This is a genomic window from Cycloclasticus sp. P1, assembly GCF_000299965.1.
Classification (GTDB): Bacteria; Pseudomonadota; Gammaproteobacteria; order Methylococcales; family Cycloclasticaceae; genus Cycloclasticus; species Cycloclasticus pugetii.
Map to the genome: position 1 here is coordinate 2,248,392 of NC_018697.1, position 57,671 is coordinate 2,306,062.

A 57,671-nucleotide genomic window follows, 5' to 3' on the forward strand; every position below is an offset into this window, starting at 1 on the left:
GATAGCGATTTATACCATCAAGATAAGAAGCAACAATTAGCCGACATTATTAAAGAAAAAAGCAGCATTGATGAACAACTAGCCAAAACCGAAGAGGCTTGGCTGACGGCACAAGAGGCGCTCGAAGAGCTTATATAATCAGTTAAAGAGCCTAGCCCAGTTTGTGGCCGAAAAAACAGTTAACTAACCATAACAAGCCTCAATTTTATATTGGGCACGCTTGATTAACGCTTACAAATGCGTAACATCAGCACCTATTGAGTGAATGGACAACATTGGAATGAACGAGAAAACTAACAAAGACCCTCTACACGGCCTTACACTTGAGGCGATTGTTACTAGCCTTGTTGAACATTATGGCTGGGAGAGTTTAGGCCAGCAAATAAACATTCGTTGTTTCACTAGTGATCCATCTGTTAAATCTAGCCTTAAGTTTCTTCGCAAAACACCTTGGGCTAGGAAAAAAGTGGAGACGCTTTACCTTGCAACACAAAATAGCGTTTGGAAAAAATAATTCCTATTAGATACTGCAAATAGCCCCCATTCCAGCCTAATTGAAAGGTAGGCACCGCTGACACTATTCAAGTTTAAAAAAGGCTAAATTGACCCCTAAGAAAAAAGTTGAATTCCTGATTATTGGCCAAGGGCTAGCCGGTAGCTTGTTGGGCTGGCGACTTATTCAACAAGGTCACTCTGTTTTACTCCTTGACCCTTGCCTTACCCACACCGCATCGCGCACCGCCGCTGGCTTAATTAACCCGGTAACGGGCAAAAGGTTAGTTAAAACTGACCATGTCGAACAATACCTTACAGCAGCAAAGGAACTTTATGCAGAACTGGCTAATTTCTTTGCTCTCACCTTTCTGCATGAAAGGGAACAGGTTCGCCTATTCCAATCAGACGCTGAGCTAAACCAGTGGAACAAGCGAAAAAATCAGGCTGAGTATGCACCTTTCTTGGCTGAACGTTTCAATGCAAAAGATAAAAAATACCTAAAAGAAACATCCTTGGGTGGCTTCAAGCAACAGCAATGTGCTTACCTTGATACTGTTGTTTTACTCGATCATTTGCGTGATTTTTTCCTGCATCAAGGCTGCTTCATCAAGGCACAAATGGACTTGAGTGAACTTAACATCAGTTCATCATTTGTTGAATGGCATGGCCACACTGCCGATAAAATAATTTTTTGTGATGGCTACCACTTACAACATAACCCATGGTTTTCATGGCTTCCTTTGCAGCCTGTACAAGGTGATATTTTAACCCTGAAAACAGATCATCCTTTGCCAAATGAAATTGTGCAGTTTGGCAAATGGTTACTGCCCCTTGCTAACGGGCAACTCAAATTGGGGGCCAGTTGGCAATGGCAACCACTGGATGAGAAACCTAACGAAAAAGCTGCTCTTGAGTTACTCGATGCGTGTTACCCGTATTTTCCGCACTTAAGGCAAGCTCAACGACTAGAACACAACGTTGGTATTCGCCCTGGTACCCGCGACAAACAACCCTTTTTAGGCCAGCATCCTGAGCAGTCTAACTTACTCGTTTTTAACGGTTTCGGCTCCAAGGGCTCACTCCTCATTCCGTGGCATGCAGAACGCTTTTTACGTTACTTAACTCACGCTGAGCCGTTACCAACATCCGCTGATATTAATAGGTATACACATGACTATTTCACTCGTTAACCAAGCACATAACAATATTGCGAATTATCTTTCAGAGGGCGATATTGCCGTTGATGCCACAATGGGTAATGGCTTTGATACGCTCTTTTTAGCCAAGCAAATTGGTGAGGCAGGAAAAGTCTACTCGTTCGACTTACAAGCCGCCGCTTTGCACACAACAGAGCAACGGCTAAGCAAAGAAAAACTATTACACCGGGTTTGCCTGATACAAGATGATCACTCACAATTATCAGCTTACTTAACGAAGGACGATGTTCATTCGATTCGTTGTGCGATGTTTAATTTAGGCTATTTACCGGGTAGTGATAAATTACTGCAAACGACGCCAAACTCTACGCTTCAGGCATTAGAGTCAGCGATTGCCCTGTTGGCACAGCCAGGTATTATTTCTATACTGGCTTACACAGGACATACTGGTGGTCGAGAGGAAACTGAGTCTGTAAAAAGTTGGGCGAAGACACTGCCAAAAAAACAATACGAGGTGACTATTCAAATACCTAGTGCAACAAAAAATAGCCCACCAGAACTTATTTTGATAGAGCACCTGTAATTAATCATGCCATAACGTTTAAGACACGCGTCGCCTTTATACACGGTTCTTTTTATTATCTTTCAGTGGGTTTTAGTATTTTCCAAGCCTTATCTACTTTAGCCAAGCTATTACCCTTAGGGATTTCGCCCGCTTGGTTTCACCTTAAAAAAGCACCACCGAGTAACGATTAGCAAGGACAAACCGGCCCCTAAGATATCAGCAAACCAATCATACAAATCCGACTCACGCCCTGATATAAATGACTGATGCCATTCATCACTGGCCGCATAGAGCGCTGAAAAAATAAAGGCCACAATGAGCGCTCGTTGTTCGTTTTTGATTACTTGGGTGAAATAAGCTAACGCAAAGAAACCTAAAACAGCATAGGCAATTGCATGAATAACCTTATCTTGATGTGCAAATAGCACTGGCGTTGGTAACGCTGACTGATGGGATAAGTAAAAAATAAGCCCACAATAGCCCACCAACAAGGCCAAGCAAACGCCTTTCACGTTAGGCGAATACCGTACTGGCTTCAAACACGGGGCCATCGACACAGACTCGTTTCATCGCCTCACCCTCTTTTGTCTTCACCTTAACAACACAACCGGCACAACCACCAACGGCGCATGCCATATATTCTTCAAGCGACACTTGGCATGAAATATTAAATTCTTTGGCCAATGCAGCCACTGCTTTTAACATCGGCGTGGGGCCACAGGAATATATCTCTACCTGTTGCCGCTGTGCTTCACTAAGGGCATTCAGCCAATCGCGTGCTAGGTCGGTAATATAACCTTGATAAACACCATCATAATTTTGCAAACTGGCTAAACGGCTGGGAATCCCCCACTCTTCTAATAATGGTAAACCATCACTAACGCTTGCTTCAATACCATCAAGCGCCAATGCCGATGCCTTTCTTTGAAACGGAAAAGGAACTTCTGAGCCCATAAAAACAACCGGTGTTATCTCAGTTTGATTGTCTTTTATATACTCTGATAAACAAATCATGGGAGGAATACCGACGCCACCACCCAACAGCAAGGCCCTAGGTTTGTTGGTGTTTAACTCAAATGGTCGACCAATTGGCCCCATCACGTTAATTGTCTCACCCACTGCGCGTTTTGCGAGCAATTCTGTCCCAGCACCCACCGCCTTATATAAAAACTCAACCCAACCTTCTGAAGCGCAAGCACGCATAATCGATAATGGGCGACGCATTAAACGTTGGGGGTCACATTGAATGTGTGCAAACTGTCCTGGCTGTGCTGAGGCTGCACACTTAGGCGCCTTCACGCGTAAAACGTATTGCTCTTGTTCAAACGCCTGCTGCGCCAAAATTTCAGCATCTTCTAAAAAGATGGTGTTTCGTGTATTTTCTTGCATTATTCCTCGAAAACTAAGTGGCCATTAACCAGTGTATGCGTTACTTTGCCTTTCATTTGATGCCCAAGGTAAGGCGTGTTTATTCCTTGGCTAAACCAATGTTCCTCATCAACTAGCCAAGTTTTATCAGGGTCAACAATACACAGGTCTGCTGGAGCGCCTTCCGACAGACGCCCTGTTGCCAGCCCCAGTGTCACTGATGGCCCATCCGTTAAACGACTCACCATTTGAGATAAATCCAATATTCCCTCATCTACCAGTGTCAGCATTAATGGTAACACCGTTTCTAAACTTGAAATGCCCGGCTCAGTTGATGGGAAGGGGGCTTGTTTAGCTTCTGCCTCATGCGGTCGATGACCTGAGCTAACACTCAATATTCCTTTTGCAACACCCGCCACTAACGCATCTCTGTCTTCTACTGAACGCAGTGGTGGTGAAGTATGATAGTTTGCGTCAAACGTACCCACATCAAATTCAGTTAAGCTTAATTGGTATGCATGTACATCTGCCGAAATGGCATCATTAGTAGCCTGCGCTCTTGCAATCATCGTCACAGCCCTTGCTGAAGACACGCCCGTTAAATGAATTCTCGCACCCGTTTCTTCGGCTAATTCAATCATCTGTGCGATAGCTACTGTTTCTGCTGAAACAGGGATGCCCGATAAACCCAATTTAGAACTCACCGAGCCATCATGAATACAACCATCATCTTTAATCGATATATCTTCTGGTTTGAGTATCACCAGCAGGTCATGGGTACTGGCATACTGTAAAGCACGCCTTAATATTTGGTTATCAACCGTATTATTGGGTGCTTGGCTTACGGCAACACAACCTGCTTTTTTCAAGGCATACATTTCACTCAGCGCCTTACCTTGTAGCCCAACTGTTAAAGCGCCTAATGGCAGTACTTTTGCCGAACCAGCCAAGGCCGCTTTGTCCAAAATCAGTTGCACAACAGAAGGGGTGTCTAATACTGGCTGGGTATCTGGCAAACAACAAATTGAGGTATAGCCGGCCGATACAGCAGCTTTTGTTTCGCTCTGTATTGTTGCCTTATGTTCATAACCCGGCTCTCTTAGACTGGCATTTAAATCTACAAAGCCCGGTAACACCCATTTATTGCTGGCATCTATACTCTGTTGTGCAACAAAGCCCGCTGGCTTCTCACCCACCGATTGAATTTGACCGTTGGCAATATAGACATCCTTAACTGCATCACAGGCATTAGCAGGGTCAACGACTCGGCCATTTTTGATGTGTATATTCATCCCTTAACTACCTTATTTTGACCCAGCGTAAGTGTCATCACCGCCATGCGGATAGCAATGCCATTCGTCACTTGCTGCAAAATAACCGAATTGGCACCATCAGCAACGGCAGCTTCCATTTCCACGCCACGATTAATCGGCCCTGGGTGCATCACGGTGACATCCGGCTTGGCATACGCCAACTTTTCTTCCGTCAGGCCAAAACACTCAAAATACTCGTGCTCACTGGGTAAGAGTGCAGCGCCCATTCGTTCACGTTGCAAACGCAGCATGATCACCACATCTACATCATCAAGCCCTGTACGTAAATCGCCATACACGTGCACACCTAATGAATTAACATCACTCGGTAACAACGTCTTCGGAGCAATAACTCGCACCTCTTTAACCTCTAGCGTATTAAGCGCATGAATTTGCGAGCGAGCAACTCGTGAATGCAAGATATCGCCAATAATGGCAACTTTCAAATGCTTAAACTCCTTCTTTACTCGACGAATAGTAAACATGTCGAGCATCGCCTGAGTGGGATGTGCGTGGCTTCCATCTCCAGCATTAATAACGCTGACATGTGGCTCTACATGTCGCGCGATAAAGTGTGCCGCGCCACTATCGGAGTGCCTCACCACAAACATATCGGCCTGCATCGCTTCTAAATTACGAATCGTGTCGAGAATACTTTCGCCTTTAGAGGTTGCAGACGTTGCTATATTTAAATTAATCACATCCGCAGATAAGCGTTTTGCAGCTAAATCAAACGTCGTACGTGTTCGCGTGCTGTTTTCAAAAAACAAATTAACAATCGTTTTTCCACGCAGTACGGGGACTTTTTTTACCGCCTGATGACCTACGCTCGAGAATGACTCGGCGACATCCATAATCTCTATCAGGGTTTCTTTAGAAAGACCCTCGGTGGTTAGAAAGTGGCGGAGTTGTCCCTGTTCATCAAGTTGTAAACGGGAACTATCGGGTGCTTTGAAGGACGTACTAGCAGGTTGCTTGCTAGAGCTCATATCAGTCAATTCCGGTTAGTTTCTAGCGCTAAAGGCGCCGGGCCGATCAATTTTACCTGTTTTTCAGGTAACAAATCCAGTTTCACACCGACTATATCTGCATGAAGCGGCAATTCTCTCGCCCCACGGTCTACTAAAACCGCCAACGTAACACTATCAGGGCGACCGTAATCAAAAATTTCATTTAATGCTGCACGGATTGTTCGGCCTGTATAGAGAACATCATCCACCAAGATAATGTGCTCGTTTTCAACCTTAGCAGGGATATTACTTGGCTTAACCTGTGGATTTAAGCCTATGCGTGAAAAGTCATCCCGGTAGAATGAAATATCAATTTCACCAAGCGGTTTATTCAACCCTAGTTTCTGATGTAACTTTTCTGCCACCCATAACCCGCCGGTATGCACCCCTATCATCAGTGGCTCAACTATTTGCTTGCGCTCCATCATTTGTGCCAACTCATCTGCCATTGTGTTTATGATGGCATCAATATCAATAGCTTTTAACTCTGTATCCATACTTATTGCTTGTGTTGTTGTGTGTTTAACCAGCTTTGTAAAATCAACTGCGCAGCGACTTGGTCTTGAACTTCCCATAACTTATCGGCACTCACCTGAACCTCATCAAACAATATTTGTTTTGCTTCAAATGTTGTCAGCGCCTCATCAAATAATTCAACGGGGCATTGATACCGCCCTTCTAACTGTCTAGAAAACCGCTCCATTTTTGGCGTAACTGTATTATCACTACCATCTTCTTGGCGAGAAATACCAACTATCATTTTTGTTGGCTGCCAGGTCTCAATAATTTTTGTTAACTCGTCCCAGCCGGTCTTTTGTCTCACTGCTTTAACCGTTGTTAAGGCATTGGCAATGTGTGTCTGTGTATCACCCACAGCAACACCTATTTTTTTTACACCATAATCAAAACCTAGGCATACCGCCATTAGCAATGACCCACATCAGAACTCATCAAACTAATATCAACACCTATTCTATGCGCCGCCAATTCCCAGCGTTGCGGGAGAGGCTCATCAAAAATAATATGTGGTTCAGCTTGGCCATGTAACCAAGAATTCCGCTGAATTTCCTGCTCCAATTGCCCTGCAGCCCAGCCCGCATAACCCAGCGCAACCATCCATTTCTCGGGCCCTTTACCTTCGGCAATTGCTTCTAAAATATCTTTTGAGCTGGTCAGCGCAAACTCATCATTCACCGTTAACGTAGAATCCCAGTTGCCTACCGGCGTATGCAACACAAACCCTCGCTCAGGTTGAACAGGACCACCCATAAATAAAGGCGTTGCCGCTACTGCCGGGTTAACTGCAGTAATTGATAATTGATCAAAAATGGCTTTCATGGTCATCGTGTGTGGTTTATTAATCACGATACCCAGCGCCCCTTCTTCATCATGCTGACATAGGTAGGTGACCGATTTAGAAAAGTCATCACCTTCCATTCCTGGCATTGCAATTAGAAAATTATTAGTGAGATAGTTTTTTTTATTCATAAATAAAGTTTCATCGTTGTGGTCTTTAGCGTGTTAGCAAAGAGCCTTCATTTAAAAATTGCCAGGTCCTCGTGATGACCAAAATATCAATATCTTTTTGCAGATCAATAGGGAGCGGGGCAAATGGTGCCGATAGTTTAACAATATTGACTGCTGCATCATCAATAATTTTATGACCAGAGCGGCGATTAATTATGATTTTCTTTAAATTACCATCGGCATATAATTCAACGCTCATTACTAATGTGCCCGACAAACGCTTACGCCTCACTTCCCCTGGATAATTCAAATTGCCCACTCGCTCAATTTTGCGTTGCCAAGCCGCTTCGTAACTGGCCGCTTTGTATTTATGCGCATTAATTGAGTTGATGTGTAATTTTCGAGGCCGTCGTGAATAACTGGTAACCGCTTCATTAATTTCTGCCTGAAGTTTTGCAATTTCCTCACTTTGACGCAATAAATCAGCCGTCGTTAATGCCTTGCTTTGCTTTGGCACTTTTTTATTGCTAGCCTCAATTGCCACATCCGCTTCAGTTTGCAAGAGCGCCTTTTGAGCCTGGGCCAGCGCTTGCTGCTCTTTCGTATGCTCAGATTGTGCTGACTGCTTTTTCGGCTGCAACGCTGCTTGCTGTTGATTAACTGCCTTTTCTTCCGCTTCGCCACTACCAACTTGATCTTCTTGGGCTAAAAAATCAGCTTTTTCAGGCCGCTCTTTATCCGGCGATACCACCAACACAACCTCTAGTGCCTGACTAACGGAACGCGAGATATCGACATCAAAACTAATACCCAAAATAACCAAGGCATGAATAATGCCCGCCATAAATAACGTTAAACCCAGCTTATCCGCTGATGATATGGCAGCTGGAGCAGCCACCTCTATGCTAGTTGCTCCTCAATGCAATCCATCAGTAAAGCACTTATGTTTAAACCAAATTGATTGTCCAACTCTTGTACACACGTTGGGCTTGTCACATTTATTTCCGTCACATAATCACCAATCACATCTAAGCCAACAAAAAATAGCCCCTTTTTAACCAACGTAGGGCCAATTTGCTCACATAACCAACGGTCTCTATCGGTTAATGTTCGGCCCTCACCTGTCCCACCAGCGGCCAAGTTCCCTCGCGTTTCACCTTCGGCAGGAATACGAGCCAAGGCGTACGGTACGGGTTGACCATTAACAATTAAAATACGTTTATCGCCCTGCTTAATTTCAGGTAGATAGCGCTGAACCATGGTCAATTCTTTTCCATGATTAGTCATCGTTTCCAGCACAACGCCAAGGTTATGGTCCGCTTTTTTAAGTCGATAAATGGACGCGCCGCCCATCCCATCTAAAGGTTTAACAATAATATCTTCATGCTCAAGCAAAAAGTCTTTAATCCGTTGAGTTTGCGAAGTCACCAAGGTAGGCGAGCAACAGTCTGGAAACCATGCCGTAAATAACTTTTCATTGGCATCACGCAAAGACTGCGGTTTATTCACCACCAATACACCATCGGATTCGGCTTGTTCTAAAACATACGTCGTATAGACAAAGTTCATGTTAAAAGGCGGGTCAACACGCATTAAAACAGCATCCATTTGACTCATAACATCATCAACAGGCTCACCTAATGTAAACCAACTTTTTTCATCGCGCTGAACAGTTAATGGTTTATAGGTCGCCTTCGCCGTACCATTTATCAGGTACAGGTCTTGTTGTTCCATATAAAACAACTCCCAGCCCCTGCTTTGCGCTTCAAGCAACATAGCAAATGTGGTGTCTTTTTTGATATTGATTGACCCAATAGGGTCCATTACAACGCCTAAACGCATGGTTTCTCCAGTATTAAATTTTGCATGATAATCAAATATTTCTCTCACATACGCATAAATAATGCAACAAGCCTATTTAGTATCGGTTTCTTAATTCTATAGACAATGCTTCATACACTCTTTCTTTTGTATCACAGATGAAATCATATGATTTTTTAAGAGTCTGTTTTAATTCTTTTTTATTGTTATATGTTTCGCTTCCTATCTCCGCTATAGGCTTGTCTGGTAAGTAAGTAATACATTTAGCCCTTATAGTGTATGGTCTAAATGGTGACGGGTGGGGGAATTCATAACTTGCATTCAACGCCAGCAGAGTAAGTCGACGATGGGTCAGGAGATTGCGTAAATCCTTTAAGTACAAAAAATCTTCTTGCTTAAGAATATCAAGGCACACTCTTTTTAAAATAGGGAACTCTAAGGGGATTTTTAGCAGCATATTATCATCAACTTTCCATTCTTTTAACCCTAAATCACAAGCCAAATTAATCTCATGGAGCAAAGATTCAAGAGCAGAAAATAGAGCAAGCACTAATACATATATAATACTGTGATGCTTGTTATCAGTTTCAATATGTTCATTATTACTATCATATAAGTCTTTATTATTTGATATCACAAATGAAATCCTTGTATCAAGATTCATTAAAATATCAAGCTGATATTCTGCTAGTTTGATACGTTCAAAAGTAGTCTCATGATATATGGACAAGGCATCTTGAGACTGCTCATTTAAACAACGTTTTGCATCAGCTATAAACCCCTTTTCTCTCTTATCTGTTGTAAATGCTTTCAGGTTTGTTTTTTCAATGACTCTAGTGCTGAAAGAGAAGTCTTTTTCTACTTTTGGCACAAGAGGCTCTAAACATTCAGAGCATGTAAATGGTTTTTCATCAGTAATTGAACACCACTGCTTATCATCCATAAGGTATCGTGAATTGCAATTGCTACAAAACACCCCACCAATATAGCTTTTGCAATTAGAACATTCATGTCCAACACCACCATTCTGGTAACTAACTTGAACTCTGTGTTTCCAACATACCGGTTTAGTACATACAGGGCACTCAATATACAGTTCATCAAAAGAACTTTTTTCAACTATAAGTCGATTAAGCGTATGTTTTACTTTCATATTAATTCTTAACTAAATAACCTGATTCCAAAACCAATTTAAATCATTGGACAATGAAAAGCACATACATAATTTGATTCCTTATGTTTCGCCCTAAAGGTCGAGTGACTCTTTTTCAATAGCAACAAAAGAGTCACCAGAAAAATGCCACCCACTGCTCTCACCCTGAAGGGTGCCTTCAAAACTAATCATTAAAATAGCTACTGTGGAACTCGCCTAAAGAACGGGCTCAAACAGCCACAGTAGAAAGCTCTATTTTAATAATCTGCTTTTCAGTGAGGGCAATAGGGTAAAAGTCAGAACCACTTGCTTTTGATTTACCTTCCCTTTTATCGCGTTAAAAGTATTAACTATTTCGGATAAGTGAGCGCGTTGTTTGAGCCACGCTTTATGGCGAGTTTAGCGCTCACCCGGTATAGTTAATACTTTGCGATTAGGGTGGCCTTTTCTTTGGTTCGTTTCTTTTGGCCACACAAAAGAAATGAACGCCCTGCGGGTGCCGAAATTACCCCATATCTCCCCAGAGAACTTGCATCCCTGCAATGGAAGCAATCGCTGCTGTTTCGTTACGGACAACCCTTGGCCCAAAACCCAAGGCCGAAAAATTTACCTCTTGCGCATCCAACACTTCTTGTTCTGAAAAACCGCCTTCTGGCCCAATCAGCACGGCTACCGCATCATTTGGTTTTGGATAATCTCTTAACGTATCTGCCTTACCCGGCTCAAATATAATACGGCTTGCCGCCAACTCTGTATTTAGCCACTGCGCTAAGTCCATCGTTACATTTAAGATCGGTGGCTTATTTCGACCACACTGCTCACAAGCCCGATAGACAATGTTTTGCCAATGTTGATGGCGCTGCAAACGACGTTCTTCGGTGAGTTTAACAACACAGTGTTGCGTAATAACAGGGGTAATAACCGCCACGCCCAGTTCTGTCGCTTTTTGAATTGCTACATCCATCCGTTCGCCCCGGGAAACACTCAGGCCCAATTCAATCTGAAGCGGCGACTCTAATTCTACATTTCGCCAAGCACCCAGTTCTAGCACCACCGCCTTACGATGGACCTCGACCGCTATCGCAGAATATTCACCGCCTTGGCCATTGAAAACGGTTAGTTGGTAACCTTTTTTTAAACGCAATACATTGCGTAAATAATGCGCCGCATCTGCTTCGAGTGTTACAGCGGCTCCTTCGACTAAATCTTGCTCAACAAAAAGGCGTGAAATACGCATCGCTAACCGTGCAAACTATCCGGTAATGTTATGGTATCGATCGGGTCTTCATTTTTAGGCGGCATTTGCAAGTGAAAACCCTGCGTTTCAAGGTTCTTCATCACGACCAATACATCTTCTCGTGCTAATGAACGCTCCGCAGATAATTCTAAATCAAACACATGCTCAGGCACTGGAAATTGCTGCATCACTTCAACAGGAACATCTGAAAAATCATCCTGCTCTTTGACATATAAATATAAACCATCACGCTTAGCCGTTTTGTAAATGGCACAGGATATTTCTTTTACACGACTCATTTCGCGCTGATCCCTAAATTACGGCAAATAGCCAAACTCGCTTCTGCCTGATTCATGCTGTAAAAATGCAGTCCCGGGCAACCATAGTCAAGCAATGTTTGACTTAACTCACTGACCACATCTGTCCCAAATGCTTTAATCGATTCGCGGTCATCGGCAAAGCCTTCTAGGCGTTTACGTATCCAACGGGGGATTTCAGCACCGCACATATCAGAAAATCTCGCCAACTGTGAATAGTTTATTATTGGCATAATTCCCGGCACAATCGGTACATTTATAGCCATTTTGTCGCAATCTTCAACAAACCGGACATACGCCTCAAAATTAAAAAAGTATTGTGTAATGGCACTATCTGCGCCTGCTTCTACTTTTTGTTTAAAGTTAGCTAAATCCGCTTGAGCATTAGCAGCTTGCGGATGAACTTCGGGGTAAGCGGCCACTTCAATATGGAAGTGGTCACCTGTTTCTTCACGAATAAAAGCCACTAGCTCATTGGCATAGCGAAATTCACCAATATCCAAGGTGCCTGATGGGATGTCCCCACGTAAGGCAACAATGCGGTCTACGCCGTTATCCTTATAATTTGATAAAATTTTACGGATGCTTGCTTTTGTAGACCCCACACAAGACAAATGTGGCGCCGCTGAGAAACCTTGCTTTTTAATATCCAGCACGGTATCAATGGTACCTTGTTGAGTACTACCTCCTGCGCCAAAGGTGACAGAAAAATATGCTGGGTCAAGTTGGCCCAGCTCTTTACTGACATTTAACAGCTTAACTCGCCCTTCTTCGGTTTTTGGTGGGAAGAATTCAAAGCTAATTTTTTGATATGACTCTAAACTCATAGTTAGTAACGGTAGTGATGTGGTTTATACGGTCCTTCAACAGGGACATTAATATAGTCAGCTTGCTCTTGCGTAAGCTCGGTTAAATTTACGCCAATTTTCTCTAAGTGCAAACGCGCTACTTTTTCATCTAAGGTTTTAGGTAACACATAGACTTCATTTTTGTAGTTATCTCCATTTGAGAAAAACTCAATTTGCGCCATGACTTGGTTGGTAAATGATGCCGACATCACAAAACTTGGATGTCCTGTTGCACAGCCAAGATTAACCAAACGGCCTTTTGCTAACAGCGTAATTCTCTTGCCATCGGGGAAAATGACGTGATCCACTTGTGGCTTTACTTCTTCCCACTCGTATTTTTCAAGCGACGCAATATCTATTTCAGAATCAAAGTGACCAATATTACAAACAATCGCTTCATTTTTCATCGCCAGCATATGGTCGTGATTAATTACACCCAAGTTACCCGTTGTTGTCACAAAGATATCACCTTGGTCGGCCACATCGTCCATTCGTACAACGCGATAACCTTCCATCGCTGCTTGTAATGCACAAATAGGGTCAACCTCGGTCACCCACACACTTGCACCCATGCCTTTGAAGGCTTGAGCACAGCCCTTACCGACATCACCATAACCAATAACAACCGCAATTTTGCCAGCTATCATGACGTCTGTTGCACGTTTAATCCCATCTAATAATGATTCACGACAACCATACAGGTTATCAAATTTACTTTTCGTCACAGAATCATTCACGTTCATTGCTGGAAAAAGCAACTCACCTGATTCTTGCATTTGGTATAAACGATGTACGCCCGTTGTCGTTTCTTCTGTCACACCTTTGATACTGCTGGCCATGTTTTGCCATCTAGTCGGTGCTACCGGCAAATTGCGACGTAAGACATCAAGAATGGCAATCCACTCTTCATTATCGCCCTCTTTTGCATCCGGTACAGCGCCTGCTTTTTCAAACTCAACGCCTTTATGCAGTAGCAAGGTCGCATCACCACCGTCATCAAGAATCATATTTGCTTCTTGCCCCTCTGGCCAAGTCATCATCTGTTCTGTGCACCACCAATACTCTTCAATCGTTTCGCCTTTCCAAGCAAACACTGGAATATTAAGATCGGCAATCGCCGCTGCTGCGTGATCTTGTGTAGAAAAAATATTACAAGAGCACCAACGAACCTCAGCCCCTAAAGCCACTAAGGTTTTGATCAGTACCGCCGTTTGTATGGTCATGTGTAAACTGCCTGCAACGCGCGCACCTGCTAATGGCTTACTCTCACCAAACTCTTCTTGTAAGGCCATTAAACCCGGCATTTCGCTTTCAGCAATGGCTATTTCTTTATGACCCCATTCAGCCAATGACATATCAGCTACTTTATAATCTGTAAAACTCATTTTTTTATCTCTCTAAATTGTTGTGTGTCGGTGCGCCTAACTATTTAGCCGCATCTCTTAATAGCTCGGCTTTATCTGTGCGCTCCCAAGTAAATTCGGGTAATTCACGGCCAAAGTGTCCATAGGCTGCGGTTGGACGATAAATCGGACGCAATAAGTCCAATTCTGCAATTAAGCCTTTCGGGCGCAAATCAAAATGTTCGCCGATCAGTACAGCTATTTTGTCGTTGTCGATAAGCCCAGTACCAAATGTTTCAACCGCAATGGATGTTGGCTTGGCGACCCCAATTGCATACGAAACTTGTATTTCACAACGTTTCGCCAAACCCGCTGCAACAATGTTTTTAGCAACATATCGACACATATAAGCAGCAGATCGGTCTACTTTACTAGGATCTTTTCCAGAAAATGCGCCGCCGCCATGGCGTGCCATACCACCATAGGTGTCCACAATAATTTTACGGCCTGTTAAGCCGCAGTCCCCCACAGGGCCACCAATAATAAATTGGCCTGTCGGGTTAATATGAATATTTTCAGACAAACAACTGGCAAACCACGCATCTGGCAATACCGGTTTAATAATTTCTTCAATCACCGCTTCGCGTAAATTGGCCAAACTGATCTCGGGTGCATGCTGTGTCGATAACACGATCGCTTCTACACCCACTGGTTTATTGTTTTCATAACGCAGGGTCAGCTGGCTTTTCGCATCAGGGCGCAGCCACGGTAATACGCCATTCTTACGCACCTCTGCTTGGCGCTGTACCAATCGGTGAGAATAGGTGACCGGTGCCGGCATTAAAACATCAGTTTCATCACAGGCATAACCAAACATCAGCCCTTGGTCACCAGCGCCTTGCTCATGCTCTTCGCTTTCATCCACACCAATAGCAATATCGTGAGACTGCTTACCGATTGCATTTAGCACCGCACAACTTTGCCAATCAAAGCCTATTTCTGGTTTGTCGTAACCAATATCTTTAACGACTTGACGTACTAGCTCTTCGGTATCGACCCATGCATTTGTCGTTACTTCACCGGCTAAAATCACCATTCCGGTCTTAACCATTGTTTCAACGGCGACTCTCGATGAGGCATCTTGTTCTAATAAGGCATCTAACATCGCATCTGACACTTGGTCAGCTACTTTGTCTGGGTGTCCTTCAGATACCGACTCAGATGTAAAAATAAAATTCTTGCTCATAGTAAACTCGCCTCTTCGGTTTAAAAATAGGCACTAAAAGTTGGGCTATATGGATGTTGCCAGTTAGGCAGATGATAAAAACTCACCGTTTTATCTAGACACCATGCTCATTATTTCAGTTTCCTGTTAATAATGAACGCAGTTAAAATTTGACTGCTTGAATAAGCCTAGCAGGAAGATCCTGTCGCAGCGTTCCTTATTCAAGGTGAAGCTATTTTAGATCATATATTAAAAATTTCAAGGGCTTAGCTTAGCAATGCCCTTAAACCACCTTTGCTAATAAATTGTTGGCAGAATTCTCGCTGTTCTTTGCTGGTAATCTGTGTAAGACCGACCCAAGGTTCTAGCCAGATCTTTTTCTTCATAGTAAATCCCAATAAAAATGTAGGCTGACATGCCAATTGAGAACACGATATTCCCAATAGTCATCGTTGGTAAGGACCAAAATACTACTAACAAACCTAACATCATTGGGTGACGAACCCATTGATAAAATAAACGCTCTTTAAATTTAACCTGAGTGTATGTTTTATTAACAAAAAACAACCACGTTTGACGCAAGCCAAATAGATCAAAATGGTTGGTTAAAAATGTTGAAAGAAGAGCCACCACCCAACCCAAAGCAAACACCGACCACACTAGTGTTATGGCAGCTTTGTTTGTTATTTGCCAGACAATGCCATTCATTGGCTGCCAACAAATCATAAGCATCGCCAACACAAGGCTTGAAGCCAATACATAGGTGCTTCTCTCTACTTGATGCGGCACCATTGACGATATCATGTCTTTAAACCAGCCACGCGCCATAACACTGTGTTGCACTCCCCATATGAGTAGTAAGCCAATATTCACCACTAAGGCATAAGGGGAGTATTCTGTCGACTGTGTTGCGAGACTCTTCGAGACACCTAAGCCGCCAACAAACCCTATAAAATAGACAAAGACCGCACAAAATAGAGCATAACTAACCACCCCATATAGCATCACCCAAGATCTCATCAGCTTCTCCCATTTAAATTGAATTTTCTTGCTATATTACCTTTATGAGAAGTAAGAATACACGCCTACGATCGGCACCTACGCTAACTCCACCAAACAGCAACTCAACACACTATGACAACTAAATTACAACAAACACTGCAACGTATTGACCTCGCTAATGCTAACGACCCAACAAACGGCACAGAAGCGCTATATTCACAACGCATGCTAAAAACCCTTCAGGCTTTTGAACCAAACGCATCTGACGCTCTCACCTTAGCTTGCTATGCCCAGCATGTGTGTCGTTGGAAACTAGCTCGAAAAGATTACCCTGCCGGTTTAACGGGCTATTTAACGTGGCGCACAGAGCTGGCGAAATTACATGCAAAAATTTTAGTCGACGCGATGCAAGAAAGTGGCTATGACGACGCCGACATTGAACGAGCAAACAGTATTATTCAAAAAAAGAGGCTTAAATCTGACCCTGAGGCACAAACATTGGAAGACGTGTCTTGCTTGGTTTTTTTAAACCATTATTTCGATGCCTTTGCCAACAAACATAGTGAAGAAAAAATAATTGACATTGTGCAAAAAACTTGGGGGAAAATGTCGGATAAGGGCCGCCAAGCGGCGTTAGCCTTAACCTTACCGCCTCATTTAGAAAAATTAGTCGCTAAGGCATTGGCTTAATGCACAAACCTGCGCTTACCTCTTTTATTATCGGGCTTGGCTTTTTAACCCTACTGGCCGGTTGCGCCTTGCCAAAAAAAGAACTGGTGACAGTACCCGCTGACGCCTTTGAGGTGTGTTATGGCTATGGTTGCAAAACAGTTCAGACTGTAACACTCGACGACGCTCAATGGTTCACCATTGAGCAACTTTTTTCACCTAAAGCAGCATCAGCTAAAATAGAACGCCAGCAACTATCACTGGCCATTGCTCAAATGGAAACGTTTATTGGTGAGATAACACACACTCAAGACGACTTGCCGGGTACGTTCGCCGCTTTTTTTCAAGACCGTAGCCATCAAATGGACTGCGTTGATGAGGCCACAAACACAACTTTATACCTAAGACTCTTTCGTGAGCGCGGGCTAATGCGCTTTCATAAAGAAGGCTATCGTATTAACCGCGGTTTCTTCCTAAACGGTTGGCCGCATACATCTGCGGTCATCGAGCAGCTAGACTCTGGCAAACGGTTTGCTGTTGATTCGTGGTTCCATAAAAATGGTATCAAGCCTGAAATAATCCCTATTGACTTATGGTATTCTGGGTGGCATCCAACACCGGATGATGACTCATAAAACAAAAAATCTCGGAGACAATAAATGAACGTAGGCAACAAGATTTTTTTATTCTTCCTTTCTGCATTTCTTTTTAGCCAATCTTATGCAGGATCTACAGAAGACGTCTTTTCAAACATCACACTTAAAACAACGCATGTACGCGGTAATATTTATATGCTTGAAGGAGCTGGAGGCTTTGCCGGCGGTAATATTGGCGTATCGGCTGGCCCAGATGGCCTTTTATTGGTCGATGACCAACTGGGGCCAATGTCCAAAAAAATTGATGCCGCACTAAACGATATCAGCAAAGGTCAGCTGCGCTTTATTCTTAATACTCACTGGCACGGTGACCATTCTGGTAATAACGCTTATTTTTCAAAAGATGCGACCATTATTTCGCATACGAATACCAGGAAACGTTTAATGACTGACCAAGAAAACTTCTTTGGGAAGTCACCGGCCTCACCAAAAGAAGCGTGGCCCATCATCACCTTTGAACAAGCCATTAACATTCATTTTAATAATGAGGAAATTCAATTTATCCACCATGCACATGGTCACACTGATAGTGATGCTGTCGTCTATTTTCCAAAAAGCAATGTTGCTCACTTAGGTGATCATTTTTTTAATGGTTTTTTCCCTTTTGTAGACTTAGACACCGGAGGCAATGCCTTTACCTTGACACACAATATCGGCGAAATAATTGAGTCATTACCTGAAGATACGCTTGTTATCCCAGGCCATGGCGAACTATCGGATGTGAACGGGCTAAAAAACTATTACGCAATGCTAACCGATACAACACAGTTCGTTAAGCAGCAAGCCGCTTCAGGTAAAACACTTGATCAAATCCAACTGGCCGGATTACCTAGCAAATGGGCCGCTTGGGGTGGTGGTTTTATCAACGAAGAGAACTGGATTAAAATAATCTTTAAGAGCCTACCCAAACAGCAATAAACTACCCTCACAATACAAAAAAAGCGGCTGACCTTTTTTTCAGCTGCTTTTTTATTACCCAAATCATGACTATGAAAAAACTTCTTACCGTACTGACTTTATTCTGTACCCCGCTATTTGCTGCCGAAGACAATCCGATGACAACTTGCTTGTCCAATTTACTCAATACGGCAGAAAACACTATGACCGTGGGCGAACTGAAACAGCAATGCCAAGACACAATGGCTTCAGAGGAGGAGCATTTTTCTGCATTAAAGCGTCGCCAACTGCAAGAAAAAACTGCCAGTTGGAATGCTTTTTCTTTGCTGCCACATAAACCTAATTACATTATTGCCAGCTATAACACCAGCGATCCTAGCACAACACCATTTGAAGCCGCTTACCCAGACGTTAACCCAGATCTTCAGCACCTAGAAACAAAGTTTCAAATCAGCATGAAACTGCCCATCGCTCGAAACCTTATCTTTGGGCAAGGGGATTTATATGCCGCATACACCAACCGGTCTTTCTGGCAGCAGTTCAATAAAACTCACTCTTCCCCCTTTCGTGACACCAATCATGAAGCTGAAACATGGCTTTCGTTCGACACCGACTATACAATTTTAGGGTTCCGCAACTCTGCCATTTTGACGGGGTTCACCCATCAATCGAATGGCCAATCAGGCTTATTATCAAGAAGCTGGAACCGCCTCTATACAGACTTTATCCTAGAAAAGGGCGACATCTACCTGTCATTTAAACCCTGGTACCGTATTCCTGAAAGTGAATCACAAGATGACAACCATGATATTGACGACTTTTTAGGTCACTTTGAATTAAGGGGCGTGTATAAAAAACAACAACATAGCTTTTCACTTCTATTCAGAAATAACCTCAAAACAAGCAGCAATAAAGGTGCTATCGAACTGGGCTGGAGCTTCCCGATACATAATAATGTTCGCGGCTATGTGCAATGGTTCAATGGTTACGGCGAGAGCCTTCTCGACTATAACAACCACACCAATAGCCTAGGCTTTGGAATCCAACTGAATGATTGGTTATAAACCAGCACTTTTTTGTCAGGTATAATTTATTCATCAACATCAAAGGGTCAACGCATGCAAACAGACTGTGACAACGACTGGAAAGCTAAATTAACCGCAGAAGAATATAATATTTGCCGCCAAAAGGGCACCGAAGCTGCTTTTTCTGGCATTTATGTAGACACTAAAACCGAGGGCCTCTATCTCTGCAAGTGCTGTGACACGCCTCTGTTTGAGTCCGACAGCAAATACAACTCGGGTAGTGGCTGGCCAAGCTTTTGGAAGCCCATCCACTCAAATGCTATTAAAGAAAACCGAGATGAAAGTCACGGTATGGTCCGTATTGAAGTGGTCTGCGCTCAATGTGATAGCCACCTTGGACACGTCTTCCCAGACGGCCCGCAACCAACAGGCTTACGCTATTGTATTAATTCCGCATCACTCAATTTAGACCCCAAGAAATAACATGTTAACTGCCCAACAACACGCCCAAGCCTTACTGCAATATATCGATGCTAGCCCAAGCCCTTGGCACGCTGTTCACACGAGCAAAGAAATCCTAGATAACAAAGGTTTCAGTGAACTATTAGAGGGTGATACATGGGCATTACAACCGAATGGGCGTTATTATGTCAAACGAGACGACTCTAGCATCATCGCCTTTACCGTCGGTTCAAATAACCTTGCTCAAGAGGGGTTTAGGCTGATCGGCGCCCACACTGACTCACCAGGGTTACGGGTAAAACCTAAACCAGACCAACAACAAAGCGGTATCAACCGTTTAGCTGTAGAGATTTATGGTAGCCCATTGCTAGCCACCTTTACCGACCGCGATTTAAGCCTAGCAGGGCGCGTACATATCAACCAAAACGGCACCTTACTCTCCAAATTAGTATATTTTAAAAAGCCTTTTCTACGCCTCCCAAACCTTGCTATACACATGAATCCGCAGGTTAATACCGATGGCTTAAAGCTTAATAAACAAACCGAGCTGCCCTTATTGCTGTCACTCGATAATGAACAACCGGCTCTTGTTGAGCTGTTAGCAACGGAGCTGGGCATCAATAGTGATACTATTTCTGCCTGGGAGTTACATGCTGTCGACACGCAGGCAGGCTCCCTATACGGTTTGAATGATGAGTTTTACACCAATAGTCAACTCGATAATTTAGCCTCCTGTCACGCTGGTCTCAGTGCGTTAATATCTGACGCCTCCCTGCATTCGCAACAATTTAATATTTGTGCATTTTTTGACCATGAAGAAATAGGTAGCAACAGCCATAAAGGGGCCGATGGCAGCTTCTTACCCGATGTACTCGAACGCATTGCAGGCTCACTAAACCTATCTACCGAGGACTATAAACGCGCTTTATCTAATAGTTTTATGATAAGCGCCGATATGGCTCACGCTTATCAGCCTAATTTCCCTAATGCTTATGAACCTGAGCACAAGGTATTCGTTAATCAGGGTCCGGTTATCAAAGTAAATGCGAATATTCGCTATGCCTCAAACAGTGCCTCTCAATCCCGATTTATTCATTTGTGCGAACAGGCTAAAGTCGCTTATCAGCAATATTCCCACCGAACCGACTTGGGTTGTGGCAGCACTATTGGCCCCATGACATCGGCACAACTAGGCATCCAAACCGTTGATGTAGGTTGCCCAATGTGGGCAATGCATAGCATCCGCGAAAGCGCAGGGGTCGCCGACCATCACGACATCACTCATGTATTTACTCAATTCTTCAGTTAAAGCTTATGAAATTTAAATTTAAATTTACCTTTTTAATCTTTGCCGTGGCCGCCGTGGCTATCTTTTTTATGCGCCAAGAAAACTTTGTACCACGTACAGCGTTGGATATTTATCAGCACTTTACTGATAACACTGAGGCCGATGCCATTCCCGGACTGACAACAGAAACGGCGCTAGAAATTCAAAAACACGTTGTCTATGCCTTATCGGAAAATTGGGGCGGCATCGCTGGGTACAAAGCGGCTATAACAAACCCAGACATTCAACAAAAAATGGGCATTGAACAGCCGTTGCTAGGCATATTTTTAAATAAAATGTTGCTAGAAAGCCCCGCCGTAATCAACATAAACGCCGCCACTCACCCGTTTGCAGAAGCTGACTTATTGGTACGAATCAAAGATTCCGCCATCAATAACGCAAAAACCGATCAAGAAATACTCGCCTCTATTGACCAAGTTATTCCCTTTATCGAGGTACCCGATAGGCTTTTTTCAACAGATAAACCGTTAACAGCCGACATGCTGATGGCGATTAATACCGGCGCTCGTTATGGAGTGATGGGGGAACCGATTCCAATGGAATTGATTGAAAACCTAAACCTCTGTCAAGTCGGCATCGTCTACGAAGAGGACCGCAGCCATTTAAAAACTGGCGCCTGTTCCTCGCTGATGGGCAACCCAGTTAATGTTATTCGTTGGCTAAGAGATCGTCTATTGGCTTTAAATTACCCTCTAAAGCCAGGCGCTTACTTATCACTTGGTAGCCTTACTTCGCCAGTACCTATAAAAAAAGGTCGTTTAACTGCCATCTATACAGGACTTGGAGATCAACAGCACGTTAGTGTATCGGTGTTGTTTAAATAAAATCAAACAAATAAAAAAGGGCGGTTTCCCGCCCTTTTGATGTTTAGTCTATGCGCTGACCAAGCATTCTTTTCAAAGTACCATCTTTATCCATAAAGTGGTGCTTTAGTGCACCTGATACATGTAAAAGAAATGCTACAAACATTAACTTACCAGCAATTTCGTGTGTCTCGTGCGCCACCCCTGCAATAGGCCCATTAATAGGGATCATTTTTCCAGCCTCATCAGGATTTGGTGTTGCAGCCAAGAGCTCTAAGCCGAAAACAGAAAGCCCATGCCCGCCTAGACCCGACATTAACATTCCTGAAACAGGCATCACTACTGTCGCAATAATAAGCGTCCAATGTACCAGTTTAGACAGTGCATGTTCCCATGATTTATAGGTACTTGCAGGCTCCGGCCAACCTTGTTTCACGCGCCAGACCACACGTGCAAATATAAAGATAAAAACAATCATTCCTACCGACTTATGGATAGGATACAAGGCATACACCTTGTAATCGGTCATGTACACACCAACGGCTACCAACATAATTATTGAAATGCCGACAATCCAATGCAGCGCAACGGATACACACGACAGCTTAACTCTCGAATCACTCATTTAAACCCCCTCTTTTTTTTAGTTACTTAAGCGTTAGATGATATATCATATCTTACCTAATTCAATAGTTATTTAAGGCTTATGTCCAACCCAATTTTTCCAACTATTTACATCCCTCATGGAGGCGGCCCTTGTTTTTTTATGGATTGGACGCGTGGCCCTGCAGATACTTGGGACACCATGAAAGCATGGTTACAAAACCTACATAAAATTCTTCCGAGAAAGCCAAAAGCCATTATTATTATTTCTGCACATTGGGAAGAAGACGTTATTAGGATCAACTCGCAGCCTCACCCGCCGCTATATTTTGATTACTACGGTTTTCCACCACATACTTACGAACTGACTTACCCTGCTCCAGGCTCGCCAAAGCTTGCTAAGCAAATACAAGCGCTTTTAAAAAATGCAGATATTGACTGTGCACTTGACCCCGATCATGGCTATGATCACGGCACCTTTGTGCCTTTAAAAGTGATGTTTCCAGATGCGGATATTCCGGTTGTTCAAGTGTCCTTACAACATAACTTAGACCCCGTTTACCATATTCAAGTTGGCGCTGCACTTCAGTCTTTAAGAGAACAAGATATTTTAATTCTCGGCAGTGGTATGAGCTTTCACAATATGGACACCTTAATGCGGGGGCAAGATATTGGTAATCATGCCGCCACATTTGATCATTGGCTAACAAACACCTGTGAGTCTAAACCCGACGAACGAAACAAACGACTTGGCAACTGGCTCAACGCACCTTCCGCTCGACAAGCACACCCACGGGAAGAACACCTACTGCCGTTAATGGTCGTTGCTGGAGCGGGCGGAAACAACCAAGGCAAAAACATCTTCCAAGACAATGTTATGGGCGTTAACGTTTCAGCCTATCAATTTGATTAAACTAACTATTAGCGCACGTTTAATGCCGCTAAAACTCAAACAAGGCAATACAAGTGCTGTATTAGAATACTAAAAAGGGGTGCGCCATCAGCCCTTTTTTATTATCGACGTATTAAATTTACCAAGCCGTCCAACCACCATCATGCGCGATCACTTGCCCCGTCATAAAAGAAGCCGCATCGCTAGCTAGGTACACCAATAAACCAGCCAACTCCTCAGGGTCGCCTGTTCTATTCAACGGCGTTAACCCGTGCAGTTTCTCTACCATCGCAGCAATATCAGCCTCACTTAACGGCAATGCTTCACGGCCTAGCTGCGTACCCAAATGCCAGCCTGGCGCTATCGCATTACAACGAATACCCTCATTTCCATATTCCACAGCAATCTGTTTGGTCAACGTTGCTACCGCCCCTTTAGAAGCAGAGTAATTCGCAGCCACCGCAGACAAATCATTTGATACACCACCCAAACCAGCCACCGAAGAAATATTAATAATAGAACCTTTCTTTTGTGCCATCATTTGTCGAAGCACTGCTTTAGTACACAGAAATACCCCCCGAGTATTAACCGCGTTCACACGGTCCCAGTCTTCTACTGGCATCTCATGTATTCGATCTGCTGGACTGGCGATACCTGCATTATTCACTAAAATATCTAGCCTGCCATATGCCTGAAGTACCGCCCTATTCATTGCCGCCACTGAATCAACATCACTGACATCAACCTCAACTGATAAAGCCTTACCACCCAACAGGCGAACTTCTTCAGCCGTTTGTTCCGCTGATGCCAAATTAATATCTGCCGACACGACCGTTGCGCCTGCTGAAGCCAAGGCGCGCGCAAATACATTACCTAACCCGCAGCCCGCGCCAGTAACCAGCGCGATCTGCCCATCTAGGCGAAATAAATCTAACGAGAAGGCTGGATATTGACTCATTGTGCCGTATACCCACCATCAATGGGGATAATCGCCCCAGTAATAAACTGTGATTCTTCACTTGAAAGAAACGCCACTAAATTGGCAATTTCTTCTGGCTCCGCCCCCCGACCTAACGGTGTCATACCAGAGGCTGCCTCTATAAACTCTGGACCAATTCTCTTAACCATAGAGGTTAACACAAGGCCGGGGCAAATAGCATTTGCTCTTATTTTATGCTTCGCATACGTGACGGCCCATGAACGAGTTAATGAGATAACCGCCCCTTTTGAAGCACAGTAAGAATGCAGACCGCCAGGTGTACCTATCAGCCCACCAATAGAGGATGTTGTTGTGATCGAGCCGCCTTTGCCACCCGCTATCATACTTTTAAGTGCATATTTAGCGGCCAAAAATACACCTCGTGTATTAATCGACTGCACTTTTTCCCAAGCATCAACGTCCAACTCATCGGTATTGCCATCACCGTCTTCAAAACCGGCATTATTAAATAAAATAGAGACAGAACCAAAAGCCGCTTCTGCCGAAGCGGTCATTTCTTTTACCAGTGTTTCATCTGACACGTCACAGTATTGTGCTATGGCACGCCCACCTTGTTGTTTAATTAATTCCAGCGTTTCGGCATTACCTTCTGTATTAATATCTGCCAAGCACACACTGGCCCCTTCTGAAGCTAAACGAAGTGCTGTTGCACGCCCCATTCCCGATGATGAACCTGTCACTATGGCATTATGCCCTTCCATTCGTGCTGTCATTATGACTCCTTAATTAAATTAGTTTTATGCTTAGAAAAACATGTTTAAGTTTTTGTCGACGATCACCCGCGCAGGTAAAAACACCGTTCTTGCGACTAACTTCAGGCCATCACCAGTATCACGCAACAAATCTTTACGTGTACCGGTATGGCTAATATGGTCTTTATCGCGTCTTGCGCGCAACAAGGTAAATTTACTTCGTACATCGTAAACACTCGCCTCATCGGTACAAAACGACTCAATATTTGTTACGGTACGAACATGGTGGGTCGCTGGGTCGTTTAGCCAAACCATGCCGGTATCTTCTCTGGCTGCCCGTTGCTTTAACTTTTCAAAGTTTTCATCGTAGATCATCGTTTCACAAATGGAACTTTTGCCTAGCCTGTTCCTTCGATAAGTATTCATTGGAATAGGCATTTTATAAGCAATGTTTTCATCCAACATGGTCAGCCAATCATCGTAACGTTCTTCATCCAAAACACGTGCTTCAGCTGCCAAAAACCGTTCTATTCGATAAGCTGTTTGCATATCTGTGTCTTTGCCCACTGGCGCTATTTTTTGTTTTCTAGCCATTGACAGACTCCTTCTGTACCGGTGCTTGCGGCAAAATATCGCTGGCTGATTCAGCCAACATAGTTCGTTGCCACTGCGCATAAAACTCTCGCTGACAAAGCTCATTAACAATACCCGGGGAGGCTTCTCCAGGCCCATCCCAATCCATTGTTCGCCCCTTAGCCATACCCAGCCAACCCTTCATTTGCCTAGTTGCATACCCATTGGGAGAGTGTGTGATCGCTTCGGTAAAATCACCATCATCACCTTCTAAAATACCCGCTGAGCCGAATGTCTGACCGACATGTTTGACAATAATATCTTTCACCTCATCAGGTGTGTTTTTATCTGCCATAGAATAGGTTGCCACCTCAAAAGCACCTGGGCCTTTCGGGTGAATAACCCGCAGCAGGTTTAAACCCTGAATAATTTGCAAGTTAGGGAAAACCCCCATATGCGTCTCTGAGCCTAGTAGTTGCTTGCCACGCACCTCACCTAAACGCTCCACAACACTTGGCCTCACTCGCTCAAGGTGCTCAATGCACGGCCCGGGATTATCATATAGTGCATAGCCTGACTGCCCATCGAGTGTGGATAAGATAGTATGTGGCGGTATTGCAATTTGTAATTGCCCTGAGTCATCAAAGCCGGTGTTATCTTTGCCAATACCAAGAACCGATTCACTACGTCCTTGACCAATAGTGCCCACCACTCGCATAGCACCCGCATGTGCCCAAGCTACGTGATAGCCATCACCAATCGCATTTTCTACAGGTAGCTTCCAGTTACCGGGTATTTCTACTCGGTATGGCGTGCCGATAAGCTCCATCCCTTCTGGTGAAGCATCGAGTACAACATCTAGGTAATAGGCCATGTCGCCTAAGTATTCCACTAGGTCCGGGCCTTCTTCGGCAAAGGTACCAAAGATCATTCCCTTGTAGTTTTGTACCCTAGCCACCGGTACCAGACCTAACTTACTACGATCCAAATTGTCATAGATTGATTCTTCTAGCGGCACGGCAGCCAGCTCACCCATATTGTCATACGCCCAACCGTGATATGAGCACGTAAAGGCTTTTGTTTTACCCCACTCCGCATGACACACTTTATTACCTCGGTGACTACAGGCATTCAAAAAGGCTCTTACCTCACCATCTTCACCACGCACAACGATCACATCGTCTTCGCCCATGTAAGTTCTTAAAAAGTCGCCTGCTTCAGGTAATTGGCTATCGTGTCCCAAAAAAAGCCAGCAGCGATTAAAGATCTGCTTTAGCTCTTCTTGATAAATCTCTGGTTCCCAAAAAATACTGCGTGATTGCAGCGCTGCTTCATTATCTATTAATTTATTGTAATCAAACTTACTCATCTCTTATCCTCCCTAAGCGCTATACCTTGGCTAAGCACTCGAATTGACTATTAACCAATTTGTTCTTTACCAGCCTCCATATCCGACATTACCGCTGGCGCTGCTTGCCAAGATGGTTTTTCACGCAAACGAGCTAACCAAGATAAAATGTTCGGGTAGGGTGATAAATCAAGACCAAGAAGAAAAGATAGCGAGGTAATCGCGCCAATAGCGATATCGGCAATGGAGTAATAACCACAGATATAGTCTTGCCCTGCTAATTGCTTATTTAGGATACCTAACGTGCTTAGGAAAGCTTCTTTGGTACTGGCAACAGTTGCTTCATCTGGCTCAGGCGCGGTCATGGCGAAAAAGAAGTTGAGTAAAGCCGGCGCAAAGGATGCTCCTTCCCACGCTACCCACTGTAGAACTTTGGCACGTTCTTTTAAATCTGTTGGTAATAAGCCAGATGATGGATTTGCATCGGCTAGATACTGAAGAATAGCGCCTGACTCCCAAAGAATAAAACCATTATCATCTATCGTGGGTGTGACACCATTTGGATTTATTTGTCGGTAAGGCGCATCGGTAGGTCGACAATCAGCCATCCGATCTAATGCATTGATTTCATAACCCACACCAATTTCTTCTAATGCAATAACGGCTTTACAACCGTTTCGTGAGCCACCGAAGGGATCCCCTTCAGCTTCTATATGATAAAGCTTAATCATGTTCATTCCTTATGTGATTGTTTAATTAAATAGCCGTGAGGCCACCATCGATACAAAAATTTTGCCCCGTCGCGAAGCGGGATTCTTCTGAGGCCAAATAGAGTGCGCAATAAGCAATATCTTCAGGCTGCCCTAATACATCCATCAGCTGTAGTTTCATAATGTCATCGATCATTTTCTTCAACAGCGCTTTATCTGGGAAAACAGCAAATGCGGGGGTTTCAATTAATCCTGGGGAAATACTATTAACGCGTATTTTGGCATCGGCAAACTCTGCCGCTAATGTTCGCGTCATCGCAATCACCCCGCCTTTTGTCATGGAATGTGCAAATTGATGGATATGACCTGCAAAAGTAGACCCAATAACACCCGCAGCAGACGCAGTATTGACAATACTGCCACCCCCTCGGCGTTTCATAATTGGAAAGGCATGTTTGATCGCGTAATACACCAAATCCAGCTCATTACGAACTAGCCAGTGCCAGTCTTCGGTTGAAAATTCATCAATCTTGCCATAACGTACGGCGGACGCATTGTTATATAAAATATCAAAATCACCGTAGCTTTCTACTGCAAAATCTATCCAGCTTTTTACTTGATCTTCGTCGCCTAAATCAACAACACGGCTGACCATTTCACCACCCGCATCAACAACCCGGCGAACTGTTTCCTCGTGCTCGCCTTCTTTTACGTCACAGCCAACAATTTTTGCGCCTTGTGCGGCAAACATTTCTGCCGCTGCACGGCCCTGACCACCTGCGGTACCTGTTATTAAAGCAACCTTTCCTGCTAGACGACCGCTCATAAGATAACCCTGTCGCTAAAGCCTGACTTTTTAACCATTCTCAACGTATCGATGCCGGTGTTTAAAATCGGTGCTTTCCATTTATACACCGCATTATCAACCTCACACATGGCAAGAGCTGCTCTTGATAGCTTAAGGTCCTCTTCTGATAAGTCAGCCAATTTAAATTGGTTTAAGTAATCAATGATCGCAGGCAGCTTTGGTAACATTGCATAATGGAATGAATTAATCTCATCCATTGTGCTATTCATTCGCTTTACCAGCCTATCTTCTGTGGTTGGAAGCGCCCATTTGTTTATTTCAGCCTCAATATCACTGGTATCTGGGCGTGCTATCGCGTTGCTCATTTTATTCTCCTGTTCCTTTCATTGCGCTCATAAGACGATGGTAATAAGCACGAATAGGGATTTCCTGCCTATTAATATGGATCTCTTTTATGATGCCTGCATTAAAGTTCATCTGAATGCCTTCAGCCGTGTACAAGTCTTCGGTTAATACATCCCTAATCTGAATACGACCTTGTTCAGAATTGAACAATTGGCCAAAGTTTTCTATTTCACCGGTGTGGAAGAAATCTACTTCCCAAAGACACTTATCGGGCGAAATAGGCAGCGTTCTTTGAACTAGAATTTGGCCTTTCTGGATAAATAAAACGACGTTAGGAAATAATAAATAAGCATCAAAAATCCACAACGGATGATCATCATTTAAAACACCAGCGCCATCATCTGCGCTAAACTCATTTTCAGACTTTGTGTACAAAGAAGTGGCTCCGTGCTTGGCCGACAATAGAGCAACGTCTGTTTGTATACCCATCATTTCCTCCGGCCGGTATGCACAAACTCTTGCCGGCACGCCAATACTGTCTGGATAAACATCAGCTGGCGCATAAGTACCCGGGATAGCACCCGCGATGGTATTACGGTGAGTCTGATCAACGTGGTAGCCTTCGATTTGTGCATCCACCAATAATTTCCAGTTGGCATTAAATGTAGAGCGCCAGCCATAGCTCCACGTCCAATCTTTATTGCCTAGGTACTTGTCAAAAGACTCATTAAGCGGCTGTAGGTACTCTTTCAGAGGAACACTTGGCTTGGGGTCAAGGTTAATAAAAACAAACCCACCCCATACATCAACAGATACTGGCTTAAGGCCCAATTTACTTTTATCAAAGTCACCAAAAAGATCTTCACCCGGCACGTCTGCTAACTGACCTTCAGCGTCAAAGACCCAGCCATGAAAGCCACAAGTCATAAATTTTGCTTTACCGCATGGTTCAGTCAAAACATGCGCCCCTCGGTGTGTACACGCATTATAAAAAGCGTTCACTTGCCCATGCTTATCTCGAGTGATGATGATGGAGACTTCTAAGGCATCAATAAAATAAGTAATATAATCGCCATGCTCGGCAACATCACTTTCTCTGCCTGCCATCAACCATGTTTTCTTAAATATGTTTTCCTTTTCCTGCTCAAAAAAGGCTTGCGACGAATAATGATCGGACGGAATAGCTTCCGTACCAAGTTCATGTGAGCCCAGTGGCGGTATCGCCATAACACTTGCATTTCCCATTCTCTTTCTCCGAAGTTTCTCCGACCTATGAAGGTGGGATTTATGTTTACCCGCAAAATTCTAACGAACGTTAATTAGTAAATCATAATGCTTCGTGGCTGTCTATGAAAATTTTGTATTGGCAAGCTATATTTTCAGTCATCTAATTTTTACCTATAACACCATGCTATTTCTGAGATTTTTAATCGTTCGAATGAAATAAATTTTGTAAACCCCGTCGCAAATTAGCTCCATCTAATATGAAAAAATTCACAGCTTCGTTAAGGGATGTTAGGGTAAATATCAACTCAATAATTTACGAGGACACTATGAGCAAACTACTTTATATTCAAGCATCACCACGCGGTGAACGCTCAAGTTCTACTGATGTTGCGAATACATACATTCGTGCCTTTAAATCAGTTTCAGCAGACAATACTGTTACCACATTAAATATTTGGGATATGAACTTGCCTGAGTTTGATGGCGATCGCCTGAATGCCAAATACAGTGTCTTACACGGCCAAAACCCCAATGAAGCTGAGGCCCTTGCATGGCAACAGATCGTTACGCTTATTGAGCAATTTAAAAACGCTGATTGCTACTTGCTTAGCGTTCCTATGTGGAATTTTTCCATCCCCTATAAGTTAAAACACTATATTGATATCATCACTCAACCTGGCCTTACTTTTAGCGTTAACCCCGAGACCGGCTTCTTTGGGTTAGTGACAGGAAAACCGGTTACCGCCATTTATTCTCGTGGTGGCGAATACAGCACTCCTGAGGCGAAGGGCATGGATTTTCAAAAAACTTACCTAGAAATGGCTTTAGGCTTTATTGGCTTTAGGGAAATAAATAGTGTCTTGATAGAACCCACTTTAGCCGACCCAAACTCAGTGAACAATGCCATTGCTATAGCGAAGGAAAAAGCAACAACACTCGGAGAAAACACATAATGGATTTACAAATTAAAGATAAAAAAGCCCTCGTTTCAGGCTCTAGCCAAGGCATTGGTTTTGCCATCGCCAAAACGCTCGCAGCAGAAGGCGCACAGCTTATTATTAACGGCAGAAGTGAAGCCAAATTGGTCGCAGCTAAAGAAAAAATCCTGCTTGAATATCCGCAAGCACAGGTTGAATATATAAGCGCTGACCTTTCAACCAGCAAAGGCTGTGATCAACTAACCGCCGAGCGCCCTCACATAGATATTTTAGTCAACGCCCTAGGTATTTTCGAGCCAAAAGACTTTATGGATATTCCTGATGAGGACTGGGAACGGTTTTTTAACGTTAACGTTCTCAGCGGAGTCAGACTATCACGTGCTTATTTACCCTATATGCGAGAAAAAAACTGGGGGCGAATTATCTTTATTAGTAGTGAAAGCGCCATACAAATTCCGCAAGAAATGATTCATTACGGTACCACCAAAACAGCCCAGCTGGCAGTTTCACGCGGTATAGCAGAAACGTGTGCAGGTACCGGCATTACTGTGAATGCCGTGTTACCTGGCCCTACACGCTCGGAAGGTGTCGTTGAATTTGTCGATCAGGTCAGCGGCGGTCAAGAGTTTGAAGCATTCGAAAAAGAGTTTTTCCAATCTATGCGGCCTTCGTCACTGATCAAACGTTTTGCTGATACACAAGAAGTCGCCAACATGGTCACCTATTTATGCAGCCCGTTAGCCTCGGCAACCACCGGCGCTGCCGTACGCGTTGATGGTGGTGTTGTAAAATCTTGCGTCTAATTTAGCATTCTTAATCCATGATGCTCGCCGTCGCCACTTTATCGATGAGGTTGCCGTTCTTGATTTTAACGATGGCTTGTGTGTTCCTAGGAGCCAGTATTGCGATCTCTAGCCAGCCAGACATTAGCATTCCCATTCTGTTGCTGGCACTAACCGGCGCTTTATTGGCCCACATCAGCGTCAACACCCTTAATGAATATTTTGATTTCAAAAGCGGGCTAGATTCAATCACGATAAAAACACCTTTTTCAGGTGGCAGTGGTGCCTTACCTCAACACCCTGACAATGCCAATATGGTCTTCTATATTGGCATTTTTTCTCTCCTTCTAACCACTTTGATCGGCTGTTTTTTCCTCTCGCACTGTGGCCTTCGATTATTGCCGATCGGGCTGATTGGAATAGGCTTAATACTGACATATACTCAATACATCAATAAACGCCCCATCATTTGCCTCCTCACACCGGGGGTAGGCTTTGGCATTTTGATGGTCGTGGGCACCCAGTTTGTATTAACCGGCGAATATTTGGCTAAAAGCTTTGTCATTGGCGTAATTCCTTTTTTACTCGCTAATAACCTATTACTGCTTAATCAATACCCCGATATACAAGCCGATGCTCAAATAGGGCGCAACCACTTTCCAATTGCCTACGGCTTTAACCTAAGTAATTTTATTTACGGTTTATTCACACTTTTAACAATGTTAATAATTACTGCTAATGTTTTGATTGGTTATTTGCCCAGCCAAAGTTGGATTGCCTTAACGCCTATGCCACTGGCATGCGTTGCTTTATATGGTGCGATAAAACATAAAGAGTGCATTGGTAAACACCCACTTTATCTAGCAAGCAATGTTGCCGTTGTAGTATCGATACCCTTGTTGCTTAGCATCGCAATATTGCTCTAAACGATACACTATTGTTGATAAAGCCCTATTCAGCTGGTTTCGCAATAACAAATAATAAATAAACAATAAATAAGGCCATCACACTAAAAAAGGCCAATAAGGCTTCCGCCATCGTAATGCCAAACGCTATTTCAGGTGTATAACTACATGTCGTTTGTACTTTAAAAACAAACGGCAGCCATTCATCAAGCGCTAACCAAGCTGGCAAGCCTAAATCAAAACCACAGCTGCCAAAAATAAAGCCCCGCTCTGTGCCCAATAACATCCAAGAGCGCTCGATAGAAACACCACACACAGCTAACAAGGCCAATAAACTAACAAAGCGTGAAAACATATAAGCCCTTAATAACAGCCCTATTAACGAAATGACAATCATCGCAACAAGTAAAATTCGTATTTGAATACACACAACGCAAGGAGGGTAATCCAAAACATACTGATAAATTAACGCAACCGATTCCAAAAGAAGACTGAAGACAATAAGCATCAACCAAACTAGTTTTTTACTGGGCAATACCGCTGTACATGCTTTCATCATCTTGATATCTCAATTTTATATTCGTTACTAATCGTGCAGTTTAACGGCTGCTCTATATGCTTACTCAGTAAAATATCAAGAATAATGCTTAGAATACCCATACTAAAGCTGACCATGCTTATTTCTTAGTCTAGCAAAAAAAGCCTTCAAGCTAAATAAGCCCAAAATCAACCGTCATGACGGCTATACAGCTTTAAAGAACTGTGATAAAACATCACTACATTAGCTATTTAAGTTTAATACTGGCTTCAGGGATTGTTCGAATGAATAGCGTGATTGCGTCAGGTAGTAGCAAAACTCAAAAAAACCAAGGTCGATGACATTGGTCGCTAATGCTCCCTCATCATTAGCTCACAGTGCCACCTTTGCTAAAAACTTGCGCGCAGATAACAAGCCTCAACCGATAAGCCATCACGGTGTATTTAATAGACCAAAGAAAAATAAAGTCAGGCATATAAGTCTAATAAGCTTAAACAATATGGATAAGGGTGCATTAATCGCGCTCTTCAGCTTACTTAGTATTTTCATATGTGCTGTAGCAAGCCATCTACTTATTTTCGACCTAATACTTAATCATCACTCGCTTTACCCCCCCTAAATGATCTGGAGATAACTTTATGAGCGCCCGTCGTAAAAAGGAAAAGTTCTATGTCGTTGATAACCGCCCGGAAATATTGGCTAAAAATTTCACCCAGAAAGAGTATATTCGAGCCATTTTTGAAAATGATATGGTTTGCGTGATGGGCCCCGCCGGTACAGGTAAAACATACATAGCGGCTACGCTAGCTTCACGTATGTATTTTGATGGCGAAATTAACAAAATTGTCTTAACACGGCCTAATGTATCTGCATCGGAGTCACTGGGGTTTTTCCCTGGCACGTTAACTGAAAAAATGGCGCCTTGGGTGGCCCCATTTACCGATGTTATTCGGCAGCAATTAGGCGACGGAACCTATGACACCATGCTTAAAAACGGCAACTTAGAAATAGCCCCTTTTGAAACCATGCGCGGACGATCGTTTAATGATGCATTTGTTATTTTAGATGAAGCACAAAATACTAGTCCGAAAGAAATGGAAATGTTTGTTACCCGTGTTGGCGACAATTCACGAGTCATCATCAATGGCGATATTATGCAATCTGACATCATGGGCTCCAATGGCTTACACAAAGTTCTACAACTGATCAACAAATTAAACTTACCGGTTCCTATTATAGAGTTTCAAGTTGAAGACATTGTTCGCTCACCACTATGCAAAATGTGGATAGAAGCCTTTATGGAAGACGCTCAATACAACTAAAACCGTCATACTTGCCGATAAATAGCTGATATGTATTTACTCATAGAGTACGTAGCCAGCTTTTTATCGGCTCTTTCATAAAAAAGCCTCTTCTCAGCGAAAACCAATATTAGCTCCAAACCCTTTGCGTTTTTGATCAATTGAAGCAGGCAACTTACCCACAACTATACGGTTCGGCAAGCTACCTGTGCTTAATTTTATTTGAAAGAACTGTGCGTTATAAATAAGCTTATATTGGCTGCAACGATTCTGCTCTCACCTATGCATCATTACCAAATAAATCCCTTGTATACACTTTGCACAGCACATCGTGTAAATCATTTGATAATCGATTGGCGACAATAAGATCCGCTTGGCTTTTAAAAGAATCCAAATTGCTTATGACCGGCGAATTAAAAAAACTCGCCTCCTCCAGCACTGGCTCATAAACAATCACCTCAATGCCTTTGGCTTTAATACGCTTCATAATACCCTGCACGGCTGAAGAACGAACGTTATCGGAGCCTTGCTTCATAATAAGTCTATATATACCCACTACCTTTGGCTGGGTTTTTATAATTTGCTCGGCAATAAAGTCCTTACGCGTATTGTTGGCATCAACAATGGCTTTAATTAAATTATTCGGCACTTGTTGATAGTTTGATAATAATTGCTTGGTATCTTTAGGTAAGCAATAACCACCATAACCGAATGACGGGTTGTTGTAATGCTTACCAATCCTTGGGTCTAGACCAACGCCCTCAATCACCTGACGCGTATCTAATTGATGTAACTCGCAATAGCTATCGAGTTCATTAAAGTAGGCAACCCGCATTGCAAGGTACGTGTTTGAAAACAGCTTAACCCCTTCGGCCTCCGTTGAGTGTGTATATAATATCGGTATTTCATCAGCCGGCAGTTTTGCACCATCCACCAACAGCTTAGCAAACACTCTTGCTCGCTCTGATTTTTCACCAACAATAATGCGAGAAGGGTACAAATTGTCATGCAGTGCTTTTCCTTCGCGTAAAAACTCCGGCGAAAACAGTATGTTTTTTGTACCGTATTGCTCCCTTACTTTATAGGTATAGCCAACTGGAATCGTTGACTTAATAACCATCACAGCCTCAGGGTTAATGCTCAAAACATCGCCAACAACCGTTTCTATAGAAGAGGTATCAAAAGCATTGGTATCCACATTGTAATTGGTGGGCGTGGCAATAATGACATAATCAGCCTCGTTATACGCCTCATATTGATCGTTGGTAGCCACCAAGGAAAGACTGTCATCCTTTAAAAACTGCTTAACGTCTGAATCGTCTATAGGCGATTTTTTCTGTTTTAATAAAGCAATTCTCTCTGCTGAAATATCAAAAATAACAACCTGATTACGTTGTGACAGTAGCAGAGCTAACGATATGCCTACATAGCCTGCACCTGCTATCGCTATTTTCATTCGCTAGCCCACACGGCCACTTTTCTTTAGACTGCCCTGTAAATCTTCATCATACCAATCACTCATTTCATCATACATATCGCCCTTTAATAAAAGGTACGGTGATTTGTAATAGATAAAAATGTCGTGAAGCGGGTCTGTCATAATTTTACTACACCAGACCAAACCGGATTGAACGCCCATAATAAAAAACAAATGAATCGTTCTAAATAAAATAGCGCCAATACCAACAATCAACCAAAGAATTGAGGTGTTGTATAAATAATCATAGCTCGATGAGGCGTGTTCAAATAAGCCGAAAAAACTAGGGCTTATCAATAAAAATAGAGGCGACAGCAGCCAAACACTCAATAAAATTATTTTACGATGTAGGTTATAACCCACCTTCACTTTCTCTTTATATTCATGTGATGCGTTATTAACATCATCATAGGTTTTAGGTTCAAAAAAGAAGTGCCCTATCTGCCTTAACACCATTGCAATTAACCAACCAACCATAACCGCAACAACTGGGTCTTTAAACAAGTAGTAATAACTAAGTAGAAAACTCATTGCACTAAAAAGATGTAGCGCTTGGTTTACTCTATTATGATGATAGTAACGGTGATCATCCCAGCGCTGTTGACGTAGCTCTTCAAAAAAACCCATGGTGAAATTCCAATCATTAATTTACACCAGCTTGCCGTCTTTATATGACATTAGCATGTCACCCTCATGACCGTTTAGCGAACTGTAATAGCTTTTAATTACTATCGAAACGTAGCTTTATGTAACAGCAGCGAACCCATTTTTATACACTCGCCCTGTCTAATGCCTTCGTTTATTACAAATTCGCTGGAGGCAAAAACTAAAATAGTTGAGCCATGTTCAAAATAACCCATCTCATCCCCTTTGTTATAAAGGGCTGAGCAAGGCAAGACATTAGGTCCTTTATAGCGAAGATTCAGGGGGGCTGCTAAACAGTGAAACTGCATGCTAGCCACCAAAATAGCTGCAACGGGCACCAGCACAAGACACTCATCTTTGTGCCCTGTTTTTAACTCTATAAACGCTCGCTCATTTTTACAAAATAAGTTCTTAATCCGGGTCAAAGCAATTGGGTTTACATTCCATGTGTCGCCCGAGATATATGTAACCTTATCTACCTCGCAATCGATGGGTGCATGAAAACGATGATACATCGTTGAGGTTAGCCTTAACGTTACATAACAGCCGTTTTGTAGCCGTTTCTGCAGCGCCTTATCCGGAATTAAATCGGCAACGTGATAGGGAAAACCTTTCGCCTGGTAGACCACCCCATTATCGACCTTGCCATGACTACCAACAATGCCATCACAAGGGCTAACAACGCCTCCTTTGTACGTATCTATCGGCCTTACCCCTTCTTTTAGTTGGCGAATAAAACACTCATGCAATGAATTAAAGCTATGTTTTTTTGCTTCGGAAAAGTCCAAATCGGGTGAAAAAATACGCCAAATACTGATGGATAAGCTTGTTAGCGTTGGGCTTTGTATCTTGCTGTACCAACCCATTAGGTGAGTGAAAAGTTTACGGGGTATACGGTTTGTTAATAAGAAATTTAACCGTTCCATTCGCGTTAGCCTAGAAACCATCTGTCTCAAGCCGCACTAACCTTCAACGACATTCACTTTTTTATTAATCGTTAAGGTCGAGGTTTGTCATAAATTCAGCCATTATTGGCTCCGCTTGATATTGCTGACATCTATTAAGGGCATTTTCTCGCATCGCCGCTTTATTAACATTGCTTGAAAAAAACTGCTCTATTTGCTCAACCATTTGCTGCTTATCTTCAACCAAAAATCCATTAATTCCATCTTCAATAATATCTTTGGGGCCTTTTGTATTGTATGCAATCACTGGCATGCCTTGGGTAAATGCTTCTAAAACAACATTTCCAAACGTATCAAAACGTGATGGGAACACTTTTAAATCAAGCCCTGCATAAGCAGCTGCCATTGTTTGCTTATCCACCCACCCAAGGAAATTTGCCTCTGGCATTTGAGCCTTTAATTCGTCTTCATCTGGCCCAGACCCGGCTATCACAAAGCGAATATCTGGCAGCCTTTTTTTCAGTTCTTGATAAATAAACGGCAAATCGAATATGCCCTTTTCTTTGCTTAAGCGGCTGGCAAAAAGCAGCACCGGTGTTTCACTGTTGGCATCGTTAAACAGCTCTTCTTTTCTCAATGGCGTGACTTGAATATCATCAAATTTCCCGACGTGATGTGCAGTTAAGTGCACCCGACTTTCTTCTAATTGCATATGGTGTCCAGTGAGCCATGACTGATGCTCCGTGTTAAGCACAAAAACGCCTTCAAATTGCTTATAAAAGAAGCGAAGTGCACGCCTAACTCTATCTAATTCATGTTGCGTTAGGTCTGTGGTATTTTTAATAAACTCGACCCAGTCAGTGTGCATAAAAAAGAATGCCGGCACATTGAACATATGCTTAAGTACCAGTGCAACAATCGCCATAGGACCTTCGGTTGAACAAATAATTCGATCATAACCCCCTTCATAAAACACCTTCGCCACTTCAAGAAAATCAGGCACTCTAAGTTCTTGCTCACCAAACTTCCCAACACTAAACGTTGTTATTGGCTCAACAACATATAAATGTGCCTCTTCCTCAATGTCAGCACTACAAACAAGGAAATCTATTGGCAAGTCTGACTGCTGAATTTCCTTAAGTTTGGCTGACAGTGAATTAGAAACACCGTTTTTATCTCTGAGCGTATCGGTTAAATAAAGCGCACGTTTAGGGTGTTGGTTACACCCTAAACGCTCTGAGAAGTCATTAAGGAATGATCTGTTTTGGTATAACAACCGTGTACTAGCAAATGTTGCACTAAAGAGAACCATACTCACCAACATAGGAAACGATAGATGGTCTAATAGCTCACCAATATTAATATTGCTGATGGAATCTTGCTGGGGTTTGTCTTTATAAAACAGCGCCGTTAACTGGCTGGGAATTTCAAACTTACTGGTCAAATCCGCTGTAGAAAAGCGGTTTAACTGCTTACCCGAGCCAACCGATGACGTCTTTAGCCTCTGTACAATTAGTAAACTTAGTTTTTTATAGAGTACCTGAACAGATGTATTAACTGTATTAACAAAAACATCCGGTGGCCCAACCTTACTATCAGCAATGCGCTCTAGGTGCTCTATGCAAAATTTATAATCTTTTTTTACCTTCCAAGTCAGTAGTTTACTCGGCTTTTTCCCTTGGAGCGCCTTATGAATAAATTTAAAAAAATTCTGAGAATTCTTGCTCTTTTTAAGCTCCAATAACAAGTTAGCAATAATAAAGCAGGCTACTTTATCTGATGTTTCTCCTCGGTGAAAAAACAGCCTGAGTAAGCCTGGGTCTTCTATTTTAACGGCGGCTTGTGCAAAGTAGTCCAACAAGGCGATATTCAGTTTTTGATTTTCTTCTACATAACCAAATGGCACGACACGCCCTTCAATCAACGCTTCTAGGGCTAACGCAGAGGGTTTTTCTTTTTTCAAGCGCTCAGCTAAGTCTGGCACATAGAGGTACGATCCACATTCGCCTGCAAACACACCCATATGATCATCCGAGCCACCCGTTAATACCTTGGGTTTGTCAGGATCAACAGCATAATCACTTGGCGTTAAACCGTGCTTTTCAGCATACAAATTGATTTTTTCAGGCGTTAACGTTTTTACCCAATTTAAGGTTAAAACACTTTGCCATAAATCTCGTTGACCATTGAGCACTTCATAGCGCTGAAATATGACCGCTAATTTCTCGAATAAAGCCTGATCGATATTGTTATCACGTGTATACAAATAAAGCGGGTGAGGCAATATAACGGGTATATTTTGAGCAGCTGCGAATTTTAAAAATTGGTAAATATTTTCGCGTGTTTTATTAAGGTGTTTTTCTTGCTCTGCATTAAAACCATACGCTAACACATGAACAAATAAATTATATTCAGGAAAATAGCAGGTGAATTCAGTACCTACCAGCACATCCTTCCCTTCAGCAATTAACTCCCAACATGACCGAGCATTATTATGATTGGTTATCGTCACAACGTCGCAGTCATTTTTATGTAAACATTTAACCAAGTTATCCGTCTTAAGCCATGTTTCTGGTAAGCCAAGGATTCTTCCCCAAAGTTCATCGGGCACATCACTATTGTGATCATGGCAGTGAAAATCAATCTTCAGACAGTTTTCGTAATCCAAGCCTTCTTGTGCTGTACTCAGGTACTCTCCAAACTCATCTTTTAATGACTGGCGAAAATCACTAATAACCGCATTCGATGTAAAGTCAATCATCGCTTCGCCTCTTGCACTAACCTTTTTGCTGATACCGATTTCACCATATCCTTCAACATCCGCCTTTTTATCCATTTATTCGTTAATGCCGAATGCTGCCACCACCAGCCATCTTTTTTCATCTTTAGGCCAGCCGATACGAAGTGTTTAATCACCTCAGCGAATTCCTCATCAGTAAAGTTATGGCTCATAATCAGCCTGCCTGTTCCAATCCAGCTAAGCAGGATGCCTTCCTCCCTGAGGTAATACTGGTACATCCAGTTATAGCGACTCGGTTGGGTATATAAAACAGTGAGAATAGAGCTGAGGTTGACCATTTTGACTGGCACATTCGCTTCCTTTAATGCTTGGTTCATCTGCTGCACTCTATCGTTCCAGACCTGCTCTAGCACTTGATATGAGCGTTGAATCTCTTCTGTTTGCAGTGCTTGTAAAAAAGCATCCATACTGGTCATAACGTACGGGTGTGAGTTAAACGTGCCACGCGCAAAAGACACATTCGCCGGCCGATCTTCTTTAAAACGCTGCATTAAATGATGCCTGCCACATAAAACACCCACCGGTAAACCGCCACCTACGGTCTTACCATAAGTAACCAAATCGGCCTGCACAGCAAAAAAACCTTGCGCGCCTTTATGAGAGAGCCTAAACCCGGTAAATACCTCATCAAAAATTAATACAATGGAGCGCTCTTTACACACTTGCTGAAGTTTTTGTAACCACTCGCTATACGCTGTCTTATCAAAGGCCGCCGCTCTTTCGCTATTAACCAACATAGCGTCACTTGAGGCATCTGAATTTGGATGCAGCCCTTGCAACGGATTAACCAACACACAGGCAATGTCACGTCGTGTTCGTAAAATACTCAACGTACGTTCACTCATATCACGTAATGTATAAACATCATTAGTTTTACGTTGGTTGCCAATGCCTGGCTGAACCCCATCCCACCAGCCATGATAAGCACCACAGAATCTAACTAAATATCGCTTACCGGTATGATAACGAGCCAAGCGTACCGCTTGCATAACTGCTTCTGTACCAGACATATGAAACGACACCTCATCAAGACCAGATATTCGCTTCAATTCTTCAACATTATTTTTAATTATTGGGTGATAAGGCCCCAAGACAGGGCCCAGGTTTTGTGCGTTTTCGAACCCTTTTTTCAAGCAAGACTTATAAAAATCGTAGCCAAAAACATTCACCCCATAGGAACCGCTCAGGTCAACTCCACAGCGACCATCGAGATCCTTCAGCATAACACCTGAGGACTCAGTGACAATTGAGGCTGGTTTTATATGCTCACCAAGGTAGTTACGGTACGGATAGGGAACTCGATATAAATTAGTAAAGCGTACATCCGATACACTGTCTTCTAAGCTGGCATAAAACCCGGTAGATTTTGGCGAGTGGCAGGCTAAGCTTTCACTTAGCTGCTTAAAACCCTTTTTTCGTTGATTAACGACAGCTATTGGAGCTTCATCGCTACTAAAGAATGCCTCTTCATCGTAAGAAAAATAAGGAACCCATTTAGCAATTCGCCTAGCCCATTTTGAATGTCCTCGGACAGAGGGATGCTTAGCCCTAGAAAGCTTCAGTCGTGTTGAGACTTTTATTAAAAAGAAAAAGGATAATAGAGCAAGCGCAGTATAGAAGACATCAGTGTCAGGCATATGAGTAGTTATTCGCAATAAAATATATCGCAAACATTAACACTCAAAAATGACAGCCATGTTTCAGTTAGCTGACAAGCTTCTTACCGAATAACTAATTGCAGATAACTGCTTGCAGGTATTTCCTAAGCTAAGTCCCATGGCACCGACAGACGACCATCTTTAAACATCGCTTGCATATCTTTTTTAAGCATTTTCCCCGTCAACCCTTTTGGCAACTCGTCTACTAGTACGATATGTTTGGGCACTTCAAACTTTGCCATTCTTGCTTTACTAAATGCAACCATTTCATCGCAATCAAACGCAGCTTTATCTTTGGCAATAATTAACGCGACCACCGCCTCATCCCATTCAGGGTGTGGCACACCAATAACACCTACTTCAGCAACATTAGGATGTTCATCTAAAACATTTTCAACCATGCTTGGAAAAACATTAGCCGAGCCAGTAATAATAAGGTTATTTTTACGATCCGTTAGGTAAAGAAAGCCCTCATCGTCTAGATAGCCTAAATCATTAGTTCTGAGCCAACCCTTGTTAAGCACTTCTTTGGTTTGCTCCTCTAAATCCAAGTAACCACTCATTAAGGTATCAGATTTTAACCAAATTTCACCGCTAGTATTTGGCTCTAAAGCGGCGCCATTATCATCACGAATTTCTATATCAAAATGTAATGCTGGCCGACCACATGAACGAAGAAGATGGTCCTCACCATTTAGACCTCTTTCAGTATCTTCTGGTCTCATAAAACAAATCCAACCACCTGTGGTTTCGGTAACACCATACATTTGCATTAAATCACAGTTGAAGGTCTCAGCAGCTTTACGGATTAACTGTGGCGTTGTTGGTGATGAACCATAGGTTATTAGTCGCACGGATGGGATTTTAATGTCCGTTTCTTCCATGATTTGAATCATCCGGCGCATCATCAATGGCACCATAATGGTTACCGTTACTTTCCGCTTATTAATATGTTCAAAGTATTGATCAACATCAAAGTCACCCTCTGGAAGCACTGATGTCATTCCATTAACTGTATTCATTGTTATGAGTACAAAGGTAATCCAAGCCGATGACGTGGGTGCATACCATACATCATCTGGCGTGAGCCCCATGTTTAACACCGTATTTATCATCGCGTCTTTAAGCGCATGCTGGGATAAAAGCACGCCTTTTGGCGAACCTGTGGTACCCGATGTATAACTGATGGCTGCCAAGTCATCGTTTTCAAGTACGGGCAGGTCAACCTTACCATCACTTTTTGCCAACAACTCTTGATAGTCATAAGGCAGGTTGTGATCTCCACCATAACCAATCAATAAAACACCTTCGGATATCAATTGCTCGGCAACATTGCCCATCAATGGCACACAGTTAGCTTGTACTAATACTACTTTCGCTTTTGAGTTCTGGATGACATACAACATTTCTTTAGGAGAATAGCGCCAGTTAACACCAACCCGTGGCGCACCTAATTTTAAGCAGGCATGAAAAGCCTCATAAATTTCAATGTGCTCGTGAGATAAAATAGCGACCACATCGCCCTTACCAATATTTTTTGTTTGTAAGGCTTTTGCAAACCGACACGCCCGCTCGTTCAGCGTAGCCCAATCGATAGACCTTTCTCCTTCATAAAAAGCTATTCTTTTTGGCATCGCTTTCGCCGCACGAACCAGGTAATCTCTAACTAATGTTGTCAATTAATGCTCCTCTCCATCTAATTTAAAATAAAGCAACTCGTTTTTTTTATCTATTTTTTTAAAGTGTGCTCTCACCGCTGTACCAACTTGATATGGCTGCCCATCACTCGCTACTATATGGCCCATAACTCGTGGACCTTCAGTTAATTCAACTAAGGCCACTGTATAAGGTATTTTGTCATCGTAATAGGGGTGAAAACTACGGTGAAAAACCACGTAACTATATATAACCCCTGTGCCCTTAGCCTCAAACCATTCGAGTTCATTGCCACCACACTCATCACACACTTTTTGTGCAGGTGGTAGACTGGTTTGGCAGGACGAACAATGCTGAATAAGTAACTTATGTTGCTGCATTGCCTCATAATAAGGTTTTGCAATATCAACTACCGTTGGCCAAATAATATCTTCTTTTGGATATTCCATCGTGCCTCCTATCGCCCCATAACTAACGCCGCATGGAACTGCATCCGTCCACCATAGCCAGTGACTAACATATTATTGAGTGTATTTAATTGGCGACCTTCTGCACGGTTATGTAATTGCATGACAGCTTCTGAGACCGCTGTCGCGCCTTGCATATAATAGCCAGATAGATGCCCCCCGCCAGTATTAACGGGTAATTGCCCACCCGGACCGATACCTTCTTCTGCAATAAATTGTGCCGCCTTTCCTGGTTCACAAAAACCGTACATTTCTAAATTTATTAACGTGGAAATACTAAACGCATCATAAAATTCACAGGCATCAATATCATCTACCGTGACACATGCCATCTTAAACGCTGTTTGTGCAGCCATTTTTGCACCCGTTTCTATTTCGGGCTGATAACCACGGCGATTGGTATTACCTTTATGACCTTGCCCCATTCCATAGATATAAGCGGGGTATTCTTTGGCCGCTTTTGCGGTTTCTACATCACTGACCACCACAGCAATTGCCCCATTGACAGGGTAAGCACAATCCAGCATCCGTAGTGGTTCAACGAGCCACGGTGATGCATGATGATCTGCCATCGTCATCGGTTTTTTTATTTTAGCTAGCGGATTAAGCCTTGCCCATTCTCGGTTTGCAATTGCTACTGCTGCAAGGTCATCGGTTGTTCTGTTGTATACCGCTAAATATCGTTGGGCAGCCATTGCATACGCGGCTATCGCGCTGTAAAAACCATTTGCGACCTCGGTTCCCAATTTACCCATCATCGGCATTGCGATTGCAAAGGATTCTGCGGCAGAAGCACCTGGTTGCAAAGGGGTGTCTGCAAACACACACACCACTTTTTTAGCCAAGCCAGATTGAATCGCCATCGTTGCTTGCTGTAGTGTCTGGATCATTGAGCTACCCTCTGCTTCAACAACATTCAGCAAACTTAAATCCCTAAGACCAGCATAATCCTGAAGGTCCATCGGCATTGCCGATAAATCTTCAATTGGGCTTTTATTAATCAGCAATCCATCAATATCGTGATGCTTTAAGCCTGCATCGCTAATCGCCATACCAATTGCTTCAACGGCTAACTCCCATGAAGCCACCGTGTAATCGCGACGCAACTCAGTCATCCCAATGCCGGTAACGGCTGATAAAGGCTTCCTGCTCATCAGTCTAAATTAAGAAAGACAGTGTTGGTATAGGTTCAAGCCCATTCACTAAATTAACTTTCTTTAAGTGTATTTGAAAGCTATCTCCTTTTCGGCTAAGGATATATGTATACCGACCAGACCATATCCTAAAACTATGTACCGATTGAATAGAATATTCTGGTAAATAGAAATTTGCCTCTACCCTAAACTTGTCATCATTGTCGTTAAAGAACTCGTAATTTGAGATGACACGACGCATACCGGAAATAGGTACTTGGCTAAATCGGTTACCGGTATTGAGTTGCTTAACCCTTGTTGTTAGCCTCGAATAATTATCGTATAAATGTGATGCCTTTTTCGCTGGATCGTCACCATCTTTGCGCGGCACCCAATAAACGGCGTCCTCTGCCCATAATTCATACCATGCCTGGTATTGTCCCTCATCAGCATACTTCGCCTCTTGAATAATAAAGGCTTCAAGCTCCCTGGTTACCTCAAATGCCACCTGCTTCCCCATGCTACTTTTCTCCCAACATTACTGAGCGATAGTGGTGCCAAAAACCTCTGTTTGACGTTTCATCACTCATTCGCGACTCCTTAACACCATCATCTCTTACCGTTTCTCGATCCAGCCCCCTACTTAGATCACACCAAGGTGTACCGGCTTGAAGCGCCTTTTGCGCGCGTTCAGCTATCGTTGCGTCATCTGCCAATAAAAAAGCAGCAGGGCCTAATGCGCCTTCGCTTTGTCTCAGTAACTTAAAGTTCAACTCTGGCACCCCCTTTAAAAACATCGGCGTGCTCCATTGCACACAAGAGTTAACACTGGTCGGCTGGAAAATAACTATATTCATTTCTGCTAAAAATAAATTAGGGAAAATACAAGCATGTGGCGGCCCATCAAACAACCGCTTGTTGCCTTCTTCTTCGCCATATGCCGCGTGCATTTTTTCAACATATGATTTGGACTTTTCAACCGTTGAGCCCAGCCAATCAAGTGTATTGACATAGCCTGCGGCAAAATCAATTTCCGTGTGGCCATTGCCCCAGTCTCTGATCACCCCTTGGTTGGTGTCTTCTCCGCCCACAAATTCGTTATATTGAGAAGGAATAACTTGAACAAATGATTGATGAACATAGTTTACATGGTAACCATCCGTATCATTCTCGGGCAGCATTTTCCAGTTTGCATCAAACTTTTGACGCACCCAACCACCTGTTAAATCCACCTCACCTTCTGGAGACAGGTTACAGGCCCGATCTATCAGCTGCTTACCATTTCCCAAGTAATCATCAAAACTTATCGTTGGTTCGTTAAAGCTTGCAAAAACAAACCCCCGATAACTATCTGTAATTAATGTCTGTAACCCATGGTCTTTTTTCTCTTTAGTAAAGCCATCAGGATAAGGTACGTCTAACAAGTCACCATTTAAGCCAAAAACCCAACCATGGTATAGGCAAGAAAAATTGCGTTTATTGCCTTCCATTTCATTACATAAGTTATTGCCTCGATGCGCACAGCGATTCACCATTACATTCACTGTAGAATCTTTATCCCTGACCATGATCAATGCTGAGCGGCCTATATCCCTTGCAATAAAGTCGCCTACCTCCTTAACTTCACTTTCATGCCCGACATAAAACCAGCTATTTTGAAAAATCTTTTCCATTTCATCAGCATAGATATCTTCTGATGTATATAAAGACCCATGAACCTTGTCCGATTGAATCAGGTGATTGTAATCTATGTTATTTACCATATTGCTCTCCTATGTATGCCTTTGCACTGAAAAAGGCCTTTATTCCTTTCTTAATTTGTCGCTCTACTTCTCTGCTATAACCGCTCTATCAAGAAAACGCTCGGGCAAGGTATTAGGCAATGCATAAGGCACGATATCTGCTGTGTCATAAAACTCTTCAATAATTGGATGCATGATTTTTCTCCATAAAGGAGGAAACATCGTTACAAATAAGATATTTAGGTAACCTAATGGTAAACGTGGTGCCTTATCCATCACCCTTAATATCTGATAAGGCCGCCCTACATTCGCGTGATGGTCTGAATGCCGATCAATTTGGCACATAAAAAAGCTACTAATAATCATACTGTCATCCCAAGCATGTTCTGCCCTTACTTTTTCATAGCTACCGTCTTCAAGCTGTTTACGCATCAAACCATAGTGTTCTGCAAAGTCTGCTGTGGCTAATAGCAGCCTTGGGAAAAGATATTGCATAATAAATAACGGCAATGAAATCCAGCCAAAAAGATAAACAAGTAGTGAAAACCATGCGATTTGTGCCATGGTTATTTTTATCATTTTATTATCTAAACTTATCCAACTTGACCCCTTTCGGCCAAGGCGTTCCGCTTCTACTTTCCATGCAGTAATTGACTTTAATACTGTACTTCTAAGTGCAAACCTCCAAAAATTTTCACCATATGGGGACGTTGCAGGATCTAGTGGGGTCGCTACATGAATATGATGATGGAAATTATGATAAACATAGAAATCAGCCATACTAATTGGCGTCATCAAGGCTTGACCCATAAAACGGTCAAACTGATTCCCATGATGACAGAGCTCATGCCCTGGAGTTGCACCTGTTGCCGTAACAAAGGCCAAGGAAAGGGCTAAGAAAACCATTTCTGCTGTGCTAAGTGGGTAATAGCTTACACCTAACACGGTGAACATTTCCATCGGCGTATTTGTTATCAATGAATAACAAAACAAAGTAATTAGAAACTGTATCGGGACATAAATCCAAAGCATAAAGCGAAAAAAAGAACTTTCCTCTAATTCTTTTTCCATCTCTTCTGGTGCATTAATAGGATCATCTCCTACAATTGGGTCAAGTATCATACAGATACCAAATACAGCAAGGGTTAACAAATACCAATACCCCCCACCTAAAAAATGAGCAATAACAGGTGTTGTAGAAAACAACAATATAGGGATTGTGGTATAGCGAGCGACTATACTAACTTTTCTTTTAATACTATCTGGGGCATTCATTTTGGGAAACATGTTCTCTCCTGGATCTCATTAATTTGCATTTATTTATACAATTGATTATAACCAGTTAAACAAACTGAACGCTAGTTAGAAATAATCATTTTTTAATGTAACAATTTTTCTTTAAACAACTTATTGCTCTTAAACTAGCGTTGTTAACTATCTTTAGAAACACTATAACTCCAAACTTTTAGAAATAAGGAATGCTATGCAAACATCAAACATCCAAACCGGTTCTTTTAATACGTTTTTAAATGAAGCAGGAACCGATAAGGACACCAGTATTTTATTGCTACATGGTTCTGGCCCTGGTGCTAACGCCATGTCAAACTGGCAATATGCACTGCCTTTTCTAGCTGAGAACTACCATTGCCTTGCACCAGATATTGCAGGTTTTGGCCTTAGCCAACATAACTGCCCACCCAATGGAACCAGCCACTGGATTGATATTTGGGTGCAGCAACAAATAGATTTATTAGATGCTAAAGGGATTGAGCAAACACATATTGTCGGCAATTCCATGGGCGGTGGCGTTACCCTTCATTTACTGAACAGGCACCCTGAACGCTTTAAAAAAGCAGTTCTTATGGGTCCAGTAGGTGCTCCATTTGCCCCTACCGAAGGCCTCACTAAAGGGTGGGAGTTTTATAAAGACCCTTCCAAAGAGGCTTTAGAATACTTAATTACTAAATTTCTTTTTGACCCGAGTTTACTTGGCAATGATATCGCTAGCATTGCTGCTCAACGCTTCGATAACGTTATGAAAGATGAAGTACGCCTTCAGTTTGAAGCCATGTTTAGCGGTGGTACAAAAAAAGGTATTGATGCGTTTGTTTTATCAGACGACGAGTTAAATAATATTTCCCACCAAATGCTGGTCACCCATGCCCGAGAAGATTTTTTTATTCCTCTGAATAATGCATATCATTTAATAGATAGAATCCCTAATGCGCAGTTGCATGTCTTTGACCATTGCGGCCACTGGATTCAAATTGAAAAGAAAAAAGCATTTAATAATTTAACTAAACTATTCTTCGACGGCATGTTTGATGACTAACCCCCACTCTCATAACATCAATTAAACACACGTTTAATTAAACAATAAAGCCCAGACTTTCATCTGGGCTTTATTGTTTTAGAATTCATACCTCTTCATTTTATTCAATACTTAAAAGCCCATCATCTCTCGATACCCTTGCCACATTGAACGAATCATTCCTTCCGTGACTAGATGCTTTGCTCCTTCAGGCTCTTTACCATCCATCTCTATCACGCTAGTGTATTCCCCATCCCGAACTATCGCTTTTTGACATAGCTCTGTTGATTCACCATCTTCCATTGAGATAAGTCCAGCAGGTCCAATAAGGTTAGATTGCTTTAAACGAATATTTCTAAGCTCTTCAGTGTCGTCTTTATAACCAAAGTAAGTCCAGACTAACTCAAATTCATCCTTACCTTTCGGTAAGATCTGACGAAAAGCGAGGGTATTTTGAATTTGCTGCAGCACTAACGAAGGAAACATCGATAATATATCCAAGCTATGTCCGTCTTCAAACTCCTGCTGGCCTGCTAGTAAAGACTCATCTGCTAATGCATAATTTCCTTGCTGCATCGTTCTAAGGTTCTCTTTCTTAACATCGTCCAGAGCACTTTTCTTTTCCTCTGAACTCTTAACCCAAATTAAGCAGTGAACTTTATTATTAACGATTGATTCACCTTGTTGAGACGATCGATACAGCCCAAAAGTTGCATGAAAGAGATGCAATAAACTTGCATGATAAGGGTCTTTGGTGTTTTCAGCGTAGAACTTCCAGTTCCCTTTAATATACTGCCGAGTTGTACCGAGTATTTCTATCGGCTTATTTAAGAGTCGACGCATATGGTAGCTAACATCATCGCCCATATATTCTTCAATATCCGGCGTATCATCACTAAAGGTACCAAAAATCGCACCATGGTAATTAACCACACGGACCTTACGTAGACCGTGCTTTTTCTTATCAAAGTCTTTTGGCATGCCACCTTTGCCAGCGAGTCCACGCTGGAAGGGGACCCCATGAAGGTCACCCTTCGCATCATAAGCCCACTGGTGATATACGCAGGTGTATGCGCCATCTTCAGACTTACCGTGACGCTCTCGACAAATCTCAGCGCCACGGTGAGCACAACGGTTAACCCAAGCATAGATTTCATCATCTTGCCCACGGGTAACCACAACAGGGGTATCACCAATATAGGTTGATTTGAAGCTACCTTTTTCTGGCAACTCTGCATCAGCGGCTAAAAAATTCCACGTTGGGCCATTATAAATTTTCTCCTGCTCAAGGTCGTAAACTTCTTGATTATTAAACACCCAATAAGGCACCGCCGTACAACCTGCATCTGCAGGCCACTTTAAACGATCAAGCATACTTCTCATAAGAATACTCCTTTATTAAGCTATTGAAGAATAAGGCTTTAGAACCTTCTGCCGCTAGCATTTTTAGTTACTTTCTTGCACCGTTCCTTCTCTGTCTTTAAGCGGATAAATGAAACTTGCCAGCGCCGGAATAAGAATAATAGCGCCCAACATATTCACGAAGAACATATACGCTAACAAGATACCCATATCTGCCTGAAACTTAAGATCTGAGAAGTACCAAGTTGCCACACCAATCGTCATCGTCACTGATGTAAAGACAACTCCTGTTCCCACCTCTTTTAACGATTCATAATACGATTTCTGTAACGACTCTCCCATTGTCATGTGAGCCCTCATCCGTGCGAACAAATAGATGCCGTAATCAACCCCTACGCCAACACCCATTGCTAATACAGGCAAGGTAGATACTTTCAAACCTATCCCTAAATAAACCATGACAACGTTTGCTAAATAAGCAACTAGAGCCAAGGGTACAACAATACATATTGTTGCCCTAATAGACATAAATGTTACAAAGCAGAAAATACCCACTGCCGCAAACAAAATAAGTTCTATTCGAGCTTGCGCTTTAGCCACAATTTCATTTGTTGCCGCCATGATGCCTGCATTACCCATCGCAGGTACAAAGTCGACATGCTCATTTGTATTGAGCTCTCTGAAATTTTTGACTGCATCCATTACACGGTCTAATGTTTGCGCTCGATGGTCTGTAAGATAAATTGTTACCGGCATAATCGTACAATCATTTGAAAATAATGCCTGAGACATCTCTACTCTGTAGATATTAGCCGATATCATTTTCTCATTCCGTGGGATACCCAAAAACTTAGGGTTCGCTTCGTAGTTACCAATATTACGCTCACGAATCACTTGAGACAGAGCCTTAACAGACTGCACGCCTTCAACATTTTGCATCTGCCAAACAAAGTCATCGATCGTTTGCATAATACTGAAATTAACACACGAACCTTTTTGATCGGCTTTTGCTAAGATCACCAATTCATCCAAGCCGACAGAAAAATTTTCCTGTATCGCATTAGCATCCAAATTATATTGAGAATCTGGCCAGAACTCAGGTGCACCTGCTTCAACATCGCCGACAATCAATTGATCTTGAACTGATAAAGTGTAAACACTCAGGCCAAAGGCAAACACCAATACAATTGTTGCATACCGTCTATCTGTTAACTTTGAGAGCATTGCCCAAAAAGAATGGTCAGCGCCTTTAATACTTCCTTCAGCCCTTTTTAATTCCTTATCAGTCAATTTAATATACGACAATAAAATAGGCAGCATGATTTTATTGGTTAACAGCATCACCGCTACCCCAATACTAGCGATTATTCCAAGCTCTCTAATGATAGGAATATCAATCAAGACAATAACGCCAAAACCTACTGCATCTGAAACTAGTGCTGTAGCACCCGGTATAAATAACTTATAAAAAGCATGACGTGCCGCACCGACCGAATCTTCGCCATTAACAACGCCAATCCGCCAAACATTGGTCATTTGAATTGCATGACTAACGCCGATAGCTAGAATTAAAAACGGAACCAGTATTGACATAGGGTCAACACCGTAACCTAATATTTTGACCAACCCCAGCTGCCAACTGACAGAAATCAATGCTGTCGCAATCACTGCCAGCGCCAGTTTCATTGAGCCTGCAAAAAAGTGTAGCAAAATAAAGGTAATGATTAATGTAATAACAAAAAAGCTAATTACGCCTTCTGCACCATCAATCACATCGCCTATGAATGGCGCAAAACCAATAATATGAATAGCGGTTTCTTCTGTTTCATAAGTCGCTCTGATTTTGTCTAATTTTTCAGCAAACAACTCATAGTCAATTTTTTCCTTTGTAATCGGATCAACTTCGACCAAATCGGCAATCACCAAAGCGCCCGATAGATCCTTCGCAACTGTTTTACCTATTTCAGAAGACTTAAAAAGATTACTTTTAACCTCTTCAATACGTTCAGGTGTTGCAATAAAGTCGGCGGCTACGATTCTTGAGCCCGTAAACCCTTCTTCACTAACAGCGACATAGTTAACGTTTGGAGTAAACAATGAGGTTACGGTCCGCGCGTCAATACCATCCATCACTAAGACTTCAGACGTGATGCCTTCCAACACGGTAAAAAACTCGGGCGTAAACATCTCACCATCTTTATTCTCTACAAAAATGGTAATACGGTTTGCGCCACCAAATTCATCACGGTAATTTGTGAAGGTTTTCATGTACGGGTGTGACAAGGGGATAGCCTTATCAAACCCTGGAGACAACTGTTGATTGAACCCTTGATAGGATAAAAATACTGTTACCAATAGACCAAGAGTTAAGAATAATAAACGATGCTTCAATAAAGCATCTGCCATAAAATCAGAAATATTATGCACTAAGGTTGATTCATGTTTAATACTCATTATTTACCACCCCTGTCTGATTTTGTTAATTCACTGATTGACATTTTTTCAATACCGCCCGACATTGATGATAAATAAACATTCTCACCGTGAATAGTTAGCGCGGTGTAGTCGGCCCGGCTCTTACTTTCTACTGTATTCACCAATTCACCTTGGTCATTAATCACCAAAATAATCCCACCACGTCCAACGACTAAAAGATTTTTAGCATCATCTGTTATCGCTGAGCCCAATAAAAACTGATCTGTTTTACTATTAATTTTTTTCCATTCTAAAGTCTCAGAATCAAGCAAATATAAGTTGCCACTCATGCCAAAAACCACAAAATCCTTTGCTAATTTATTAACACCAAAAAACGAGCCTTCATAAGGAGAAGGCACAACTTGCCAATTCGAAAATTTATCTTTTGAATAAAAAATTCCACCACGTTCAGAAACAACCAGCGATGTATCCGTAATTTGTTCGATGGCAAAGAGATGATTTTGATACCATTCTTCTACGGATAATAACGTCAATTTCCACGTTTCTCCCGCATCTTCGGTTATCCATAGCTCTCCATCTGTGCCTAATACATAACCCTGCTGAGGACTGACAAAGTTTACCGACATATAAAACCGTTCTTCTTCCGGTTTATAACGCTTTATAACCCAAGTTTCTCCGCCATCTGTTGTTTGCAAAATAGTCGATTCATGGCCAACAATCCAACCAGTTGTTTTTGAGGAAAATGATATCCCCGTTAACGTGACATCTACTGGCGACTTAATTTGTTTCCAAGATTTTCCGCTATCAGTCGAACTTAAAATAATGCCTCTTTCTCCGACGGCAAAAACTTTATCTTCATTAACATCTAAATCAAGGAAAATTGCTTTCGTTGATAATGGCATCTCCAATGCTGGTCTAGCAAGGGTTTCCGCCAACGCAGAACCACTCATCAACAGCATTAGACATAAAATAATTCTTAACATCATAATTATTACCTATAAAATTCAAAAAAAGACCGAAGCTAAACTGTCTAGCCTCGGTCTTAATCTAATCATTTAAAACAACGCTGCGCTTCTTATCTCCGGCCAAACTTTCTTAAGCCTTGCGGTGTAAAAATGTCAATGTTGAAGCCAATATCTTCTTCTTTTGATACCACTTTCTGACCACCAAAGCCCATTTCTTTACCTGCTTGGTACTGCCAGTATGGGAAGGTTGTGTATCGGCCATTAATCAAGTCCACTTGCATATCGCCTAATGGACCTGCGACATTTGGTCCAGGAATGAAGGCATTGTATTGCTCACCCACACGCCATAAACGATCTTTCGCATCATATGCTTCAAATGCGACACCTAACCAAGTATCTTCATCAAAATAAGCGGTATGACGTTTATAAAGATGACGCTGCCCTTCTTTTAATGTCGAGTCAAGAACCCATACACGGTGCAACTCATATCGAACAACTTCTGGGTTGATATGCTCTTCTCCAAAAATTTCATCAAAAGGCAAGTCTTTATTACCTAGTTTGTAATTGTTGTATGCAACATATATTTCCTTTCTAACAGGTTTAGCATAATCAAAGCGGGTATGTTTACCACCAAAATAGTGCATCCAACGACTGGCTACTGTTCGCTGACCATCTGACGCAAATGATGGGCTATCATGGAAACCAATTTCCGGTGCTTTACGAACACGGCGTTGTCCTGGAACATATAAATAAGTTTGAAAATCAAAATCATTTACATAGTTACAGCCACCAAATACTAAGCCTGATGAACGCGGTGGTTTTTCAACCTGCCAAGAGTCACACAACATAGCGATGCCATCACGGTTGTACCATTTAACACTTCTGATTTCTGAATCTGCTGAAAACCAATAAGGAGAAATCGTCCGCTGCCGAATAATCACGTCGGTACGGTTTCCATTTGAATCGATTAAAGCACCATTAATCATTCGGTCATTTGCAAGCCCTTTGAAAGAAAAAAAGTGGTTATATGCTGCTTCTGCACCTGATTTAGGAATCGGAAACGGGATACCGCCACCAGCAATATTGTTCTTTAAGCAAACTTTTGATTCCGTTGCATATTCATCACACATTTCAACATTTTTTGCTTGCGCCATGGTTGCATCGTATACCCATTTATCGTACGCACCTGTACGGTGAGTAGGGTATACGTGCATTTTATAGCTGTCAGGATATTGCTTAAATAAACCAATTTGGCCAGCCGTTAATTTATCCATGTGCTCTGTGTAGTTTTGAGCGGTAATGGTAAATAATGGTTTTTCGTCTGCAAAGGGGTCTGCCAAACTATCAACAGTTCCTCCAGCAGGTATCGGCATCGGTTCACTATTCCACGCAGGAATTGTACCTTCAGCATTGCCGGCTCTCACCGCCCCCATTGGGGTTAACTCAGTATCATTAATGCCCAATTTCGCTTCTTCTTCGGCAGTTAACTTTGCCATAGCTATGCCGGGCAATAATGCCGCTGACAGCACAATGCCTATGGTTTTTTTAGTTCTTGATGTTAAAAATTTCATCCTATCTCCTTAAACTCTCTTAAACTCTCTTAAACTCTCTTAAATTATTTTAATTAACAATATTTAGAATGAGTAACTAATATTTGCTTGTATGAAATCACGATCCGTACGGCCGTTTAAGCGACTACCCGCTTGATTTAGCATGCCATTTCCGCCATCGAACATAGTCCAACTAACACCACCCGTCCATGTTCCCCCGCCGTATCCAAAGTTAGCACCAATTGTTAACGCTTTTCGGTCATCAACAAATAGGGGAACAATTTCATTGGAAACACCTTCAACATCGTATTTAAATGCGATAAAAGGAGAAACGGATGCGACATTAAACAATGCTGCTTCATAAGTAAGACTTTGCTTAATTTGGAAGCCCCAAAAGCTCTCAGTCACTTGAGGATTAAACACTGATCTAAAGGCACCACCAACAATCGGCTCATTTTTGGTTGGCAAATCATCAACCCAGCCATACGCAACTTCTAGTAAGGTGCTATTAGCATCTGCATCCATAAAGCCAACACCCCAAATACGTTGGAAGGTCATTTGCATTTGATGCCTATCAACGAAGTCATATCCAGTTACCTCGTCACCTACCGCACAAGTACCACATAGTCCTAAGCCTGCTGGAAATGGGCCTGCTGCTCCTAATCCTGATAGCACCCCACCAGTCATTTGTATCGGCGCATCTTTTCTTACGTGGTACTCACCGCCTATCGCCCAGCCAGAAATATTGGTATTAAATGACATACCAATACGCTCAATATTCTCTACGTATTCTAAAAAGAATTGACCGGTTCCGTAAAATGTTGAGATCATCGGTGTATGGTCATGAAGACTTTGGTAATACAACGCGAGCTCTGTTCCACCAAATACTTCTGGAAAGAATTTACGAATTGCCAAACCATATTGACCACCTTCAGCAAACTTATCACCCACTCTTACTAAAGAACCACCTACTAGACCGCAATCATCTAATTGATCAGGCGAAATACAGGCTCCAGAAGGCGCACCAAAAGGTAGGTTAGCTGCACCTGTGGCCACACCGCCGACAACACCATCACCTGCCGTATCAAAACCACCGCCTGCACCTACTGCATCGAGGGTAGTAAAGTATGAGCCTGCTGGATCTAATTGAACTTGGTCAAATTCAAAAAGGTAGAAAGATTCAATAGACCACTCGTCATCAATATTCCATGAAACATAAGCAGCATTTGTACCAATAAATGCATCCTTAAGTGCAAGCCCAGGCTGTCTTAGTTTGTTTACGTCAACAGTATTAATATCATTAATTGAGCCTTGAATAAAGGTATTCTCACCCCAGCTAATAACCTGCTTACCAACCCTTATGTTAACTTGATCATTATCACCAAAATAGCCATAAAACATTAAGTCAGTTAGTGACAAATCACGCGCTAATTTATCATGCGCTTGGTCAGCTAAATCTTCATTATCATACGCATAGTCATAAAAATAATTACCTCGCGCCAGCATGCCATAATCGCCATACTCTAAGCTTAATGTACTAGATCCACGGATAGAATTACTGAACACATCGCCAGCATCTTTAAAAATTCTATTACCATGCGCGCCGAAATTATCACTATCGGCATCTTCTGTACGCATTGAAATACCATACGTTACATCCGTATCAAAAGAACCTCTTAACTCACCTTTATGAAAACTAAAAGCGTGTGCTGTGCCTATTT

At 42.5% G+C, this 57,671-nt stretch carries 59 protein-coding genes and 1 riboswitch (2 of these 60 cut by a window edge); of the genes, 17 read left to right on the forward strand and 42 right to left on the reverse strand.

From position 1 onward, the window contains the following. The 4 genes from Q91_RS10820 to Q91_RS10835 all read left to right on the forward strand — a co-directional run. Positions 1–138: the 3' end of an ATP-binding cassette domain-containing protein gene (locus Q91_RS10820; RefSeq protein ID WP_083857002.1), read on the forward strand. Its footprint begins 1,746 nt before the window's first position; only the last 138 of its 1,884 coding nucleotides appear in the window; its start codon lies off the left edge, out of view; it ends in the stop codon at positions 136–138. 142 nt (positions 139–280) lie between these two features. Continuing rightward, entirely contained in the window at positions 281–514 is a 234-nt protein-coding gene (locus Q91_RS10825; protein ID WP_015006945.1) for a VF530 family DNA-binding protein, read from the forward strand. 88 nt (positions 515–602) lie between these two features. Further along, the gene (locus Q91_RS10830) at positions 603–1,685 is read left to right on the forward strand and encodes an FAD-binding oxidoreductase (protein ID WP_015006946.1); all 1,083 of its coding nucleotides are present in this window, start codon (positions 603–605) and stop codon (positions 1,683–1,685) included. Next, the gene (locus tag Q91_RS10835; protein ID WP_015006947.1) at positions 1,666–2,235 is read left to right on the forward strand and encodes a class I SAM-dependent methyltransferase; all 570 of its coding nucleotides are present in this window, start codon (positions 1,666–1,668) and stop codon (positions 2,233–2,235) included. The genes Q91_RS10830 and Q91_RS10835 overlap by 20 nt, the downstream gene beginning before the upstream one ends. Positions 2,236–2,351: 116 nt before the next feature. Here Q91_RS10835 and Q91_RS10840 read toward each other — a convergent pair whose 3' ends face one another. The 16 genes from Q91_RS10840 to Q91_RS10915 all read right to left on the reverse strand — a co-directional run bounded on the left by Q91_RS10840 (position 2,352) and on the right by Q91_RS10915 (position 16,339). Further along, the gene (locus tag Q91_RS10840) at positions 2,352–2,756 is read right to left on the reverse strand and encodes a VanZ family protein (protein ID WP_232228639.1); all 405 of its coding nucleotides are present in this window, start codon (positions 2,754–2,756) and stop codon (positions 2,352–2,354) included. Beyond that, entirely contained in the window at positions 2,731–3,606 is an 876-nt protein-coding gene (locus tag Q91_RS10845) for a dihydroorotate dehydrogenase electron transfer subunit (RefSeq protein WP_015006949.1), read from the reverse strand. Before Q91_RS10845 ends, Q91_RS10840 begins: the two co-directional genes overlap by 26 nt. Further along, positions 3,606–4,877: a dihydroorotase gene (locus tag Q91_RS10850; protein WP_015006950.1), complete on the reverse strand. Its 1,272-nt coding sequence runs from the start codon at positions 4,875–4,877 to the stop codon at positions 3,606–3,608. The genes Q91_RS10845 and Q91_RS10850 overlap by 1 nt, the downstream gene beginning before the upstream one ends. Continuing rightward, positions 4,874–5,887, reverse strand: a complete 1,014-nt coding sequence (locus Q91_RS10855) for an aspartate carbamoyltransferase catalytic subunit (protein WP_015006951.1) — start codon at positions 5,885–5,887, stop codon at positions 4,874–4,876. Before Q91_RS10855 ends, Q91_RS10850 begins: the two co-directional genes overlap by 4 nt. A gap of 5 nt (positions 5,888–5,892) precedes the next feature. Beyond that, positions 5,893–6,405, reverse strand: coding sequence for a bifunctional pyr operon transcriptional regulator/uracil phosphoribosyltransferase PyrR (gene pyrR, locus Q91_RS10860; protein WP_015006952.1), 513 nt, complete (start codon positions 6,403–6,405; stop codon positions 5,893–5,895). Between the two features lie 2 nt (positions 6,406–6,407). Then, positions 6,408–6,833, reverse strand: coding sequence for a Holliday junction resolvase RuvX (gene ruvX, locus Q91_RS10865; protein ID WP_015006953.1), 426 nt, complete (start codon positions 6,831–6,833; stop codon positions 6,408–6,410). Further along, the gene (locus Q91_RS10870) at positions 6,833–7,396 is read right to left on the reverse strand and encodes a YqgE/AlgH family protein (protein ID WP_015006954.1); all 564 of its coding nucleotides are present in this window, start codon (positions 7,394–7,396) and stop codon (positions 6,833–6,835) included. Before Q91_RS10870 ends, ruvX begins: the two co-directional genes overlap by 1 nt. A 25-nt stretch (positions 7,397–7,421) precedes the next feature. Further along, positions 7,422–8,273: an energy transducer TonB gene (locus Q91_RS10875; RefSeq protein ID WP_015006955.1), complete on the reverse strand. Its 852-nt coding sequence runs from the start codon at positions 8,271–8,273 to the stop codon at positions 7,422–7,424. A gap of 2 nt (positions 8,274–8,275) precedes the next feature. Further along, a complete protein-coding gene (gshB, locus tag Q91_RS10880; protein WP_015006956.1) occupies positions 8,276–9,217 on the reverse strand; it encodes a glutathione synthase in 942 nt (313 codons plus the stop codon). A gap of 76 nt (positions 9,218–9,293) precedes the next feature. Then, positions 9,294–10,349: a hypothetical protein gene (locus tag Q91_RS10885; protein ID WP_015006957.1), complete on the reverse strand. Its 1,056-nt coding sequence runs from the start codon at positions 10,347–10,349 to the stop codon at positions 9,294–9,296. A 505-nt stretch (positions 10,350–10,854) separates the two neighbouring features. After that, positions 10,855–11,586 carry a 16S rRNA (uracil(1498)-N(3))-methyltransferase gene (locus Q91_RS10890; protein WP_015006958.1) on the reverse strand — a complete coding sequence of 244 codons (732 nt, stop codon included), beginning with the start codon at positions 11,584–11,586 and terminating at the stop codon, positions 10,855–10,857. 2 nt (positions 11,587–11,588) lie between these two features. Then, complete coding sequence (locus Q91_RS10895) at positions 11,589–11,885, reverse strand: YcgL domain-containing protein (RefSeq protein ID WP_015006959.1); 297 nt, start codon at positions 11,883–11,885, stop codon at positions 11,589–11,591. Beyond that, positions 11,882–12,730 (reverse strand): methylenetetrahydrofolate reductase [NAD(P)H], encoded by an 849-nt coding sequence (metF, locus tag Q91_RS10900; RefSeq protein WP_015006960.1) that lies wholly within the window; start codon positions 12,728–12,730, stop codon positions 11,882–11,884. Before metF ends, Q91_RS10895 begins: the two co-directional genes overlap by 4 nt. A gap of 2 nt (positions 12,731–12,732) precedes the next feature. Next, positions 12,733–14,136 carry an adenosylhomocysteinase gene (gene ahcY / locus Q91_RS10905; protein WP_015006961.1) on the reverse strand — a complete coding sequence of 468 codons (1,404 nt, stop codon included), beginning with the start codon at positions 14,134–14,136 and terminating at the stop codon, positions 12,733–12,735. A gap of 40 nt (positions 14,137–14,176) precedes the next feature. Beyond that, entirely contained in the window at positions 14,177–15,340 is a 1,164-nt protein-coding gene (gene metK, locus Q91_RS10910; protein WP_015006962.1) for a methionine adenosyltransferase, read from the reverse strand. A 127-nt stretch (positions 15,341–15,467) separates the two neighbouring features. Further along, positions 15,468–15,544: riboswitch (S-adenosyl-L-homocysteine riboswitch) on the reverse strand. Positions 15,545–15,616: 72 nt separating this feature from the next. Beyond that, positions 15,617–16,339: an isoprenylcysteine carboxylmethyltransferase family protein gene (locus Q91_RS10915; protein ID WP_015006963.1), complete on the reverse strand. Its 723-nt coding sequence runs from the start codon at positions 16,337–16,339 to the stop codon at positions 15,617–15,619. Positions 16,340–16,453: 114 nt separating this feature from the next. Here Q91_RS10915 and Q91_RS10920 point away from each other — a divergent pair, with 114 nt between their 5' ends. From Q91_RS10920 to Q91_RS10950, 7 genes are all read left to right on the forward strand, one after another. Then, a complete protein-coding gene (locus tag Q91_RS10920) occupies positions 16,454–17,011 on the forward strand; it encodes a DUF4202 domain-containing protein (protein ID WP_015006964.1) in 558 nt (185 codons plus the stop codon). After that, the gene (locus Q91_RS10925) at positions 17,011–17,625 is read left to right on the forward strand and encodes a hypothetical protein (protein WP_015006965.1); all 615 of its coding nucleotides are present in this window, start codon (positions 17,011–17,013) and stop codon (positions 17,623–17,625) included. Before Q91_RS10920 ends, Q91_RS10925 begins: the two co-directional genes overlap by 1 nt. Before the next feature lie 24 nt (positions 17,626–17,649). Next, positions 17,650–18,564, forward strand: coding sequence for an MBL fold metallo-hydrolase (locus tag Q91_RS10930; RefSeq protein ID WP_015006966.1), 915 nt, complete (start codon positions 17,650–17,652; stop codon positions 18,562–18,564). Between the two features lie 137 nt (positions 18,565–18,701). Next, positions 18,702–19,607 (forward strand): phospholipase A, encoded by a 906-nt coding sequence (locus Q91_RS10935; RefSeq protein WP_020162745.1) that lies wholly within the window; start codon positions 18,702–18,704, stop codon positions 19,605–19,607. Between the two features lie 54 nt (positions 19,608–19,661). Next, positions 19,662–20,051, forward strand: a complete 390-nt coding sequence (gene msrB / locus Q91_RS10940; protein ID WP_015006968.1) for a peptide-methionine (R)-S-oxide reductase MsrB — start codon at positions 19,662–19,664, stop codon at positions 20,049–20,051. A 1-nt stretch (position 20,052) separates the two neighbouring features. Next, the gene (locus tag Q91_RS10945; RefSeq protein ID WP_015006969.1) at positions 20,053–21,339 is read left to right on the forward strand and encodes a M18 family aminopeptidase; all 1,287 of its coding nucleotides are present in this window, start codon (positions 20,053–20,055) and stop codon (positions 21,337–21,339) included. Between the two features lie 5 nt (positions 21,340–21,344). Next, complete coding sequence (locus tag Q91_RS10950) at positions 21,345–22,202, forward strand: 2-keto-4-pentenoate hydratase (RefSeq protein WP_015006970.1); 858 nt, start codon at positions 21,345–21,347, stop codon at positions 22,200–22,202. Positions 22,203–22,245: 43 nt separating this feature from the next. On the opposite strand, the gene Q91_RS10955 is transcribed toward Q91_RS10950, so the two are convergent. After that, entirely contained in the window at positions 22,246–22,806 is a 561-nt protein-coding gene (locus Q91_RS10955) for a cytochrome b (RefSeq protein WP_020162748.1), read from the reverse strand. Positions 22,807–22,887: 81 nt separating this feature from the next. Between Q91_RS10955 and Q91_RS10960 the strand changes: the two genes are divergently transcribed. Next, a complete protein-coding gene (locus tag Q91_RS10960; RefSeq protein ID WP_015006972.1) occupies positions 22,888–23,697 on the forward strand; it encodes a class III extradiol ring-cleavage dioxygenase in 810 nt (269 codons plus the stop codon). A gap of 118 nt (positions 23,698–23,815) precedes the next feature. Here the strand turns inward: Q91_RS10960 and Q91_RS10965 are convergent, their stop codons facing one another. Genes Q91_RS10965 through Q91_RS11000 form a run of 8 tightly spaced genes read right to left on the reverse strand, consistent with a single transcriptional unit; the run spans position 23,816 to position 30,397 of the window. Next, a complete protein-coding gene (locus Q91_RS10965; protein WP_015006973.1) occupies positions 23,816–24,634 on the reverse strand; it encodes an SDR family NAD(P)-dependent oxidoreductase in 819 nt (272 codons plus the stop codon). Continuing rightward, entirely contained in the window at positions 24,631–25,389 is a 759-nt protein-coding gene (locus Q91_RS10970) for an SDR family NAD(P)-dependent oxidoreductase (protein WP_015006974.1), read from the reverse strand. The genes Q91_RS10965 and Q91_RS10970 overlap by 4 nt, the downstream gene beginning before the upstream one ends. A 30-nt stretch (positions 25,390–25,419) precedes the next feature. Beyond that, entirely contained in the window at positions 25,420–25,962 is a 543-nt protein-coding gene (locus Q91_RS10975; RefSeq protein WP_015006975.1) for a 3-phenylpropionate/cinnamic acid dioxygenase subunit beta, read from the reverse strand. Continuing rightward, positions 25,955–27,310, reverse strand: a complete 1,356-nt coding sequence (locus tag Q91_RS10980) for an aromatic-ring-hydroxylating dioxygenase subunit alpha (protein ID WP_015006976.1) — start codon at positions 27,308–27,310, stop codon at positions 25,955–25,957. Before Q91_RS10980 ends, Q91_RS10975 begins: the two co-directional genes overlap by 8 nt. Before the next feature lie 50 nt (positions 27,311–27,360). Further along, positions 27,361–28,020, reverse strand: a complete 660-nt coding sequence (locus tag Q91_RS10985) for a glutathione S-transferase family protein (protein WP_015006977.1) — start codon at positions 28,018–28,020, stop codon at positions 27,361–27,363. Positions 28,021–28,045: 25 nt separating this feature from the next. Next, entirely contained in the window at positions 28,046–28,825 is a 780-nt protein-coding gene (locus Q91_RS10990; protein WP_015006978.1) for an SDR family NAD(P)-dependent oxidoreductase, read from the reverse strand. Further along, entirely contained in the window at positions 28,822–29,172 is a 351-nt protein-coding gene (locus Q91_RS10995; protein ID WP_015006979.1) for a hypothetical protein, read from the reverse strand. Before Q91_RS10995 ends, Q91_RS10990 begins: the two co-directional genes overlap by 4 nt. 1 nt (position 29,173) lies before the next feature. Next, positions 29,174–30,397: an SRPBCC family protein gene (locus Q91_RS11000; RefSeq protein ID WP_015006980.1), complete on the reverse strand. Its 1,224-nt coding sequence runs from the start codon at positions 30,395–30,397 to the stop codon at positions 29,174–29,176. Between the two features lie 308 nt (positions 30,398–30,705). Between Q91_RS11000 and Q91_RS11005 the strand changes: the two genes are divergently transcribed. From Q91_RS11005 to Q91_RS11015, 3 genes are read left to right on the forward strand one after another with little or no spacing between them, the layout of a single operon-like run. Then, entirely contained in the window at positions 30,706–31,332 is a 627-nt protein-coding gene (locus Q91_RS11005; RefSeq protein WP_015006981.1) for an FMN-dependent NADH-azoreductase, read from the forward strand. Next, positions 31,332–32,120, forward strand: coding sequence for an SDR family NAD(P)-dependent oxidoreductase (locus Q91_RS11010; protein WP_015006982.1), 789 nt, complete (start codon positions 31,332–31,334; stop codon positions 32,118–32,120). The genes Q91_RS11005 and Q91_RS11010 overlap by 1 nt, the downstream gene beginning before the upstream one ends. A 17-nt stretch (positions 32,121–32,137) precedes the next feature. Then, complete coding sequence (locus Q91_RS11015) at positions 32,138–33,025, forward strand: prenyltransferase (protein WP_015006983.1); 888 nt, start codon at positions 32,138–32,140, stop codon at positions 33,023–33,025. A gap of 25 nt (positions 33,026–33,050) precedes the next feature. On the opposite strand, the gene Q91_RS11020 is transcribed toward Q91_RS11015, so the two are convergent. Beyond that, positions 33,051–33,563, reverse strand: a complete 513-nt coding sequence (locus Q91_RS11020) for a disulfide bond formation protein B (RefSeq protein ID WP_238538332.1) — start codon at positions 33,561–33,563, stop codon at positions 33,051–33,053. A 617-nt stretch (positions 33,564–34,180) separates the two neighbouring features. On the opposite strand from Q91_RS11020, the gene Q91_RS11025 reads away from it, so the two are divergent. Beyond that, positions 34,181–34,864, forward strand: coding sequence for a PhoH family protein (locus tag Q91_RS11025; protein WP_015006985.1), 684 nt, complete (start codon positions 34,181–34,183; stop codon positions 34,862–34,864). A gap of 259 nt (positions 34,865–35,123) precedes the next feature. Here the strand turns inward: Q91_RS11025 and Q91_RS11030 are convergent, their stop codons facing one another. The 11 genes from Q91_RS11030 to Q91_RS11080 all read right to left on the reverse strand — a co-directional run bounded on the left by Q91_RS11030 (position 35,124) and on the right by Q91_RS11080 (position 48,613). Further along, the gene (locus Q91_RS11030; RefSeq protein WP_015006986.1) at positions 35,124–36,299 is read right to left on the reverse strand and encodes a nucleotide sugar dehydrogenase; all 1,176 of its coding nucleotides are present in this window, start codon (positions 36,297–36,299) and stop codon (positions 35,124–35,126) included. A 3-nt stretch (positions 36,300–36,302) separates the two neighbouring features. Continuing rightward, complete coding sequence (locus tag Q91_RS11035) at positions 36,303–36,947, reverse strand: hypothetical protein (RefSeq protein ID WP_015006987.1); 645 nt, start codon at positions 36,945–36,947, stop codon at positions 36,303–36,305. Between the two features lie 101 nt (positions 36,948–37,048). After that, complete coding sequence (gene asd / locus Q91_RS11040) at positions 37,049–37,891, reverse strand: archaetidylserine decarboxylase (RefSeq protein ID WP_015006988.1); 843 nt, start codon at positions 37,889–37,891, stop codon at positions 37,049–37,051. 64 nt (positions 37,892–37,955) lie between these two features. Beyond that, the gene (locus Q91_RS11045) at positions 37,956–40,706 is read right to left on the reverse strand and encodes a glycosyltransferase (RefSeq protein WP_190274370.1); all 2,751 of its coding nucleotides are present in this window, start codon (positions 40,704–40,706) and stop codon (positions 37,956–37,958) included. Continuing rightward, entirely contained in the window at positions 40,628–42,307 is a 1,680-nt protein-coding gene (locus tag Q91_RS11050; RefSeq protein WP_015006990.1) for an aminotransferase class III-fold pyridoxal phosphate-dependent enzyme, read from the reverse strand. Before Q91_RS11050 ends, Q91_RS11045 begins: the two co-directional genes overlap by 79 nt. Positions 42,308–42,432: 125 nt before the next feature. Next, the gene (locus Q91_RS11055; protein WP_015006991.1) at positions 42,433–44,007 is read right to left on the reverse strand and encodes a class I adenylate-forming enzyme family protein; all 1,575 of its coding nucleotides are present in this window, start codon (positions 44,005–44,007) and stop codon (positions 42,433–42,435) included. Next, on the reverse strand, positions 44,008–44,433 hold the full coding sequence (locus Q91_RS11060; protein ID WP_015006992.1) for a Zn-ribbon domain-containing OB-fold protein: 426 nt from the start codon (positions 44,431–44,433) through the stop codon (positions 44,008–44,010). An 8-nt stretch (positions 44,434–44,441) separates the two neighbouring features. Beyond that, entirely contained in the window at positions 44,442–45,605 is a 1,164-nt protein-coding gene (locus Q91_RS11065) for a thiolase family protein (RefSeq protein ID WP_015006993.1), read from the reverse strand. Positions 45,606–45,609: 4 nt separating this feature from the next. Next, positions 45,610–46,092 carry an aromatic-ring-hydroxylating dioxygenase subunit beta gene (locus Q91_RS11070; protein WP_238538333.1) on the reverse strand — a complete coding sequence of 161 codons (483 nt, stop codon included), beginning with the start codon at positions 46,090–46,092 and terminating at the stop codon, positions 45,610–45,612. 13 nt (positions 46,093–46,105) lie between these two features. Next, on the reverse strand, positions 46,106–47,347 hold the full coding sequence (locus Q91_RS11075; protein ID WP_015006995.1) for a Rieske 2Fe-2S domain-containing protein: 1,242 nt from the start codon (positions 47,345–47,347) through the stop codon (positions 46,106–46,108). Between the two features lie 63 nt (positions 47,348–47,410). After that, complete coding sequence (locus Q91_RS11080) at positions 47,411–48,613, reverse strand: alkane 1-monooxygenase (RefSeq protein WP_015006996.1); 1,203 nt, start codon at positions 48,611–48,613, stop codon at positions 47,411–47,413. Positions 48,614–48,809: 196 nt separating this feature from the next. On the opposite strand from Q91_RS11080, the gene Q91_RS11085 reads away from it, so the two are divergent. Continuing rightward, positions 48,810–49,658, forward strand: coding sequence for an alpha/beta fold hydrolase (locus Q91_RS11085; RefSeq protein WP_015006997.1), 849 nt, complete (start codon positions 48,810–48,812; stop codon positions 49,656–49,658). A gap of 111 nt (positions 49,659–49,769) precedes the next feature. On the opposite strand, the gene Q91_RS11090 is transcribed toward Q91_RS11085, so the two are convergent. The 5 genes from Q91_RS11090 to Q91_RS11110 form a co-directional block, all read right to left on the reverse strand. Next, complete coding sequence (locus Q91_RS11090; RefSeq protein ID WP_015006998.1) at positions 49,770–51,020, reverse strand: aromatic ring-hydroxylating dioxygenase subunit alpha; 1,251 nt, start codon at positions 51,018–51,020, stop codon at positions 49,770–49,772. A gap of 63 nt (positions 51,021–51,083) precedes the next feature. Then, positions 51,084–53,453, reverse strand: a complete 2,370-nt coding sequence (locus Q91_RS11095) for an RND family transporter (protein WP_015006999.1) — start codon at positions 53,451–53,453, stop codon at positions 51,084–51,086. Further along, positions 53,453–54,421, reverse strand: coding sequence for a YCF48-related protein (locus tag Q91_RS11100; RefSeq protein ID WP_015007000.1), 969 nt, complete (start codon positions 54,419–54,421; stop codon positions 53,453–53,455). The genes Q91_RS11095 and Q91_RS11100 overlap by 1 nt, the downstream gene beginning before the upstream one ends. An 89-nt stretch (positions 54,422–54,510) precedes the next feature. Further along, the gene (locus Q91_RS11105; protein ID WP_015007001.1) at positions 54,511–55,971 is read right to left on the reverse strand and encodes a DUF1329 domain-containing protein; all 1,461 of its coding nucleotides are present in this window, start codon (positions 55,969–55,971) and stop codon (positions 54,511–54,513) included. A 63-nt stretch (positions 55,972–56,034) separates the two neighbouring features. Then, positions 56,035–57,671 carry the 3' portion of a DUF1302 domain-containing protein gene (locus tag Q91_RS11110; protein WP_015007002.1) on the reverse strand. The gene runs 64 nt beyond the window's last position, so 1,637 of the gene's 1,701 nt are visible here — the last part of the coding sequence; its start codon lies beyond the right edge, outside the window; the stop codon is at positions 56,035–56,037.

What these genes read in the sequence shown, in the direction of transcription:
- Q91_RS11020 (WP_238538332.1), bottom strand. Translation starts at nt 33,563, where the DNA reads ATGATGAAAGCATGTACAGCGGTATTGCCCAGTAAAAAACTAGTTTGG.
- Q91_RS10920 (WP_015006964.1), top strand. Translation starts at nt 16,454, where the DNA reads ATGACAACTAAATTACAACAAACACTGCAACGTATTGACCTCGCTAAT.
- Q91_RS11095 (WP_015006999.1), bottom strand. Translation starts at nt 53,453, where the DNA reads ATGAGTATTAAACATGAATCAACCTTAGTGCATAATATTTCTGATTTT.
- Q91_RS11090 (WP_015006998.1), bottom strand. Translation starts at nt 51,020, where the DNA reads ATGAGAAGTATGCTTGATCGTTTAAAGTGGCCTGCAGATGCAGGTTGT.
- Q91_RS10890 (WP_015006958.1), bottom strand. Translation starts at nt 11,586, where the DNA reads ATGCGTATTTCACGCCTTTTTGTTGAGCAAGATTTAGTCGAAGGAGCC.
- Q91_RS10970 (WP_015006974.1), bottom strand. Translation starts at nt 25,389, where the DNA reads ATGACAGCACGAATGGAAGGGCATAATGCCATAGTGACAGGTTCATCA.
- gshB (WP_015006956.1), bottom strand. Translation starts at nt 9,217, where the DNA reads ATGCGTTTAGGCGTTGTAATGGACCCTATTGGGTCAATCAATATCAAA.
- Q91_RS11050 (WP_015006990.1), bottom strand. Translation starts at nt 42,307, where the DNA reads ATGCCTGACACTGATGTCTTCTATACTGCGCTTGCTCTATTATCCTTT.
- Q91_RS10975 (WP_015006975.1), bottom strand. Translation starts at nt 25,962, where the DNA reads ATGGCTAGAAAACAAAAAATAGCGCCAGTGGGCAAAGACACAGATATG.
- Q91_RS10845 (WP_015006949.1), bottom strand. Translation starts at nt 3,606, where the DNA reads ATGCAAGAAAATACACGAAACACCATCTTTTTAGAAGATGCTGAAATT.
- asd (WP_015006988.1), bottom strand. Translation starts at nt 37,891, where the DNA reads ATGGAACGGTTAAATTTCTTATTAACAAACCGTATACCCCGTAAACTT.
- Q91_RS10950 (WP_015006970.1), top strand. Translation starts at nt 21,345, where the DNA reads ATGAAATTTAAATTTAAATTTACCTTTTTAATCTTTGCCGTGGCCGCC.
- Q91_RS11010 (WP_015006982.1), top strand. Translation starts at nt 31,332, where the DNA reads ATGGATTTACAAATTAAAGATAAAAAAGCCCTCGTTTCAGGCTCTAGC.
- metK (WP_015006962.1), bottom strand. Translation starts at nt 15,340, where the DNA reads ATGAGCAAGAATTTTATTTTTACATCTGAGTCGGTATCTGAAGGACAC.
- Q91_RS10980 (WP_015006976.1), bottom strand. Translation starts at nt 27,310, where the DNA reads ATGAGTAAGTTTGATTACAATAAATTAATAGATAATGAAGCAGCGCTG.
- ruvX (WP_015006953.1), bottom strand. Translation starts at nt 6,833, where the DNA reads ATGGCGGTATGCCTAGGTTTTGATTATGGTGTAAAAAAAATAGGTGTT.
- Q91_RS11030 (WP_015006986.1), bottom strand. Translation starts at nt 36,299, where the DNA reads ATGAAAATAGCGATAGCAGGTGCAGGCTATGTAGGCATATCGTTAGCT.
- Q91_RS10995 (WP_015006979.1), bottom strand. Translation starts at nt 29,172, where the DNA reads ATGAGCAACGCGATAGCACGCCCAGATACCAGTGATATTGAGGCTGAA.
- metF (WP_015006960.1), bottom strand. Translation starts at nt 12,730, where the DNA reads ATGAGTTTAGAGTCATATCAAAAAATTAGCTTTGAATTCTTCCCACCA.
- pyrR (WP_015006952.1), bottom strand. Translation starts at nt 6,405, where the DNA reads ATGGATACAGAGTTAAAAGCTATTGATATTGATGCCATCATAAACACA.
- Q91_RS11025 (WP_015006985.1), top strand. Translation starts at nt 34,181, where the DNA reads ATGAGCGCCCGTCGTAAAAAGGAAAAGTTCTATGTCGTTGATAACCGC.
- Q91_RS10945 (WP_015006969.1), top strand. Translation starts at nt 20,053, where the DNA reads ATGTTAACTGCCCAACAACACGCCCAAGCCTTACTGCAATATATCGAT.
- Q91_RS11035 (WP_015006987.1), bottom strand. Translation starts at nt 36,947, where the DNA reads ATGGGTTTTTTTGAAGAGCTACGTCAACAGCGCTGGGATGATCACCGT.
- ahcY (WP_015006961.1), bottom strand. Translation starts at nt 14,136, where the DNA reads ATGAGTTTTACAGATTATAAAGTAGCTGATATGTCATTGGCTGAATGG.
- Q91_RS10885 (WP_015006957.1), bottom strand. Translation starts at nt 10,349, where the DNA reads ATGAAAGTAAAACATACGCTTAATCGACTTATAGTTGAAAAAAGTTCT.
- Q91_RS11065 (WP_015006993.1), bottom strand. Translation starts at nt 45,605, where the DNA reads ATGAGCAGGAAGCCTTTATCAGCCGTTACCGGCATTGGGATGACTGAG.
- Q91_RS11085 (WP_015006997.1), top strand. Translation starts at nt 48,810, where the DNA reads ATGCAAACATCAAACATCCAAACCGGTTCTTTTAATACGTTTTTAAAT.
- Q91_RS10895 (WP_015006959.1), bottom strand. Translation starts at nt 11,885, where the DNA reads ATGAGTCGTGTAAAAGAAATATCCTGTGCCATTTACAAAACGGCTAAG.
- Q91_RS11000 (WP_015006980.1), bottom strand. Translation starts at nt 30,397, where the DNA reads ATGGGAAATGCAAGTGTTATGGCGATACCGCCACTGGGCTCACATGAA.
- Q91_RS10835 (WP_015006947.1), top strand. Translation starts at nt 1,666, where the DNA reads ATGACTATTTCACTCGTTAACCAAGCACATAACAATATTGCGAATTAT.
- Q91_RS11105 (WP_015007001.1), bottom strand. Translation starts at nt 55,971, where the DNA reads ATGAAATTTTTAACATCAAGAACTAAAAAAACCATAGGCATTGTGCTG.
- Q91_RS11080 (WP_015006996.1), bottom strand. Translation starts at nt 48,613, where the DNA reads ATGTTTCCCAAAATGAATGCCCCAGATAGTATTAAAAGAAAAGTTAGT.
- Q91_RS11015 (WP_015006983.1), top strand. Translation starts at nt 32,138, where the DNA reads ATGATGCTCGCCGTCGCCACTTTATCGATGAGGTTGCCGTTCTTGATT.
- Q91_RS10825 (WP_015006945.1), top strand. Translation starts at nt 281, where the DNA reads ATGAACGAGAAAACTAACAAAGACCCTCTACACGGCCTTACACTTGAG.
- Q91_RS10915 (WP_015006963.1), bottom strand. Translation starts at nt 16,339, where the DNA reads ATGAGATCTTGGGTGATGCTATATGGGGTGGTTAGTTATGCTCTATTT.
- Q91_RS10990 (WP_015006978.1), bottom strand. Translation starts at nt 28,825, where the DNA reads ATGAGCGGTCGTCTAGCAGGAAAGGTTGCTTTAATAACAGGTACCGCA.
- Q91_RS10930 (WP_015006966.1), top strand. Translation starts at nt 17,650, where the DNA reads ATGAACGTAGGCAACAAGATTTTTTTATTCTTCCTTTCTGCATTTCTT.
- Q91_RS10960 (WP_015006972.1), top strand. Translation starts at nt 22,888, where the DNA reads ATGTCCAACCCAATTTTTCCAACTATTTACATCCCTCATGGAGGCGGC.
- Q91_RS11005 (WP_015006981.1), top strand. Translation starts at nt 30,706, where the DNA reads ATGAGCAAACTACTTTATATTCAAGCATCACCACGCGGTGAACGCTCA.
- Q91_RS10850 (WP_015006950.1), bottom strand. Translation starts at nt 4,877, where the DNA reads ATGAATATACACATCAAAAATGGCCGAGTCGTTGACCCTGCTAATGCC.
- Q91_RS10985 (WP_015006977.1), bottom strand. Translation starts at nt 28,020, where the DNA reads ATGATTAAGCTTTATCATATAGAAGCTGAAGGGGATCCCTTCGGTGGC.
- Q91_RS10870 (WP_015006954.1), bottom strand. Translation starts at nt 7,396, where the DNA reads ATGAATAAAAAAAACTATCTCACTAATAATTTTCTAATTGCAATGCCA.
- Q91_RS10955 (WP_020162748.1), bottom strand. Translation starts at nt 22,806, where the DNA reads ATGAGTGATTCGAGAGTTAAGCTGTCGTGTGTATCCGTTGCGCTGCAT.
- Q91_RS10925 (WP_015006965.1), top strand. Translation starts at nt 17,011, where the DNA reads ATGCACAAACCTGCGCTTACCTCTTTTATTATCGGGCTTGGCTTTTTA.
- msrB (WP_015006968.1), top strand. Translation starts at nt 19,662, where the DNA reads ATGCAAACAGACTGTGACAACGACTGGAAAGCTAAATTAACCGCAGAA.
- Q91_RS11060 (WP_015006992.1), bottom strand. Translation starts at nt 44,433, where the DNA reads ATGGAATATCCAAAAGAAGATATTATTTGGCCAACGGTAGTTGATATT.
- Q91_RS10935 (WP_020162745.1), top strand. Translation starts at nt 18,702, where the DNA reads ATGACAACTTGCTTGTCCAATTTACTCAATACGGCAGAAAACACTATG.
- Q91_RS10855 (WP_015006951.1), bottom strand. Translation starts at nt 5,887, where the DNA reads ATGAGCTCTAGCAAGCAACCTGCTAGTACGTCCTTCAAAGCACCCGAT.
- Q91_RS11100 (WP_015007000.1), bottom strand. Translation starts at nt 54,421, where the DNA reads ATGATGTTAAGAATTATTTTATGTCTAATGCTGTTGATGAGTGGTTCT.
- Q91_RS11045 (WP_190274370.1), bottom strand. Translation starts at nt 40,706, where the DNA reads ATGGATAAAAAGGCGGATGTTGAAGGATATGGTGAAATCGGTATCAGC.
- Q91_RS10965 (WP_015006973.1), bottom strand. Translation starts at nt 24,634, where the DNA reads ATGAGTCAATATCCAGCCTTCTCGTTAGATTTATTTCGCCTAGATGGG.
- Q91_RS11075 (WP_015006995.1), bottom strand. Translation starts at nt 47,347, where the DNA reads ATGGTAAATAACATAGATTACAATCACCTGATTCAATCGGACAAGGTT.